At 54.8% G+C, this 57,671-nt stretch carries 51 protein-coding genes, 1 pseudogene and 1 other annotated feature (1 of these 53 running past the window's edge); of the genes and pseudogenes, 35 read left to right on the plus strand and 17 right to left on the minus strand.

Annotated elements, in window-relative coordinates:
- From dnaA to DSD31_RS00060, 12 genes are all read left to right on the plus strand, one after another.
- Entirely contained in the window at nucleotides 1–1,407 is a 1,407-nt protein-coding gene (dnaA, locus tag DSD31_RS00005; RefSeq protein WP_004869176.1) for a chromosomal replication initiator protein DnaA, read from the plus strand.
- A gap of 4 nt (nucleotides 1,408–1,411) precedes the next feature.
- On the plus strand, nucleotides 1,412–2,512 hold the full coding sequence (gene dnaN, locus DSD31_RS00010) for a DNA polymerase III subunit beta (protein WP_004869173.1): 1,101 nt from the start codon (nucleotides 1,412–1,414) through the stop codon (nucleotides 2,510–2,512).
- A 138-nt stretch (nucleotides 2,513–2,650) separates the two neighbouring features.
- Nucleotides 2,651–3,724: a DNA replication/repair protein RecF gene (gene recF / locus DSD31_RS00015; RefSeq protein ID WP_064357711.1), complete on the plus strand. Its 1,074-nt coding sequence runs from the start codon at nucleotides 2,651–2,653 to the stop codon at nucleotides 3,722–3,724.
- A 28-nt stretch (nucleotides 3,725–3,752) separates the two neighbouring features.
- The gene (gene gyrB / locus DSD31_RS00020; protein ID WP_004869170.1) at nucleotides 3,753–6,167 is read left to right on the plus strand and encodes a DNA topoisomerase (ATP-hydrolyzing) subunit B; all 2,415 of its coding nucleotides are present in this window, start codon (nucleotides 3,753–3,755) and stop codon (nucleotides 6,165–6,167) included.
- Between the two features lie 213 nt (nucleotides 6,168–6,380).
- A complete protein-coding gene (gene yidA / locus DSD31_RS00025; RefSeq protein WP_004869167.1) occupies nucleotides 6,381–7,193 on the plus strand; it encodes a sugar-phosphatase in 813 nt (270 codons plus the stop codon).
- A 271-nt stretch (nucleotides 7,194–7,464) separates the two neighbouring features.
- Complete coding sequence (locus DSD31_RS00030) at nucleotides 7,465–8,595, plus strand: BamA/TamA family outer membrane protein (protein WP_160873578.1); 1,131 nt, start codon at nucleotides 7,465–7,467, stop codon at nucleotides 8,593–8,595.
- 236 nt (nucleotides 8,596–8,831) lie between these two features.
- The gene (dgoR, locus tag DSD31_RS00035; protein WP_004869163.1) at nucleotides 8,832–9,521 is read left to right on the plus strand and encodes a D-galactonate utilization transcriptional regulator DgoR; all 690 of its coding nucleotides are present in this window, start codon (nucleotides 8,832–8,834) and stop codon (nucleotides 9,519–9,521) included.
- Complete coding sequence (locus DSD31_RS00040) at nucleotides 9,518–10,432, plus strand: 2-dehydro-3-deoxygalactonokinase (protein WP_044346901.1); 915 nt, start codon at nucleotides 9,518–9,520, stop codon at nucleotides 10,430–10,432. Before dgoR ends, DSD31_RS00040 begins: the two co-directional genes overlap by 4 nt.
- Before the next feature lie 141 nt (nucleotides 10,433–10,573).
- Complete coding sequence (locus DSD31_RS00045) at nucleotides 10,574–11,191, plus strand: 2-dehydro-3-deoxy-6-phosphogalactonate aldolase (RefSeq protein WP_004869159.1); 618 nt, start codon at nucleotides 10,574–10,576, stop codon at nucleotides 11,189–11,191.
- Entirely contained in the window at nucleotides 11,188–12,336 is a 1,149-nt protein-coding gene (dgoD, locus tag DSD31_RS00050) for a galactonate dehydratase (RefSeq protein WP_004869158.1), read from the plus strand. Before DSD31_RS00045 ends, dgoD begins: the two co-directional genes overlap by 4 nt.
- A 175-nt stretch (nucleotides 12,337–12,511) precedes the next feature.
- Entirely contained in the window at nucleotides 12,512–13,849 is a 1,338-nt protein-coding gene (locus DSD31_RS00055; protein WP_071934242.1) for an MFS transporter, read from the plus strand.
- Nucleotides 13,850–13,900: 51 nt separating this feature from the next.
- Nucleotides 13,901–15,127, plus strand: a complete 1,227-nt coding sequence (locus tag DSD31_RS00060) for a DUF3748 domain-containing protein (RefSeq protein WP_113990768.1) — start codon at nucleotides 13,901–13,903, stop codon at nucleotides 15,125–15,127.
- 1 nt (nucleotide 15,128) lies between these two features.
- Here DSD31_RS00060 and DSD31_RS00065 read toward each other — a convergent pair whose 3' ends face one another.
- Nucleotides 15,129–15,461, minus strand: a complete 333-nt coding sequence (locus tag DSD31_RS00065) for a YceK/YidQ family lipoprotein (protein ID WP_015585467.1) — start codon at nucleotides 15,459–15,461, stop codon at nucleotides 15,129–15,131.
- Between the two features lie 242 nt (nucleotides 15,462–15,703).
- Nucleotides 15,704–15,777 (plus strand) — a sequence feature (ROSE (Repression Of Heat Shock gene Expression) occurs in the 5'-region of heat shock genes and acts as an RNA thermometer to modulate expression.).
- On the opposite strand from DSD31_RS00065, the gene ibpA reads away from it, so the two are divergent.
- The 3 genes from ibpA to DSD31_RS00080 all read left to right on the plus strand — a co-directional run bounded on the left by ibpA (nucleotide 15,771) and on the right by DSD31_RS00080 (nucleotide 18,567).
- Nucleotides 15,771–16,184 (plus strand): small heat shock chaperone IbpA, encoded by a 414-nt coding sequence (gene ibpA, locus DSD31_RS00070; RefSeq protein WP_004869150.1) that lies wholly within the window; start codon nucleotides 15,771–15,773, stop codon nucleotides 16,182–16,184. Its footprint overlaps the feature before it by 7 nt.
- Nucleotides 16,185–16,299: 115 nt before the next feature.
- On the plus strand, nucleotides 16,300–16,728 hold the full coding sequence (ibpB, locus tag DSD31_RS00075) for a small heat shock chaperone IbpB (protein WP_015585468.1): 429 nt from the start codon (nucleotides 16,300–16,302) through the stop codon (nucleotides 16,726–16,728).
- Between the two features lie 177 nt (nucleotides 16,729–16,905).
- A complete protein-coding gene (locus DSD31_RS00080) occupies nucleotides 16,906–18,567 on the plus strand; it encodes a putative transporter (protein WP_113990769.1) in 1,662 nt (553 codons plus the stop codon).
- Here DSD31_RS00080 and DSD31_RS00085 read toward each other — a convergent pair.
- A complete protein-coding gene (locus DSD31_RS00085; protein ID WP_004869145.1) occupies nucleotides 18,535–19,281 on the minus strand; it encodes a GntR family transcriptional regulator in 747 nt (248 codons plus the stop codon). The two genes, DSD31_RS00080 and DSD31_RS00085, sit on opposite strands and share 33 nt — an antisense overlap.
- A gap of 298 nt (nucleotides 19,282–19,579) precedes the next feature.
- Between DSD31_RS00085 and DSD31_RS00090 the strand changes: the two genes are divergently transcribed.
- The 4 genes from DSD31_RS00090 (at nucleotide 19,580) to DSD31_RS00105 (ending at nucleotide 23,329) form a co-directional block, all read left to right on the plus strand.
- Nucleotides 19,580–21,202 carry an alpha-glucoside-specific PTS transporter subunit IIBC gene (locus DSD31_RS00090; protein ID WP_004869143.1) on the plus strand — a complete coding sequence of 541 codons (1,623 nt, stop codon included), beginning with the start codon at nucleotides 19,580–19,582 and terminating at the stop codon, nucleotides 21,200–21,202.
- Entirely contained in the window at nucleotides 21,199–22,521 is a 1,323-nt protein-coding gene (locus tag DSD31_RS00095; RefSeq protein ID WP_004869142.1) for a 6-phospho-alpha-glucosidase, read from the plus strand. Before DSD31_RS00090 ends, DSD31_RS00095 begins: the two co-directional genes overlap by 4 nt.
- Nucleotides 22,522–22,629: 108 nt before the next feature.
- Entirely contained in the window at nucleotides 22,630–22,977 is a 348-nt protein-coding gene (locus DSD31_RS00100; protein ID WP_113990770.1) for a YidH family protein, read from the plus strand.
- Nucleotides 22,967–23,329, plus strand: coding sequence for a DUF202 domain-containing protein (locus tag DSD31_RS00105; protein WP_113990771.1), 363 nt, complete (start codon nucleotides 22,967–22,969; stop codon nucleotides 23,327–23,329). Before DSD31_RS00100 ends, DSD31_RS00105 begins: the two co-directional genes overlap by 11 nt.
- Before the next feature lie 47 nt (nucleotides 23,330–23,376).
- Here DSD31_RS00105 and dsdA read toward each other — a convergent pair whose 3' ends face one another.
- Together dsdA and dsdX are read right to left on the minus strand one after the other, a co-directional pair.
- Nucleotides 23,377–24,705, minus strand: coding sequence for a D-serine ammonia-lyase (dsdA, locus tag DSD31_RS00110; protein WP_086815643.1), 1,329 nt, complete (start codon nucleotides 24,703–24,705; stop codon nucleotides 23,377–23,379).
- Between the two features lie 17 nt (nucleotides 24,706–24,722).
- Entirely contained in the window at nucleotides 24,723–26,060 is a 1,338-nt protein-coding gene (dsdX, locus tag DSD31_RS00115; RefSeq protein WP_015585470.1) for a D-serine transporter DsdX, read from the minus strand.
- 225 nt (nucleotides 26,061–26,285) lie between these two features.
- Between dsdX and dsdC the strand changes: the two genes are divergently transcribed.
- The gene (dsdC, locus tag DSD31_RS00120) at nucleotides 26,286–27,212 is read left to right on the plus strand and encodes a DNA-binding transcriptional regulator DsdC (protein WP_015585471.1); all 927 of its coding nucleotides are present in this window, start codon (nucleotides 26,286–26,288) and stop codon (nucleotides 27,210–27,212) included.
- Between the two features lie 66 nt (nucleotides 27,213–27,278).
- Here the strand turns inward: dsdC and emrD are convergent, their stop codons facing one another.
- The 4 genes and pseudogenes from emrD to tisB form a co-directional block, all read right to left on the minus strand.
- Nucleotides 27,279–28,463: a multidrug efflux MFS transporter EmrD gene (emrD, locus tag DSD31_RS00125; protein ID WP_004869124.1), complete on the minus strand. Its 1,185-nt coding sequence runs from the start codon at nucleotides 28,461–28,463 to the stop codon at nucleotides 27,279–27,281.
- A gap of 175 nt (nucleotides 28,464–28,638) precedes the next feature.
- On the minus strand, nucleotides 28,639–29,472 hold the full coding sequence (locus DSD31_RS00130; RefSeq protein WP_004869121.1) for a DMT family transporter: 834 nt from the start codon (nucleotides 29,470–29,472) through the stop codon (nucleotides 28,639–28,641).
- Nucleotides 29,473–29,541: 69 nt separating this feature from the next.
- Nucleotides 29,542–29,988 (minus strand): GNAT family N-acetyltransferase, encoded by a 447-nt coding sequence (locus DSD31_RS00135; protein ID WP_113990772.1) that lies wholly within the window; start codon nucleotides 29,986–29,988, stop codon nucleotides 29,542–29,544.
- Between the two features lie 90 nt (nucleotides 29,989–30,078).
- Nucleotides 30,079–30,193: pseudogene (gene tisB, locus DSD31_RS00140) on the minus strand (type I toxin-antitoxin system toxin TisB); the annotation flags it as partial.
- Nucleotides 30,194–30,742: 549 nt separating this feature from the next.
- Here tisB and ivbL point away from each other — a divergent pair.
- The 3 genes from ivbL (at nucleotide 30,743) to ilvN (ending at nucleotide 32,922) form a co-directional block, all read left to right on the plus strand.
- On the plus strand, nucleotides 30,743–30,838 hold the full coding sequence (ivbL, locus tag DSD31_RS00145) for an ilvB operon leader peptide IvbL (RefSeq protein WP_004869113.1): 96 nt from the start codon (nucleotides 30,743–30,745) through the stop codon (nucleotides 30,836–30,838).
- Nucleotides 30,839–30,939: 101 nt separating this feature from the next.
- Nucleotides 30,940–32,628, plus strand: a complete 1,689-nt coding sequence (gene ilvB, locus DSD31_RS00150) for an acetolactate synthase large subunit (protein WP_004869111.1) — start codon at nucleotides 30,940–30,942, stop codon at nucleotides 32,626–32,628.
- A gap of 3 nt (nucleotides 32,629–32,631) precedes the next feature.
- The gene (gene ilvN, locus DSD31_RS00155; RefSeq protein ID WP_004869110.1) at nucleotides 32,632–32,922 is read left to right on the plus strand and encodes an acetolactate synthase small subunit; all 291 of its coding nucleotides are present in this window, start codon (nucleotides 32,632–32,634) and stop codon (nucleotides 32,920–32,922) included.
- 148 nt (nucleotides 32,923–33,070) lie between these two features.
- Here the strand turns inward: ilvN and DSD31_RS00165 are convergent, their stop codons facing one another.
- Nucleotides 33,071–33,862, minus strand: coding sequence for a DeoR family transcriptional regulator (locus DSD31_RS00165; protein WP_004869108.1), 792 nt, complete (start codon nucleotides 33,860–33,862; stop codon nucleotides 33,071–33,073).
- A gap of 336 nt (nucleotides 33,863–34,198) precedes the next feature.
- On the opposite strand from DSD31_RS00165, the gene rbsK reads away from it, so the two are divergent.
- From rbsK to uhpT, 7 genes are all read left to right on the plus strand, one after another.
- Entirely contained in the window at nucleotides 34,199–35,119 is a 921-nt protein-coding gene (gene rbsK / locus DSD31_RS00170; protein ID WP_004869105.1) for a ribokinase, read from the plus strand.
- Nucleotides 35,120–35,146: 27 nt separating this feature from the next.
- Nucleotides 35,147–36,463, plus strand: coding sequence for an L-fucose:H+ symporter permease (fucP, locus tag DSD31_RS00175; RefSeq protein WP_113990773.1), 1,317 nt, complete (start codon nucleotides 35,147–35,149; stop codon nucleotides 36,461–36,463).
- Nucleotides 36,464–36,474: 11 nt separating this feature from the next.
- On the plus strand, nucleotides 36,475–37,488 hold the full coding sequence (locus DSD31_RS00180; protein ID WP_004869102.1) for an aldose 1-epimerase family protein: 1,014 nt from the start codon (nucleotides 36,475–36,477) through the stop codon (nucleotides 37,486–37,488).
- Nucleotides 37,489–37,570: 82 nt separating this feature from the next.
- Entirely contained in the window at nucleotides 37,571–38,164 is a 594-nt protein-coding gene (uhpA, locus tag DSD31_RS00185; protein WP_004869100.1) for a transcriptional regulator UhpA, read from the plus strand.
- A gap of 17 nt (nucleotides 38,165–38,181) precedes the next feature.
- Nucleotides 38,182–39,663, plus strand: a complete 1,482-nt coding sequence (gene uhpB, locus DSD31_RS00190; RefSeq protein ID WP_162098188.1) for a signal transduction histidine-protein kinase/phosphatase UhpB — start codon at nucleotides 38,182–38,184, stop codon at nucleotides 39,661–39,663.
- A gap of 9 nt (nucleotides 39,664–39,672) precedes the next feature.
- A complete protein-coding gene (gene uhpC, locus DSD31_RS00195; protein WP_004869097.1) occupies nucleotides 39,673–41,001 on the plus strand; it encodes an MFS transporter in 1,329 nt (442 codons plus the stop codon).
- Between the two features lie 141 nt (nucleotides 41,002–41,142).
- Entirely contained in the window at nucleotides 41,143–42,534 is a 1,392-nt protein-coding gene (gene uhpT, locus DSD31_RS00200; protein WP_004869094.1) for a hexose-6-phosphate:phosphate antiporter, read from the plus strand.
- 48 nt (nucleotides 42,535–42,582) lie between these two features.
- Here uhpT and DSD31_RS00205 read toward each other — a convergent pair whose 3' ends face one another.
- The 6 genes from DSD31_RS00205 to DSD31_RS00230 form a co-directional block, all read right to left on the minus strand.
- On the minus strand, nucleotides 42,583–44,421 hold the full coding sequence (locus DSD31_RS00205) for an ATP phosphoribosyltransferase regulatory subunit (protein WP_004869092.1): 1,839 nt from the start codon (nucleotides 44,419–44,421) through the stop codon (nucleotides 42,583–42,585).
- Nucleotides 44,422–44,578: 157 nt separating this feature from the next.
- On the minus strand, nucleotides 44,579–45,847 hold the full coding sequence (gene hisS / locus DSD31_RS00210) for a histidine--tRNA ligase (protein ID WP_004869089.1): 1,269 nt from the start codon (nucleotides 45,845–45,847) through the stop codon (nucleotides 44,579–44,581).
- Nucleotides 45,844–47,196, minus strand: coding sequence for an amino acid permease (locus DSD31_RS00215; RefSeq protein WP_015585474.1), 1,353 nt, complete (start codon nucleotides 47,194–47,196; stop codon nucleotides 45,844–45,846). Before DSD31_RS00215 ends, hisS begins: the two co-directional genes overlap by 4 nt.
- Before the next feature lie 254 nt (nucleotides 47,197–47,450).
- Nucleotides 47,451–48,587, minus strand: coding sequence for a histidine decarboxylase (locus DSD31_RS00220; RefSeq protein WP_004869084.1), 1,137 nt, complete (start codon nucleotides 48,585–48,587; stop codon nucleotides 47,451–47,453).
- 37 nt (nucleotides 48,588–48,624) lie between these two features.
- Complete coding sequence (gene hdcC, locus DSD31_RS00225; protein ID WP_004869082.1) at nucleotides 48,625–49,971, minus strand: histidine-histamine antiporter; 1,347 nt, start codon at nucleotides 49,969–49,971, stop codon at nucleotides 48,625–48,627.
- Between the two features lie 334 nt (nucleotides 49,972–50,305).
- Nucleotides 50,306–51,208, minus strand: a complete 903-nt coding sequence (locus DSD31_RS00230) for a LysR family transcriptional regulator (protein WP_032718434.1) — start codon at nucleotides 51,206–51,208, stop codon at nucleotides 50,306–50,308.
- A 105-nt stretch (nucleotides 51,209–51,313) separates the two neighbouring features.
- On the opposite strand from DSD31_RS00230, the gene DSD31_RS00235 reads away from it, so the two are divergent.
- The 3 genes from DSD31_RS00235 to nepI all read left to right on the plus strand — a co-directional run bounded on the left by DSD31_RS00235 (nucleotide 51,314) and on the right by nepI (nucleotide 53,737).
- Nucleotides 51,314–51,766: a DUF1198 family protein gene (locus DSD31_RS00235; RefSeq protein ID WP_004869077.1), complete on the plus strand. Its 453-nt coding sequence runs from the start codon at nucleotides 51,314–51,316 to the stop codon at nucleotides 51,764–51,766.
- A 114-nt stretch (nucleotides 51,767–51,880) separates the two neighbouring features.
- Nucleotides 51,881–52,402, plus strand: a complete 522-nt coding sequence (locus tag DSD31_RS00240) for an SRPBCC family protein (RefSeq protein WP_032718432.1) — start codon at nucleotides 51,881–51,883, stop codon at nucleotides 52,400–52,402.
- Nucleotides 52,403–52,555: 153 nt separating this feature from the next.
- Nucleotides 52,556–53,737 carry a purine ribonucleoside efflux pump NepI gene (gene nepI, locus DSD31_RS00245; RefSeq protein WP_054828988.1) on the plus strand — a complete coding sequence of 394 codons (1,182 nt, stop codon included), beginning with the start codon at nucleotides 52,556–52,558 and terminating at the stop codon, nucleotides 53,735–53,737.
- 74 nt (nucleotides 53,738–53,811) lie between these two features.
- Here the strand turns inward: nepI and phnX are convergent, their stop codons facing one another.
- Both phnX and phnW read right to left on the minus strand, forming a co-directional pair.
- Nucleotides 53,812–54,621: a phosphonoacetaldehyde hydrolase gene (phnX, locus tag DSD31_RS00250; RefSeq protein WP_015585479.1), complete on the minus strand. Its 810-nt coding sequence runs from the start codon at nucleotides 54,619–54,621 to the stop codon at nucleotides 53,812–53,814.
- Nucleotides 54,622–54,630: 9 nt separating this feature from the next.
- Nucleotides 54,631–55,734 (minus strand): 2-aminoethylphosphonate--pyruvate transaminase, encoded by a 1,104-nt coding sequence (gene phnW / locus DSD31_RS00255; protein WP_044348721.1) that lies wholly within the window; start codon nucleotides 55,732–55,734, stop codon nucleotides 54,631–54,633.
- A 139-nt stretch (nucleotides 55,735–55,873) separates the two neighbouring features.
- Here phnW and phnR point away from each other — a divergent pair, with 139 nt between their 5' ends.
- Together phnR and phnS are read left to right on the plus strand one after the other, a co-directional pair.
- Nucleotides 55,874–56,593: a phosphonate utilization transcriptional regulator PhnR gene (gene phnR / locus DSD31_RS00260; protein ID WP_015585481.1), complete on the plus strand. Its 720-nt coding sequence runs from the start codon at nucleotides 55,874–55,876 to the stop codon at nucleotides 56,591–56,593.
- A gap of 258 nt (nucleotides 56,594–56,851) precedes the next feature.
- Nucleotides 56,852–57,671, plus strand: the 5' portion of a protein-coding gene (gene phnS, locus DSD31_RS00265) for a 2-aminoethylphosphonate ABC transporter substrate-binding protein (RefSeq protein ID WP_113990774.1). It continues 194 nt past the right edge of the window; 820 of the gene's 1,014 nt are visible here — the first part of the coding sequence; it begins with the start codon at nucleotides 56,852–56,854; the stop codon falls past the right edge of the window.

Raw genomic sequence — 57,671 nt, forward strand, 5'->3', positions numbered from 1 at the left:
GTGTCACTTTCGCTTTGGCAGCAGTGTCTTGCCCGATTGCAGGATGAGTTACCAGCCACAGAATTCAGTATGTGGATACGCCCGTTGCAGGCGGAATTGAGCGATAACACGTTGGCACTGTATGCGCCAAACCGTTTTGTGCTCGATTGGGTAAGGGATAAATACCTCAATAATATCAATGGACTCCTCAATGATTTTTGCGGTGCTGATGCCCCACAGCTGCGATTTGAAGTCGGGACCCGCCCGGCGGTGCAGGCGCAACGCGGTGCGGTAAATACGCATGTCGCGACCGCTACACCGGCAGCGCAGGTTCAAACGGCGCGCGTCGCGCCCACGATCGTGCGTCCTGGCTGGGATAACGTCCCGGCCCCGGCGGAGCCGACCTACCGCTCTAACGTCAACGTTAAGCACACCTTCGACAACTTTGTTGAAGGTAAATCTAACCAGCTGGCTCGTGCGGCGGCGCGTCAGGTTGCCGATAACCCGGGCGGTGCATATAACCCTCTATTCCTTTATGGCGGTACCGGTCTGGGTAAAACCCACCTGTTGCACGCGGTTGGTAACGGCATTGTTGCGCGCAAACCCAACGCCAAAGTGGTCTATATGCACTCGGAGCGTTTTGTTCAGGACATGGTTAAAGCGTTACAGAACAACGCTATTGAAGAGTTTAAACGCTACTACCGCTCCGTCGATGCCCTGCTGATCGATGATATTCAGTTCTTTGCCAATAAAGAGCGTTCTCAGGAAGAGTTTTTCCACACCTTTAATGCCCTGCTGGAAGGTAATCAGCAGATCATTCTCACCTCGGATCGCTATCCGAAAGAGATCAATGGTGTTGAGGATCGTCTGAAATCCCGCTTTGGCTGGGGGCTGACGGTGGCGATCGAGCCGCCTGAGCTGGAAACCCGTGTTGCGATCCTGATGAAAAAAGCCGACGAAAATGACATTCGTCTGCCGGGAGAAGTGGCCTTCTTTATCGCCAAGCGTCTACGCTCTAACGTACGTGAGCTGGAAGGGGCGCTGAACCGCGTTATCGCCAATGCCAACTTTACCGGCCGGGCGATCACCATCGATTTCGTGCGCGAAGCGCTGCGCGATCTGCTGGCGCTGCAGGAAAAACTAGTCACCATCGACAATATTCAGAAGACGGTGGCGGAATATTACAAGATTAAGGTAGCGGATCTGTTGTCGAAACGCCGCTCCCGTTCGGTGGCGCGTCCACGCCAGATGGCGATGGCGCTGGCGAAAGAACTGACCAACCACAGTTTGCCGGAAATCGGCGATGCGTTTGGCGGTCGCGACCATACCACCGTGCTACACGCCTGTCGTAAGATTGAGCAGCTGCGTGAAGAAAGCCACGATATCAAAGAAGACTTTTCCAATTTAATCAGAACATTATCCTCGTGACGCTATGAAATTTACCGTAGAACGTGAACATTTATTAAAACCGCTGCAACAGGTGAGCGGTCCCTTAGGGGGTCGTCCGACGCTGCCAATTCTCGGTAACCTGCTGCTTCAGGTCTCGGATGGCGCGCTGTCGCTGACCGGTACGGACCTCGAAATGGAAATGGTGGCGCGCGTTGCGCTGATTCAACCCCATGAGGCGGGTGCAACGACCGTTCCGGCGCGAAAATTCTTTGATATCTGCCGCGGCCTGCCCGAAGGCGCGGAGATTGCCGTTCAGCTGGAAGGCGATCGGATGCTGGTGCGTTCCGGACGCAGCCGTTTTTCGCTGTCGACCCTGCCCGCTGCCGATTTCCCGAATCTTGATGACTGGCAGAGTGAAGTTGAATTTACCCTGCCGCAGGCGACCATGAAGCGCCTGATTGAAGCCACGCAGTTTTCGATGGCGCATCAGGATGTGCGTTATTACTTAAACGGCATGCTGTTTGAAACCGAAGGTGACGAACTGCGTACCGTTGCCACCGACGGACACCGTCTGGCGGTCTGTTCAATGCCGCTGGGTGAATCGTTGCCGAATCACTCGGTGATCGTGCCGCGTAAAGGGGTGATTGAGCTGATGCGCATGCTTGATGGCGGCGATACGCCGCTGCGCGTGCAGATTGGCAGCAACAATATTCGCGCCCACGTCGGTGATTTTATCTTCACTTCGAAGCTGGTTGACGGTCGTTTCCCTGATTATCGCCGGGTATTGCCGAAGAATCCGGATAAACATCTGGATGCGGGCTGCGATATTCTTAAGCAGGCCTTTGCCCGCGCGGCGATTCTGTCGAACGAAAAATTCCGCGGCGTGCGTCTCTATGTCAGCGAAAATCAGCTGAAAATCACCGCCAATAACCCGGAACAGGAAGAAGCGGAAGAGATTCTCGACGTTTCCTACTCCGGCAGCGAGATGGAAATCGGCTTTAACGTCAGCTATGTGCTGGATGTGCTTAATGCGCTGAAGTGCGAAAATGTGCGTATTTTGCTGACCGATTCGGTATCGAGCGTGCAGATTGAGGATGCGGCGTCACAATCGGCAGCCTACGTTGTCATGCCCATGAGGTTGTAGAAAATATCGGGCTATCTTACTTGTTATTCTGGCTCCGGGCAGTGCTCGCAATCCTCACGTACTGTAGTACGCTGCGGTTGCTGCGCGCTGGCCGTAACCAGACTAACTGCGACGATAACGCCCTGGCTATGAGTTGATATGTCGCTATCCCGACTCCTGATTAAAGACTTCCGCAATATTGAAGATGCGGATCTCGCTTTATCTCCTGGCTTTAACTTTCTGGTTGGCGCCAACGGCAGCGGCAAAACCAGCGTGCTCGAGGCCATCTATACGCTCGGCCACGGTCGGGCGTTTCGCAGCCTGCAAATTGGCCGGGTGATTCGCCATGAGCAGGAGTCGTTCGTGCTACACGGGCGCCTGCAGGGCCAGGAGCGCGAAATCTCTATCGGCCTGACTAAAGATAAACAGGGCGACAGCAAGGTCCGTATTGACGGTACCGACGGCCACAAAGTGGCTGAACTGGCACACCTGATGCCGATGCAGCTGATTACGCCGGAGGGGTTTACATTACTCAACGGCGGCCCCAAATACAGAAGAGCGTTCCTCGACTGGGGATGCTTTCACAACGAAGCCGGATTCTTTACTGCCTGGAGCAATCTGAAGCGCTTGTTGAAGCAGCGTAATGCCGCGCTGCGCCAGGTTGGCCGCTATGCGCAGATACGTCCCTGGGATCTGGAACTGATACCGCTGGCGGAACAAATCAGCCGCTGGCGTGCCGAATATAGCGCCGCTATCGTCGAAGACATGGCGGATACCTGTAAACAGTTTTTACCTGAATTCTCTCTGACCTTCTCCTTTCAGCGCGGCTGGGAGAAAGAAACGGATTATTCCGAAGTGCTGGAGAGAAACTTCGAGCGTGACCGCATGCTGACCTATACCGCCCACGGCCCGCACAAAGCGGATTTCCGCATTCGTGCCGATGGTGCGCCGGTCGAAGATACTTTGTCACGTGGGCAGCTTAAACTCCTGATGTGCGCGCTACGACTGGCGCAGGGTGAGTTTTTAACCCGTGAAAGCGGGAGACGCTGTCTGTATCTGATAGATGATTTTGCCTCGGAACTTGATGATGCGCGGCGCGGACTGCTTGCCAGCCGCTTAAAAGCCACGCAGTCACAGGTTTTCGTCAGCGCGATCGGCGCTGAACACGTAATGGACATGTCGGACAAAAATTCGAAGATGTTCACCGTGGAAAAGGGTAAAATAACGGATTAACCTAAGTTTAAATGAGCGAGAAACGTTGATGTCGAATTCTTATGACTCCTCCAGTATCAAAGTCCTGAAAGGGCTGGATGCGGTGCGTAAGCGCCCGGGTATGTATATCGGCGACACGGATGACGGCACCGGTCTGCACCACATGGTATTCGAGGTTGTGGATAACGCTATCGACGAAGCGCTCGCAGGTTACTGTAAAGACATCGTTGTCACTATCCATAGCGATAACTCTGTCTCCGTACAGGACGATGGCCGCGGTATTCCGACCGGTATTCACCCGGAAGAGGGGGTGTCGGCAGCTGAAGTCATCATGACCGTACTGCACGCAGGCGGTAAATTTGATGATAACTCCTATAAAGTCTCCGGTGGTCTGCACGGCGTGGGCGTCTCTGTCGTTAACGCCCTGTCACAGAAACTGGAGCTGGTGATTCAGCGCGATAACAAGATTCACCGTCAGATCTATGCCCACGGCGTACCGCAGGCACCGCTGGCCGTCACCGGTGATACCGAAAAAACCGGTACCATGGTGCGTTTCTGGCCGAGCTATGAAACCTTCACTAACGTCATCGAATTCGAATACGAAATCCTGGCAAAACGCCTGCGTGAGCTGTCATTCCTGAACTCAGGGGTGTCTATCCGCCTGCGCGACAAGCGTGATGGCAAAGAAGACCATTTCCACTACGAAGGCGGCATCAAGGCGTTCGTTGAGTATCTCAACAAGAACAAAACGCCGATCCACCCGAATATCTTCTACTTCTCCACCGAAAAAGACGGTATTGGCGTAGAAGTCGCGCTGCAGTGGAACGATGGTTTCCAGGAGAACATCTACTGCTTTACCAACAACATTCCACAGCGCGACGGCGGTACGCACCTGGCGGGCTTCCGTGCGGCGATGACCCGTACCCTGAACGCCTATATGGATAAAGAGGGTTACAGCAAAAAAGCGAAGGTCAGCGCCACCGGCGACGATGCGCGTGAAGGCCTGATTGCCGTGGTTTCCGTGAAGGTTCCGGATCCGAAGTTCTCCTCACAGACCAAAGACAAACTGGTCTCCTCCGAGGTGAAGACGGCGGTAGAGCAGCAGATGAACGAACTGCTGAATGAATATCTGCTGGAAAACCCGTCTGACGCCAAAATCGTGGTTGGCAAAATTATTGATGCGGCCCGTGCGCGTGAAGCCGCGCGTCGTGCGCGTGAAATGACCCGCCGTAAAGGTGCGCTGGACCTGGCTGGCCTGCCGGGCAAACTGGCAGACTGCCAGGAACGCGACCCGGCGCTCTCCGAACTGTACCTCGTGGAAGGGGACTCGGCGGGCGGTTCTGCGAAGCAGGGCCGTAACCGTAAGAACCAGGCAATCCTGCCGCTGAAGGGTAAAATCCTCAACGTCGAGAAAGCCCGCTTCGATAAAATGCTCTCTTCTCAGGAAGTGGCGACGCTGATTACCGCGCTTGGCTGCGGCATCGGTCGCGACGAGTACAACCCGGATAAACTGCGTTATCACAGCATCATCATCATGACCGATGCGGACGTCGACGGCTCGCACATTCGTACTCTGCTGTTGACCTTCTTCTATCGTCAGATGCCGGAAATTGTTGAACGTGGCCATGTCTACATTGCACAGCCGCCGCTGTACAAAGTGAAGAAAGGCAAGCAGGAACAGTACATCAAAGACGATGAAGCGATGGATCAATACCAGATCTCTATCGCCCTTGATGGCGCAACGCTGCACACCAATGCCAGCGCCCCGGCCCTGGCGGGTGAACCGCTAGAGAAACTGGTTGCCGAGTTCAATGCGACGCAGAAAATGATTGTTCGCATGGAACGTCGCTTCCCGAAAGCGCTGCTGAAAGAGCTGATTTATCAGCCGACGTTGAACGAAGCCGATCTGTCTGATGAGCAGACCGTGACCCGTTGGGTGAATTCGCTGGTGACCGACCTGAATGAGAAAGAGCAGCACGGCAGCCTGTGGAAATTCGATGTTCACGAAAATGCCGAGCTGCATCTGTTCGAACCGGTTATCCGCGTGCGTACCCACGGGGTGGACACCGACTATCCGCTGGATCACGAGTTTATCACCGGCGGTGAGTATCGTCGTATTTGCACGCTGGGTGAGAAACTGCGTGGGCTTATCGAAGACGACGCGTTTATCGAACGTGGCGAACGCCGCCAGCCGGTGGCCAGCTTCGAGCAGGCGCTGGACTGGTTGGTGAAAGAATCCCGTCGTGGTCTGTCTATCCAGCGCTATAAAGGGCTGGGCGAGATGAACCCGGATCAGCTGTGGGAAACCACCATGGATCCGGATAGCCGCCGTATGCTGCGCGTGACCGTGAAGGATGCGATTGCTGCCGATCAGCTGTTCACCACCCTGATGGGCGATGCCGTAGAACCGCGCCGCGCCTTTATCGAAGAAAACGCCCTGAAAGCGGCGAACATCGATATCTAAGCTTATCTGCTGGTCCCCGGTGGCGCGATGCCGGCCGGGGCGACGGAATATGCTGTCCGGATAGGGTGCCTGGCGCCACTATCCGGGCGTTCCGCTGGCCTAAAAGAGGAATTCCTCGTTTCGATCCTATCCTCGTTTTCCCCTTCTTCTGTTGCTGTTTTTTGAGCGGAATCGCGTTAGCATGGCCCAGGACTCATCTTACCTGGGGATCTCATGGCTATAAAACTGATTGCAATTGATATGGACGGTACGCTGCTGCTGCCTGACCATACCATCTCTCCTGCTGTTAAAACCGCGATTGCCGCGGCGCGCGCGCGTGGCGTCAACGTTGTGCTCACCACCGGCCGTCCGTATGCCGGTGTGCATAGCTATCTGAAAGAGCTGCACATGGAACAGCCGGGAGACTACTGCATCACCTACAACGGCGCATTAGTACAGAAGGCAAGCGACGGCAGCACCGTGGCGCAAACAGCGCTGAGCTATGATGACTACCGCTATCTTGAACAGCTTTCCCGCGATGTCGGCTCCCACTTCCATGCTCTCGATCGCAATACGCTGTATACCGCGAACCGCGATGTGAGCTACTACACGGTGCATGAATCCTACGTGGCGACGATTCCGCTGGTCTTCTGCGAAGCAGAAAATATGGACCCGAATATCCAGCTGCTGAAGGTGATGATGATCGATGAGCCGGCAATCCTTGACCAGGCTATCGCCCGTATCCCGGCGGAAGTCAAAGAGAAGTATACCGTGCTGAAAAGCGCGCCGTACTTCCTCGAAATCCTCGATAAGCGCGTCAATAAAGGAACCGGCGTGAAGTCTCTGGCCGATGCGCTGAATATCAAGCAGGAAGAGATCATGGCGATTGGCGATCAGGAAAACGACATTGCGATGATTGAGTTTGCTGGCGTCGGCGTAGCGATGGATAACGCGATTCCGACCGTGAAGGAAGCCGCTAACTTCATCACCAAATCGAACCTTGAAGATGGTGTAGCCTGGGCGATTGAGAAGTACGTTTTATCCTGACCCGATCTTCAGGCCCGATGATTTCGGGCCTGACTCCACCTTGACGATGCCTAAAATGAACCACTTCGTCATTTTTTGCCTCACTGCACGCCAGTCCGCACAGAAGTCTCCCCTTCATTATTGCAAATTCGATAAGCTTTCCTTCTTAAATTGATGAATCCGTACCGCCCTCGAAAAGTCATGCTGGATGCCAACTATACTCAAACCCGACGCGATTTCGCATTGCGGGCCGTCATCACCTTTATCCCGGAGAGAAACGTTTTTGAGCACGCTGCGTAGCGTCATTCTGTGTTGTACCGCATGCTCTTTTATCGGGCAGGCGCAGGCGCAAGCATTGAGCCGGGAACATATTGATGACTGGTTAAAAAACCTGGGCGCCAGCGACCAGTTCGATGCTTCGAAAGGGATCGACTGGGGCGTAATGCCCGGACCGTTCTACACGCCGGAGCTCGGTCTGGGAATCGGCACCGCGATTGTCGGCATGTATCGTCCCGATCCCGCCGATACCGTTAGTCAAAACTCGACGTTAACGCTCAGCGGTTACGCCAGTTCCACCGGCGCCTTTGGTATTAGCGTAAAAAACTACGCCTTTTTTGCCGACGATCTCTGGCGCATCTTCGTCGAAGGTTCGCTGGCCAATACGCCAACCTATTACTGGGGACAAGGTTTCACTGCTGCCGATAATGACGGTGGCAAAGAGAAATATACCGCGCAGGTACTGACGCTGCGGCCCACCGTGTATCGACAGCTGGTGGACAATGTGTATCTTGGCGTGGGCTGGTCACTGGCCGCCCAGAATGCCGATGAGATGGACCGCGACAATTTGCCCAAAATTGAAAGCACTCCTCAGGGGCCCTCGGTATTCAGCTCTGGCTTCAGCATCGATGTGAACTGGGACGATCGGGATTTTGTTCCGAACCCTCGTCAGGGCCAGTATGCGGACCTCCGCTATACCCACTATGCTCCGGGGCTGGGGAGCGATACCCGATTTGATGAATGGCATCTTCACTACAGCCGCTACACCGCGCTCAGCGAAAAAAGCGTCCTGGCCTGGGAGGCCGACGGAGTATTTACTCAGGGCGATGTCCCCTGGAGCATGCTGCCGCTTCTCGGCAGCGATGAACGCATGCGCGGTTATTATCAGGGGCGCTATCGCGATAAAAATGTGCTGAGCGCCCAGCTGGAGTATCGTCGCCAGCTGACCTGGCGCCATGGCATTGTTGCCTGGGTTGGCGCAGGGACGATGGGACCTTCCGTTGATTCTCTGAATGACGGCCGTTGGCTACCGACGGCGGGCGTTGGCTATCGCTTTGAATTTAAACCTCGGGTGAATATTCGCCTGGACTATGGTATCGGCAAAGGCAGCAGCGGCTTTTACTTCCAGGTTGGTGAAGCCTTCTGATCGTTTTGTACCTCGCCCTCTTATTCTGACTTCCCTTCTGACTGCGGCCTTCCGGTTCGCTTTTTTTATTTTATCAATTGTTCTTTTTGTGATCTAAATTGTAGTACAACATTGTTGTTTGGTACTACTATGTGGCACAGCAGATGGCGAAGAGCATCACGTTTGTACTGCAAAGGTGAGGTAAAAACCGGCAGTCAGGGTAAAGTAAGGCAGAGTGACTTCTTAAAGGACATGCCATGAACCTGACTAAAACCGACCGCATCATAGTGACGCTGGGTCGCCAGATTGTAGGGGGCAAGTACGTTCCCGGATCGGCACTGCCGGCTGAAGCGGAACTGTGTGAAGAGTTTGAAACCTCACGCAATATTATTCGCGAAGTGTTTCGCTCTTTGATGGCGAAGCGGCTGATTGAAATGAAGCGTTATCGTGGTGCTTTCGTCTCGCCGCGTAACCACTGGAATTACCTGGATACCGAGGTGCTGCAGTGGGTGCTTGAGCATGATTACGACCCGCGCCTTATCGGCGCTATGAGCGAAGTCCGTAACCTGGTTGAACCGGCCATCGCCCGTTGGGCTGCAGAGCGCGCAACCTCGAGCGATTTGGCACAAATTGAAGATGCGCTCAACGACATGATCGCCAACAACCAGGACCGGGACGCGTTTAACGAAGCCGACATTCGCTATCACGAAGCGGTGCTGCAGTCGGTCCATAACCCGGTGTTACAGCAGCTGAGCGTGGCAATCAGCTCGCTGCAGAGAGCGGTATTTGAACGAACCTGGATGGGGGATGAAGGCAACATGCCGAAAACCCTCCAGGAACATAAGGCGCTGTTTGATGCCATCCGGCATCAGGATAGCGAAGCGGCGGAGCAGGCGGCGCTCACCATGATCGCCAGCTCAACACGAAGGCTGAAGGAAATCACATGACATCTCGCTACATCGCAATTGACTGGGGATCGACCAATCTGCGCGCCTGGCTTTATCAGGGCGATGAATGCCTGGAGAGCAGGCAATCAGAAGCTGGCGTCACTCGCCTGAACGGCAGGTCCCCGGCGGCGGTGTTTAGCGATATAACCGAAAACTGGAGCGATGGCGCGACTCCGGTAGTGATGGCGGGAATGGTGGGCAGTAACGTGGGATGGAAAACCGCCCCTTATCTGCCGGTTCCCGTCAGTTTTTCGGACATTGGTCAGCAGTTGACGGCCGTTGGCGACAATATCTGGATTGTCCCAGGCCTGTGCGTCTCTCGTGATAATCACCATAACGTGATGCGCGGTGAAGAGACGCAGCTGCTCGGAGCGCAGACCCTTTCATCCACTTCTGTTTATGTTATGCCCGGCACCCATTGTAAATGGGTGCAGGCCGACAGCCAGCAGATCCATGATTTTCGCACCGTCATGACCGGTGAACTGCATCATCTGCTGCTGCGCCATTCTCTGGTCGGCGCAGGGTTACCGGAGCAAATATTCGCACCCGCCGCATTCCGTGCCGGGCTCGATCGCGGGCTGACGTCTCCTGACGTATTGCCACAGCTTTTCGAGGTTCGTGCGGCCCATGTGCTGGGTTCGCTTCCACGTGAGCAGGTCAGTGAGTTTTTATCCGGCCTGCTGATTGGCGCTGAAGTGGCCACGATGAGTGAACAGTTTGCCGGGTCGCAGGCGATAACGCTGGTTTCAGGATCGTCGTTGGCCTCGCGCTACGTTCAGGCATTTCATGCTCTTGGGCGCGACGTGGCGACGGTTGATGGCGATGCGGCATTTCAGGCGGGTATACGCTTCATTATTCAATCTGCCTCCTTGCTAGATCCGGGCGCGATTCGTCCCGCTCCTTATCCCTGACGCGCCCGCTGGGCGCAGTGTTCCAGTCTGTTCCTGAGCGACGGGGCTACCCGATCGCTGAATTGAGTGTACGTCTGAGGATTTTCAGGCGGGCGTCTTGACGCATTCTTAATGGCTTTGTGTAACTAAGGAGCATCGCAAATGCAGTGGCAAACAAAGATTCCACTCATCGCAATTCTGCGCGGCGTGACGCCGGAAGAGGCGCTGGCCCACGTTGGCGCAGTGATTAACGCCGGATTCGACGCCGTCGAAATCCCGTTGAACTCTCCCCGTTGGCAGCAGAGCATTCCGGCGATTGTTGAGGCGTTTGGCGAACAGGCGCTGATTGGCGCAGGTACCGTGCTGCAACCGGAGCAGGTTGATGAACTGGCGAAAATGGGCTGCCGGCTTATTGTGACGCCCAACATTCAGGCAGACGTCATTCGCCGGGCGGTGGGCTACGGCATGACCGTCTGTCCGGGATGCGCTACGGCTACCGAAGCCTTTACCGCGCTTGACGCAGGCGCGCAGGCGCTGAAGGTCTTTCCATCCTCTGCGTTTGGGCCGGACTATATCAAGGCGCTGAAAGCCGTATTACCGCCGGAGATTCCTGTGTTCGCCGTTGGCGGTGTAACGCCGGAGAATTTGTCGCAATGGATTGATGCCGGTTGTGCCGGTGCCGGGCTGGGCAGCGATCTTTATCGCGCCGGACAGTCCGTCGAGCGTACCGCCCAGCAGGCAACCGCATTTGTTAAAGCGTATCGGGAGGCAGTGCAATGAAAATAACCAAACTCACCACCTATCGTTTACCCCCGCGTTGGCTGTTTCTGAAAATTGAAACGGATGAAGGCGTTGTTGGCTGGGGTGAACCGGTGATTGAAGGACGTGCGCGTACCGTGGAAGCGGCCGTTCACGAGCTAGGGGAATATCTGATTGGCGCGGATCCGGCACGCATCAACGATCTGTGGCAGGTGATGTACCGGGCCGGTTTTTATCGCGGTGGCCCCATTCTGATGAGCGCCATTGCCGGTATTGACCAGGCGCTGTGGGATATCAAAGGTAAGGTGCTGAATGCGCCGGTCTGGCAGCTAATGGGAGGCCTGGTACGTGACAGCATCAAAGCTTACAGCTGGGTGGGCGGCGACCGTCCTGCTGAAGTCATTGATGGTATTAAAAAGCTGCGTGAAATTGGTTTTGATACCTTTAAATTAAATGGCTGTGAAGAGATGGGCGTGATTGATAATTCACGCGCGGTGGATGCGGCGGTGAATACCGTGGCGCAAATTCGTGAAGCGTTCGGCAACGAAATTGAATTTGGTCTCGATTTTCATGGCCGCGTTAGCGCCCCGATGGCCAAAGTTTTAATTAAAGAGCTGGAACAATATCGCCCGCTGTTTATTGAGGAGCCGGTGCTGGCAGAGCAGGCGGAATATTATCCGAAGCTGGCGGCACAAACGCATATTCCTATTGCGGCCGGTGAGCGGATGTTCTCACGTTTTGAGTTTAAACGTGTGCTGGAGGCGGGGGGGCTGGCTATTCTGCAGCCGGACCTGTCACATGCCGGCGGTATTACTGAATGCTATAAAATCGCCGGGATGGCGGAAGCGTACGATGTGGCGCTGGCGCCGCATTGCCCGCTGGGACCCGTGGCGTTGGCTGCCTGCCTGCATATCGATTTTGTCTCGCGCAATGCGGTATTCCAGGAGCAAAGCATGGGGATTCATTACAACAAGGGTGCCGAGCTGCTTGATTTTGTGAAGAATAAAGAGGACTTCAATATGACCGGCGGTTTCTTTAAACCGTTAATGAAGCCGGGGCTGGGCGTAGAAATTGATGAGGCCCGGGTAATCGAACTCAGCCAAAATGCGCCGGACTGGCGTAACCCGTTGTGGCGGCATGAGGATGGCTCCGTCGCGGAATGGTAAATGCTCTTCATATTTCACGCCACAGGTGCGTTGGCTGCGATTGCGCACCCCGGTCACTTACTAATGTAAGCTCCCGGGGATTTGCAATCTTGCCGCCTTCCTGCAACGTGAACTATTTAGAGCATTCGTAAGCAAAAATATAAATTTTAAATACACCCTCTGTAAACTACAGGGCATGGTGAGCGGCTTCGCTATGCCCAAAATCTGGAGACAGATTGCTATGGATATTTCAGTAACTGCTGCAAAACCTGGGCGTCGTCGTTATCTGACGCTGGTTATGATCTTTATTACCGTCGTCATTTGCTATGTTGACCGCGCCAATCTCGCCGTAGCATCCGCCCATATTCAGGAGGAGTTTGGGATCACTAAAGCGGAAATGGGCTACGTTTTTTCTGCTTTTGCCTGGCTTTATACACTTTGCCAGATTCCTGGCGGCTGGTTTCTGGACCGGGTTGGCTCGCGTCTGACCTACTTTATTGCGATCTTCGGCTGGTCGGTGGCCACCCTGTTTCAGGGGTTTGCCACCGGACTGATGTCATTGATTGGTCTGCGGGCGATTACCGGAATATTTGAAGCGCCGGCCTTTCCGACCAATAATCGGATGGTGACCAGCTGGTTCCCGGAACATGAACGTGCTTCCGCGGTGGGGTTTTATACTTCCGGGCAGTTTGTCGGACTGGCTTTCCTCACGCCGCTGCTGATCTGGATTCAGGAAATGCTAAGCTGGCACTGGGTATTTATCGTGACCGGCGGCATCGGTATTGTCTGGTCATTAATCTGGTTCAAGGTCTATCAGCCGCCGCGTCAGACGAAAAGCATCAGCAAAGCGGAGCTGGATTATATTCGCGACGGCGGTGGCCTGGTGGATGGCGATGCGCCCGCGAAAAAAGAGGCGCGACAGCCGCTGACCAAAGCCGACTGGAAGCTGGTCTTTCACCGTAAGCTGATAGGCGTTTATCTGGGGCAGTTTGCCGTGACGTCCACGCTCTGGTTCTTCCTGACCTGGTTCCCGAACTACCTGACGCAAGAGAAAGGTATTACCGCTCTGAAGGCCGGCTTTATGACCACGGTGCCTTTCCTCGCCGCATTCTTTGGGGTTCTGCTCTCCGGCTGGCTGGCCGATCGACTGGTGAAAAAAGGTCTCTCGCTTGGCGTGGCCCGTAAAACGCCGATTATCTGTGGTTTGCTGATTTCAACCTGCATCATGGGTGCGAACTACACCAATGACCCGGTGTGGATCATGGTACTGATGGCGGTGGCGTTTTTCGGTAACGGTTTTGCCTCTATTACCTGGTCGCTGGTCTCTTCGCTGGCACCGATGCGTCTGATTGGCCTGACGGGCGGGGTATTTAATTTCGTGGGAGGGCTGGGAGGGATTACCGTTCCGCTGGTTATTGGTTATCTGGCTCAGGACTATGGCTTTGGCCCGGCCCTGGTCTATATCGCTGCGGTCGCCTTGATGGGCGCCCTGTCCTATATCCTGCTGGTGGGCGATGTTAAACGTGTAGGCTAATCCTGTCCGATGCTATACCCTGATGTGAACGTTGTGCATCAGGGTATCTCTATGAAACAAGTCACCTTTGCTCCCCGCCATCATCAGCTAACCAACACGCGCACCTGGACTGCGGACAGCCAGTGGCTGGTTTTTGACGTTCGTCCGTCGGGAGCCTCCTTTACCGGGAAGACGATTGAACGGGTCAATGTGCAAACCGGGGCCGTAGAGATCCTCTATGGTGCGCAACACGGGGCTCATGTCGGTGTGGTGACCGTTCATCCTGCGATGGATAAATATGTCTTTATACACGGTCCGGAACATCCGGATGAAAACTGGCAATATGATTTCCACCATCGTCGCGGCGTGGTGACGTATCAAGGCGCGACGCACAACCTTGATGCGATGGATATCACCGCACCGTATACGCCGGGTGCGCTGCGCGGCGGCACTCATGTCCATGTCTATAGCCCAAACGGGCAGTTCGTCAGCTTCACCTATAACGATCATGTCCTGCATCAACGCTCGGCCTCCCTTGACCTGCGAAACGTCGGCGTCGCGACCCCTTATGGCCCGGTCACGCCGCGCGGGCAGCATCCGCGTGAATATGGCGGCAGCCACTGGAGCGTTCTGGTCAGCCGAACAACGCCGACGCCGGTGCCGGGCAGCGATGAGATTAACCGTGCATACGAAGAAGGCTGGGTGGGGAACCACGCGCTGGCCTTTATCGGCGATACGCTGTCGATCAATGGCGCCAGAATCCCTGAGCTGTTTATTGTGACGCTACCGGAGAGCGAGCAGGACTGGAAGCAACAGGGCGATGCACCGCTGGCCGGTACGGAGACCACCATGCCTGCACCGCCGGCCGGAGTAATGCAGAGACGTTTAACCTTTACCCACCATCGACGCTATCCGGGGCTGGTCAATACGCCGCGGCACTGGGTGCGGGCCAACCCGCAGGCAACGCAGATTGCCTTCCTGATGCGCGACGAGGCGGGAGTGGTGCAGCTATGGCTGATTTCACACCAGGGGCGCGATCTGCGGCAGCTAACCCACAATGTTAATGATATTCAATCGGCTTTTAACTGGCACCCGTCAGGGGAGTGGCTGGGATTTGTGCTGGATAACCGCATGGCTATCTGTCATGCCCGGAGCGGTGAAATTACATTTTTGACTGCCGATCATGAAAACCCACCTTCAGCGGATGCTGTGGTGTTTTCACCGGACGGGAAACACCTTGCCTGGATGCAAGATGTGAATGGCTATCGACAGCTGTGGATAACCGACGTCGAGTTTTAAATCAAGGCGCTGGCATTGCCGCTGGTGGAATCACGGCGTTGGTCGCCAGCGAGTCCTTCTCGCTTTTCTCGACGCGTGATTTTATCGAGCTGTCGGTACGGAACATATCCCACGGCAGCAGCAGCGTGTCCATCACCGCGGTGAAGGGCATATCGAGTGCGACCAGGGATTTTGTTCCCCAGTTGGCATCACTGTTACCCAGCATTTGCGCGCTGGCGCGAGTTCCCGGATAGCTTCCTTCCTTTCCGCCGGTATGTGACATCACGCTGGAGCAACCGCTCAGACCAACCATCCCGCTGAACAGGATCAGCTTTAACAGACCGCTTTTCATCATTCTTCCATCGTTGTTTCGGGCATTGAGGTAACCGTTATATCGGTTATATCGAGCCATTCCATGAATGCCTAGCGTTATTGCACCGCACTGTGGCAGGCATCGCATTTTGCCTTTTGTGCTTTCCACCCAGTCTAAGCAATCGACAGGAAACTGCAAAAAAAAATGGTTTTTGGCGCTTGAAAACGGCGGAATGAGCCACATTTTAGCAATGTGACCCGATGAGGATACGCCTGCGGGGTATTCCGGGTAATAACGACCTGTCCATGATGGAAGGTCATAAATTCTCGCTGATTTCAGGAGCTTTTTATTATGCGTAATTTCGATCTTTCTCCGCTGTATCGTTCTGCTATTGGTTTTGACCGCCTTTTTAATCTGTTAGAAAACAATCAGAGCCAGAGTAATGGCGGCTACCCTCCGTATAACGTTGAGCTGGTAGATGAAAACCATTATCGCATCGCTATTGCCGTGGCCGGTTTTGCCGAGAGCGAACTGGAGATCACCGCGCAGGATAATTTGCTGGTCGTCAAAGGCGCCCATGCAACCGAGCAGAAAGAACGTACCTATCTTTATCAGGGCATTGCGGAACGCAACTTTGAGCGCAAATTCCAGTTGGCGGAAAATATCCATATCCGCGGTGCAAATCTGGTGAACGGCCTGCTGTATATCGATCTGGAACGCGTGATTCCGGAAGCAGACAAACCGCGCCGTATCGAAATTAACTAATTTTATCCGGGTCGCCGTGCGGCCCGATACTGCAAACTTGCTCGCCGTCAGGGGGCAAATGCGAATCCACAGGATTTGCAGAGATTAACTCGCTTCATAGAAGGAGAAATACATTATGCGTAACTACGATTTATCCCCACTGCTGCGTCAATGGATCGGTTTTGACAAACTGGCCAATGCACTGCAAACCACCAGCGAAAGCCAGAGCTTCCCGCCGTATAACATTGAAAAAAGCGACGATAACCACTATCGCATTACCCTTGCGCTGGCCGGTTTCCGTCAGGAAGATCTGGATATTCAGCTGGAAGGGACGCGCCTGAGCGTGAAAGGTACGCCGCAGCAGGCTGACAAAGAGACGAAATGGCTGCACCAGGGGTTAGTCAGTCAGGCCTTTAGCCTGAGCTTTACCCTGGCTGAAAATATGGAAGTCTCCGGCGCTACCTTCAATAACGGGTTGCTGCACATTGATTTAACCCGTAACGAGCCGGAAGTGGTTATCCCGCAGCGTATCGCGATTAGCGAGCGTCCGGCGCTCGACAGCTAAGTCGACACGACAGATAAAGCCCCGATCATCGGGGCTTTTTTTTGGCCGTTATAAAGGGCGTCCCGCCGTTTTTCGCCGATCCAGGCCCGCCGATTATTGTGCGCCAGGCTGCATACAGGCCCGGAGGCTTAAGCCATAATCCATGATATTGATAATGTTATTCACAGGGAACAGACGATGAGTGATATAGCATTGACCGTCAGCGTTCTGGCGCTGGTGGCGGTAGTCGGATTGTGGATCGGTAATGTCAAAATTCGCGGCGTCGGGTTTGGCATTGGCGGCGTACTGTTTGGCGGCATTATCGTTGGCCACTTTGTGGACCTGGCGGGTATCGCTCTTAGCAGCCCGATGCTGCACTTCATTCAGGAATTTGGCCTGATTCTCTTCGTGTATACCATCGGCATCCAGGTGGGGCCGGGTTTCTTCGCCTCTCTGCGCGTCTCCGGGCTACGGCTCAATCTCTTTGCCATCCTGATTGTCATCCTTGGGGGGCTGGTGACCGCAGTGCTGCATAAGCTCTTTGATATCCCGCTGCCGGTGGTGCTCGGTATTTTCTCTGGTGCAGTCACTAATACGCCAGCGCTGGGGGCCGGGCAGCAAATTCTGCGCGATCTGGGCGTACCGTTTGACGTTGTTGATCAGATGGGGATGAGCTATGCCATGGCCTATCCGTTTGGTATTTGCGGCATTTTGCTGACTATGTGGCTGGTGCGTCTGTTCTTTCGCGTTAACGTCGAAAAAGAGGCTCAGCAGTTTGATGAGAGCAGCGGAAACGGACACGCGGTTCTGCAAACGATTAACGTCCGGGTTGAAAACCCGAACCTGAACAACATGGCGATTCAGGACGTGCCGATGCTCAACAGCGATAAGCTGATTTGCTCCCGTCTTAAACGTGACGAGCTGCTGATGGTGCCGGCTCCGGGGACCTTAATTCAAACCGGCGACCTCCTGCACCTGGTCGGGCGCCCGGAGGATTTGCATAACGCGCAGCTGGTTATCGGCAAGGAAGTTTCCACCTCGCTTTCAACCCGCGGCACGGATTTGAAAGTTGAGCGGGTGGTGGTCACCAATGAGAAGGTATTAGGTAAGCGGATCCGCGACCTGCATTTTAAACAGCGCTATGACGTGGTGATTTCGCGGCTTAATCGCGCTGGGGTTGAGCTGGTAGCCAGCAGCCATGCCAGCCTGCAGTTCGGTGATATTCTTAACCTGGTTGGCCGCCCGGAAGCCATTGATGCGGTTGCCGCCGAGCTGGGTAACGCACAGCAAAAATTGCAGCAGGTTCAGATGCTGCCGGTGTTTATCGGTATTGGCCTCGGGGTTTTACTGGGGTCTGTTCCGCTGTTTGTTCCCGGCTTCCCGGTGGCGTTGAAGCTGGGGCTTGCCGGTGGACCCCTGATTATGGCGCTGATCCTCGGGCGAATCGGCAGTATCGGGAAGCTCTACTGGTTTATGCCGCCGAGCGCCAACCTCGCGCTCCGTGAGCTGGGGATTGTGCTCTTTCTGGCGGTCGTCGGGCTGAAGTCCGGCGGTGATTTTGTCGTCACGCTGACCGCAGGCGACGGGCTGAGCTGGATAGCCTACGGCATTTTTATTACCGCAATTCCGCTGCTAACGGTTGGCATTCTGGCGCGGCTGCTGATGAAGATGAACTACCTGACCCTGTGCGGCATGCTGGCCGGGTCGATGACCGATCCACCGGCGCTGGCGTTCGCCAACAACCTGCATGCCACCAGCGGAGCCGCGGCGCTCTCGTATGCCACGGTCTATCCGCTGGTGATGTTTTTGCGCATCATTACGCCGCAGCTACTGGCCGTGTTGTTCTGGGGGATGAGTTAACGGCGTCTCCAGGTGGACGCGCCGCAGATGGTAGTCCACCTGGTATTCACTGGCGTTGCGGAACATCACCGAATAGTTCAGAAACTCACCGCTGTCGCTGTAGGAAAGCGAGGTAATCCGCAGCAGCGGCGTCTGTTCCGGGACATTCATTGACCGGGCCAGCTGCTTGTCCGCCAGCACCGGCGTCAGGCTTTCATAGTTGCCGCTAATGGTTATCCCGCACTCTTTCTCAATGTAATCGAATTTTGACCCTTCCAGATGCACCAGCGACAGGTTACGGAACAGTTTGACCGGCATATAGCTGTCTTCCAGCATCAGGGGTTTGCCGTCCACGTAACGTACCCGGCGCGAGAAGTAGATCCGTTCATTGATTTGTATTCGTAGCTGGCTGGCAATTGCCGGCGGCGCCGGCATGACTTCGAATATCAGCACCTCGCTTACCACCTCTTTACCCTGCTTGCGTAACACTTCCGCCAGACCGGTGAGGTTAGTGGTCTCGTGATGCACATCTTTGCGGGCGACAAAGGTACCGGATCCGTGGCGGCGAACGACCAGTCCCCAGCTAATCAGCAGTTCGATAGCTTTACGGATTGTCATCCGCGCCACGCCGAACTCTTCCGCCAGTTTTTTCTCTCCCGGCAGCGGGCTGCCGATATTGAAATCGGAGGAATTTAACCGAAGGCGCAATCTGTCTGCGATGGATTTATAGATCACCAGTAGACCTCTGTTCCACTTTTCAAAAGGGAAGGTTAACAATGTGTATTGTTAATAATATCTTTAAATACATAAAGATATGATTTGTTCATTCTGCTGTTTTAATCAGCGCAATTCATGATGTCTATTTTTAACTCAAAAAGTAGACAACATTGTGGAAATTAAAACCATGAATGCGATCACGAATCGCAACGCCATCGCATGTTGTCGGACGGGTAAATTCCTATTCTCGCTTTAGGCCGATACTCAAGACAAATAAGGCCTCTTACCCTACTGGTTGTTAAATGAGGATTTTAAAATGCTCAGTCAAATACAACGTTTTGGCGGTGCCATGTTTACCCCGGTTTTACTGTTTCCTTTCGCCGGGATCGTGGTGGGTATTGCCATTATGCTGCGCAACCCGATGTTTGTCGGCGAAGCGCTTACAGCACCTGATAGTTTATTTGCCCAGATTGTTCACATTATTGAAGAAGGCGGCTGGACGGTATTTCGTAACATGCCGCTGATTTTCGCCGTCGGCTTACCGATTGGCCTCGCGAAGCAGGCGCAGGGACGAGCTTGCCTTGCCGTGCTGGTGAGTTTCCTGACGTGGAACTACTTCATCAACGCCATGGGCATGACCTGGGGCCACTTTTTCGGCGTCGATTTTTCGGCCGACCCCACGGCCGGTAGCGGCCTGACGATGATTGCCGGCATTAAAACGCTGGATACCAGTATCATCGGCGCGATTGTGATTTCCGGGATCGTCACCGCGCTACATAACCGCTATTTTGATAAACCGCTGCCGGTGTTTCTCGGTATTTTCCAGGGCTCTTCATTTGTCGTTATCGTTGCCTTCCTGGCGATGATCCCCTGCGCCTGGCTAACGTTACTGGGGTGGCCAAAGGTGCAGATGGGCATTGAATCGCTGCAGGCTTTTTTACGCTCTGCCGGGGCGCTAGGGGTCTGGGTCTATATTTTCCTTGAGCGCATTCTGATTCCCACTGGCCTGCATCACTTTGTCTACGGACCGTTTATTTTTGGCCCGGCGGTGGTGGAAGGCGGTATCCAGGTCTACTGGGCCCAGCATCTGCAGGAGTTCAGCCAGAGTACGGAACCGCTGAAAGCCCTGTTCCCGGAAGGCGGTTTTGCCCTGCATGGCAACTCCAAGGTCTTTGGTTCGGTCGGGATTGCGCTGGCGCTCTATTTCACCGCCGCGCCGGAAAACCGCGTCAAAGTGGCCGGGTTGCTGATTCCGGCGACGCTGACCGCCATGCTGGTGGGGATTACCGAACCGCTGGAGTTCACCTTCCTGTTTATCTCCCCGCTGCTGTTTGCCGTGCACGCGGTGCTGGCGGCCACGATGGCGACGGTGATGTATATGTGCGGGGTCGTCGGCAACTTCGGCGGTGGTCTGCTTGACCAGTTCCTGCCGCAAAACTGGATCCCCATGTTTCACAACCATGCCTCGATGATGTTCATCCAGATAGGGATCGGGGTGTGCTTTACCGCTATCTACTTCGTTATCTTCCGCGCCCTGATCCTGCGTCTGAATCTGAAAACTCCGGGCCGCGAAGAGAGTGAAATCAAACTCTACAGCAAAGCGGATTATCAGGCGGCGCGCGGCAAAACCAGCGCCGCGGGTGCCACAGAGTCCAAATTAGGCCAGGCCGCAGGCTTTCTGCAGGCGCTGGGCGGCGCAAGCAATATCGAATGCGTCAACAACTGCGCCACCCGACTTCGCATCACGCTGGTCGATATGGCGAAAACACAAAGCGACGACGTCTTTAAAGCGCTGGGCGCTCACGGGGTGGTGCGTCGCGGTAACGGGATTCAGGTCATCGTGGGCCTGCATGTTCCCCAGGTTCGCGACCAGCTGGAATCCCTGATGAAAAATTCTCTACAGACCGAACAAACCACCATGACGGAGGCAGTATCATGAAAAAATTCTCAGTTGTTATCGCAGGCGGCGGCAGTACATTCACACCAGGTATCGTATTGATGTTGTTAGCAAACCAGGACCGTTTCCCGCTGCGGGCACTGAAATTTTATGACAACGACGGCGCGCGTCAGGAGACCATCGCCGAAGCGTGTAAAGTGATTCTTAAAGAGCAGGCGCCGGAAATTGAGTTCAGCTATACCACCGACCCGCAGGCGGCCTTTACCGACGTGGATTTTGTTATGGCGCATATTCGCGTTGGCAAATACCCGATGCGTGAAAAAGATGAAAAAATCCCGCTGCGCCACGGCGTGCTGGGTCAGGAAACCTGCGGACCTGGCGGTATCGCCTACGGCATGCGCTCTATCGGTGGCGTGCTGGAACTGGTGGACTATATGGAAAAATACTCGCCGAACGCCTGGATGCTGAACTACTCCAACCCGGCGGCAATTGTCGCGGAAGCCACGCGCCGCCTGCGTCCGAATGCGAAAATCCTGAATATCTGCGATATGCCGATCGGCATTGAAGGGCGCATGGCGCAAATTGTCGGCCTCAAAGATCGTAAACAGATGCGGGTGCGTTACTACGGGCTGAACCACTTCGGCTGGTGGACGTCGATTGAGGATCTGCAGGGTAACGACCTGATGCCGAAACTGCGCGAACATGTGGCGAAATATGGTTATGTGCCGCCTTCTAACGATCCGCATACCGAAGCCAGCTGGAACGATACCTTTGCCAAGGCGAAAGATGTGCAGGCGCTGGATCCGGATACCATGCCAAACACCTACCTGAAGTATTACCTGTTCCCGGATTACGTCGTTGAGCACTCCAACCCGGCGCGTACCCGCGCTAACGAGGTCATGGATCACCGCGAGAAAAATGTCTTTAGCGCCTGTCGGGCAATTATTGCCGCGGGTAAATCTTCTGCCGGCGATCTGGAGATCGACGAGCACGCTTCATACATCGTGGATCTGGCGACCGCCATCGCCTTCAACACCCAGGAGCGCATGCTGCTGATCGTACCGAACAATGGCGCTATCCATAATTTTGACGCCGATGCGATGGTGGAAATTCCGTGCCTGGTCGGCCATAACGGGCCAGAGCCGCTGACGGTCGGCGATATTCCGAACTTCCAGAAAGGGATGATGAGCCAGCAGGTGGCGGTAGAGAAACTGGTGGTGGATGCCTGGGAACATCGTTCTTATCACAAGCTGTGGCAGGCGATTACGCTGTCGAAAACCGTGCCCAGCGCATCTGTCGCGAAAGCGATACTCGACGACCTGATTGAGGCCAACAAAGACTACTGGCCGGAACTGCATTAATCCTCACCTCAACCGGCATCCATCGGGTGCCGGTTCTTGCGCTGCTCCCCTGTTCGTTACAAATTACGCTATGCTGAAGCCTGCTCGCGCTACGAACAAGGAACCCTGATGAAAATTTCTCGCGTCGGCGAAGCGCCGGATTACCGCTTCTCGCTGGCCAACGAACGTACTTTTCTGGCGTGGATCCGCACGGCATTAGGTTTTCTTGCCGCCGGGGTTGGCTTAGATCAGCTGGCGCCGGATTTTGCCACGCCGCTGATTCGCGAAGTGCTGGCGCTATTGCTGTGTCTGTTTGCCGGCGGCCTGGCGATTTATGGCTACCTGCGCTGGTTGAGTAACGAAAAAGCGATGCGCCTGAAGCAGGATCTGCCCTACACCGGAACGCTGCTGGCGATCAGTCTTTTGCTGGTGATTGTGGTGGTGGTGGTGATGGGTCTGGTTATGTATGGCGGATAAGCGCCGGGCGCGGCGGGAAAGCGATCCGGGGCTGCAGCCGGAACGGACATCGCTGGCCTGGTTTCGAACGTTGCTGGGCTACGCGGCGCTGATGGCGCTGGCGATTAAACATAACTGGAATAGCGCGGGGGCGCTGTTCTGGCTATCGATTGGCGTCCTGGCGATAGTAGCTGTTGTGCTGTGGGGCTATACGCGGCGCCGTAATCTGATGGATGTTGACGAGAGTGATTTTGTTCAGCCGCAGGCGATACGTGACAAGTTTTTCATTGCCGTCGCCGTTCTTTCACTGTCGCTGATGTTTGCGGCTACGCATCTGCGGCAGATCGCGTTATTTCTGCAGAGTGTGACATAGCGGAAAGTGGGCCCAACGGCGTATCCTCCGCCGCTGAGCCCGTGGTATTAACGCCCTTTTGCCAGGTACTGCGCCATCTCTTCTTCCGGCACCATGCCGCCGCCGGTCGCCCAGACCAGATGCGTGGCGTTGTCCATCTGGCGGGTCGTGAAGCCGTGCATCTGCTGATATGTCTCGCTGGCGCAAACGCGCTGCGGTCCGGCCATACCGGCCAGCGCGGACGGCTCCAGGCGAATATTTTCAGCTTGCGCCAGCCAGCCCAGCATGTCGTACATCGTCTGGTCGCTGAGGGTATAGAAGCCATCCAGCAAACGCTCCATGGCCCTGCCGACAAACCCGGAAGCCCGACCAACGGCCAGGCCGTCGGCGGCAGTCAGGTTATCAATACCCAGATCCTGGACCGAAATCTCATCATGCAGGCCGGTATGGACGCCGAGCAACATACAAGGAGAGTGCGTGGGTTCAGCGAAGAAACAGTGTACATGGTCGCCGAAAGCCAGCTTCAGACCAAACGCAACCCCGCCAGGGCCACCGCCGACGCCGCACGGCAGATAGACAAACAGCGGATGATCGGCATCGACCACGCGTCCCTGGCGGGCAAACTGCGCTTTCAGGCGCTCGCCTGCGACGGCATAGCCGAGGAACAGCGTGCGTGAGTTCTCATCATCGATAAAGAAGCAGTTGGGGTCCGCTTCGGCGGCTTTACGCCCCTGCTCGACCGCGACGCCGTAATCCTGTTCGTATTCAACCACCGTAACGCCGTGGCTGCGCAGCTTCGCTTTTTTCCATGCCCGGGCATCGGCAGACATATGCACAGTGACGTTAAAACCGATACATGCGCTCATGATGCCAATCGACATCCCCAGGTTGCCGGTGGAACCGACGGCGATGCTGTACTGGCTAAAGAACTGCTTAAATTCCGGGGTCAGTAGCTTGCGATAGTCATCTTCGGTGGCAAGTAACCCCGCTTCCAGCGCCAGCTTTTCAGCGTGGGTCAGCACCTCGTAAATACCGCCGCGGGCCTTGATGGAGCCGGAAATCGGCAGATGACTGTCTTTTTTCAGCAGCAGGTCGCCGCTGACGGGCCGGGCAAACGCCTGCTCCAGCCGTGCTTTCATTGCCGGGATAGCGACCAGTTCGGATTCGATAATCCCACCGGTGACGGCGGTTTCCGGGAATGCCTGCGCCAGATATGGCGCAAAGCGCTCAAGGCGGGCACGGGCGTCCTGGACATCGTCGGCCGTCAGGCCAACGTACGGTAAACCTTCCGCCAGCGAAGTGGTTGCCGGGTTAAACCAGGCGGTTTCTTTCAGGTCAACCAGATCCTTCAGCAGAGGGAACCGGGCAAGTAAAGTGGTCATGTCAGCGTTTTTCATATTACGTCTCTTTGCGCTCAGATGATGAAAGAAAGCAGGAACGTGCAGGCTAGTGCAAGTAAGGATGCGATAAATGTTGCCGTTGTATAGTATTTGAACGTCTCACTCAGGCTCGCACCGCAGTATTGTTTAACCAGCCAGAACAGGGAATCGGTAACGATCGTGCAGCCAATTGCGCCGGAACCAATGGCAATGGCGATGATCTCCGGACTGACGCCAGGGTAGAGCGGCAGCATCGGCGCAACGATGGCCGTGGCCCCCATCATGGCAACGGTGGCAGAACCCACCGCCGCGTGCAGAATCAGTGCCACCAGCCAGGCCAGCAGAATCGGGTGCATATGCAGACCGGAGAGAATAACCGCCAGCGAATCAGCCAGGCCGCTGGTTTTCAGGACCGCGTTGAACGCGCCGCCTGCGCCGATAATCAGCAGGATATTGGCAATAGAACCAAAGCCCTTTTCGGTATGGGTCAGCAGCGTGGCCATGCCCATATTCTGACGGATGCCGAGGACGTAGTAGGCCACGAAGACGGCGATAAACATGGCGGTAATCGGATTACCGATAAACTCCAGCAGCATATACAGCGTGCCGGTTTTGGCCATATTCAGCTCGGCGATGGTCTTCACCAGCATCAGAGCGATCGGCAGCAAAATGGTCAACAGCGTGGCGCCGAGCGACGGCAGCGTCTCTTCTTGACGAACTTCCAGATTGGCAAACTCGGCAGGAACCGCTTTGAACGGCAGGCGGTTGCCCAGCAGCTTCAGGAACAGCGGGCCGCCAACCAGCGAGGCCATCAACCCAACCAGTAAACCGTAGACAATCACGGTACCGATATCGGCACCCAGCTTATTGGCGACGAACAGCGCAGCCGGGTGCGGCGGTACGACGCAGTGTACGGCCATTAACGCGGTACACAGTGGAATCGCCAGCTTCAGCAGGGAGGTGTGGGTCTTTTTGGCAATCGAAAAGGCCAGCGGAATCAGCAGTACCACGCCAACTTCGACAAACAGCGTAATCCCGCAAATCAGGCCAACCAGCACCATGATCACATCGACCGACAGCCAGCGGCAGCGCTGAAGCGTCAGGCCGATACGTTCGGCGGCGCCTGAGATCTCCATCATTTTGCCAAGAATGGTGCCGAGGCCGATCACCGCCGCCAGGAAACCGAGGGTTCCACCGATCCCATTTTCAATGGCGTTGACCATGTCCAGCGGGCTCATCCCCATCATAGCGCCGACGAAGAAACTGGCTAACAGCAGCGCCAGAAAGGGGTGAAATTTCAGTTTTACGATAGTCAAAACAATCAACACAATGCTGATTAGTAACGTGCTCACAACCCAAATCTGAGATTCCATACCCCACCTCGCCCGTGAATAAGATGGGGTTATTGAACAGAAAAACGACACCGGCTGACAAACGATATAAATGGCGCTTAAGGTGAATTAGATTGAATCAAAATGGTGATTAAAGTCTAAAAATGGCTTTTATTTGCGTTATGAGTCACTTTTTTTCATCTTTAAACCCATACACAGCGACCATTTTTCTTACAATCAGCGGTAAAAAATCAGGGGAACCGAACGATGGATGTCGCTAAAGAGATAGGTAACCGGCTGCTCAACGGCTGGCAGCTGTCAAAGCTGTATACCTTTGAGGTCGCCGCACGGCATGAATCTTTCGCATTGGCGGCGGAAGAGCTGTCGCTGACCCCCAGCGCCGTGAGCCACCGGATGAATCAGCTGGAGGAAGAGCTGGGTATTCAGCTTTTTGTGCGCTCTCATCGGAAAGTGGAGTTAACCCATGAGGGGCGGCGGGTGTTCTGGGCGCTGAAATCCTCGCTGGACAGCCTGAACCAGGAGATTCTGGATATCAAAAACCAGGAGCTGTCAGGTACGCTGACCGTCTACTCACGCCCGTCGATCGCCCAGTGCTGGCTGGTACCGGCGCTCGGGGACTTTACTCGCCGCTATCCGTCGATATCGCTTACTGTCCTCACCGGCAACGATAACGTGAATATGCAGCGAGCGGGTATCGATCTGGCGCTCTATTTCGACGATCTGCCTTCATCGCAATTAACCCACCATTATCTGATGGATGAAGCAATCGTACCGGTTTGCACGGCGGACTATGCCCGGCAGCATCAGCTCCAGCAACATCCCGACAATCTGCAACATTGCACCCTGCTGCACGATCGTCAGGCCTGGAGCAATGATTCTGGCACCGACGAATGGTTTAGCTGGGCGCAGCACTTTGGGGTTAACTTGCCGCAATCGTCGGGTATTGGCTTCGATCGTTCAGATTTGGCGGTGATTGCTGCCATGAACCATGTTGGCGTGGCGATGGGGCGTAAGCGGCTGGTTCAAAAGCGTCTGGCGAGCGGAGAGCTGATTGCGCCCTTTGGCGAGATGACGCTGAAATGCCACCAGCACTATTATGTGACCACGTTAGCGGGGCGGCAGTGGCCGAAAATAGACGCGTTTATTCACTGGCTACAAAGCCTGGCGCAATGATTTTCCCCGGACGCGAAGCGGACGCCTGAATCAGGCGCAGGCCGCTATCCGGGGAAATTGCGGCGCTTAAACCGGCTGCTGGTGGCGGCTGAAGCGTGAAGCCAGCGGTAGCCAGCACAGTAGAATCAGCAGTCCCATTAGCATCATCAATAGCCCCAGGCTGCTTTGACCGGTCTGCGGCATCATCGCCGAGAGCCAGGCCAGGACGCCGGAGCCGATATTTTGCAGGCCGCCCACCAGCGCGCCTGCCGTCCCGGCGAGGAACGGGAAGGGTTCCATCGCGCCGCTGGTCGCCAGCGGGAATAGCATGCCGGCGCCGAAGAAAAACAGCGCTGCAGGCACCAGCAGCGTCCAGACGGTCATGATGCCCATCAGGCCAGGGATCCACATCATAATGCCCGCCAGCAGACAACAAATCACCGATTGCCACATCAGGGTCGGGAAACGTTTATGCGGGCGTCCGGCAAACCAGGCACCGAAAAAAGCCGCCGGGATGGGCAGAATAAACAGAATACTCACCGCCATGCTGCTTAAGCCCAGCACGGCGCCCATCAGCACGCCGGAACAGGCTTCGAACACGGCGATTCCGGCGAGACCGCCAATCAGCATCAGCAGATAGCAGTTGAACGCGGTATTGCCGAAAAGCGTTTTGTAACTGGTCGCCAGTCGGGAGCGCGGTGCGCCAGCAGGACGGGTTTCAGGCATCCAGCGCGCCATGCTAAAGGTCACGCCCGCGCACAAAATCAACAGGAAAGCGTAGCAGGCACGCCAGCTCCACAGCGTATTGAGGATACCGCCAATCAGCGGTGCCAGCAGCGGGCTGACCAAAATACCCATATTTAACAGGCTGTTGGCATGTCTGAGCTGGGCACCTTCATACAGATCGCGCGGCAGCGTGCGCGCCATTACACCGCCGACGCCGGTTCCCATACCCTGGATGGCGCTGGCGATAATCAGCACCGTCAGGCTGTGAGTGGTGATAGCAACCAGCGTCGCCAGCATAAAGATAGACATCCCGATGAGGATCACCGGACGTCTTCCTACGCGGTCAGACAGCGGGCCATAAAAGAGCTGAGAGACGCCATAGGTCAGCAAATAGGCCGCCATTACGCTCTGCACGGCCCCTTCGCGGGCGTTCAGCGAGATAGCCATGTCGGCGATCGCCGGGATATAAATGGTCTGCGCCATCTGGCCAACGGCCACCAGCAGTACCAGCATCAACAACAAAGTGAAGTTCTTATGCCGTTTCATGTCGATGAATACTTCGTGAGTATAGGTAAATGAAGAATATGTGACTGGCACATCCCTTAAATTCTGGAGGAATCTACCACATAAAAATGACAGTACAACTATATGACGATGATTGAGGAGGGATTTCAGGCAGGTTTTGTAAACAATAATCGGCAACAAATGTTGCCATTCTGCACTAGGAGAGGCGCAGCAGAATAGCGCCCGCCGCAATGCCGCAGGCGGCGACGATTCGCAGGGCGATAAGCTTCTCTTTGAGCAGCGCAAACGCGATGACGGCGCCGAATAAAATCGAGGTTTCTCGCAGCGCGGCCACCACGGCCAGCGGTGCCTGGGTCATCGCCCACAGCGCCAGGCCGTACGATCCCATGGTACTCAGGCCGCCGATGGCGCCTTTTTTCCAGTGCTGACGTAGATAGCGGCTGGCTTCCTGGCGTCGATAGACCATAGACCAGCTCAGCAGGCAGCAGCCGTTCATAAAAAAGGACCATAGCGTGTAGCCCAGCGCCGTATCCGATAACCGCACGCCGGTACCATCAAGCAACGTATAGCCGGCGATAAAACAGGCGTTGATCAGTGCGAGGGTGATGCCGTAGCCGGAGCTGGCCCGGCCGTTGCAGGCCATGGCGAGGATCGCCAGACAGATTACGCCAATTCCCGTCCATGCCAGCGGCGACAGCGCGTCGCCGAGGAACGCGACGCTAATCACCGCCACCAGCAGCGGCGCGGTGCCGCGCATCAGTGGATAGGTCTGGCTCATGTCGGAGACCTGGTAGGTTTTGGCGACCAGAACGGTGTAGACCACCTGCAATGCGCTGGAAAGTACCAGATACGGCACGCTGGCCAGGGAGGGCTGCGGCGCGAAAGGCAAGGCCGCGAGGGCGATAAGCGCGGCAGAGCCGCTCACGCCAATTGCCGCGTACAGCTTATCTCCACTTGCTTTGACGATAGCATTCCAGCTGGCATGCAGCAGAGCGGCGAACAGCAGAACGCAGAAAACGGTTATCGTCATGACAGGGGTGCGGGTGAGTGGCCGGGTCCTGGAACTGTAACACGGGCGTTTTCACCCGGCCAGCCGCGCTTAAAGCGAACAGAACAGGCGATGAGTGACCCGCGGCTCATCATAAACCGGGCGAAATCCAAGCGATTCATAAAACGGCCACGCCGACGGCGGCGCATGAGTGTTGAGAAAATCAAACCAGGTGCCGGAGTGGGTGATGACGGCCACCAGCAGCTGCTGGCCAATTTTCCGCCGACGAAAGGCGTTGCTGATGTATAAATGGCGGATGCGTCCGGTTCGCAGCTGCGGGCTGAAGGGGTCAACATTCAGCCCGCAAACTCCCACCAGCTGACCGCCGACAAAGGCGCCCAGCAGTTTTTCACCTGGCGCACTGAAGCGGTTTTTCCCGCTTTGCCAGTTCTCCGCCAGGCGGCGCAGCATATTGAAATGTTGGGCGAGGCTTTCACTGCGCAAAGCAAGAAACCCGGGGTCGTCGGGCGTGGTGGCGGCAATCAACAGCGGTGGCATGATTTTCTCCAGCAAGTCAGCATAAGGTTAATGGGAACCGCCTGTAGAGGGGCGGTTTCCCGCCCCTCTCAGGTGCGACTTGAACCTGAATCAGCGCAGCTGTTTCAGGACAGCATCAAGCAGTTGCAACACGGCAACCATGAGTTTCAGGATAAGAACAACAATATCCACGGCACCCATACGCGTCTCCTCTGGTACAGGAGCACGACCGGCTGGCGTACCTTTCCGCCGCCTGTTGCCAGCCAGGGTATACGCCGTCTGCCGGGACACGTTACCGTGACCAGAAGACATTAGCGTATTTGTTGACGTAACACAGTGTGCTCTCTCGGGGTTAAGGCGCTGACGGCACCACCCGTTTCAGCCAGGACTTTATTGCGCCGGTGATACATGCGGCCCCGAATGACACAACGTGAACGTTTTCAGTATAAACAAATACTGTATATATAAACAGTATTTTCTCGACAAAATTGCGCTCGCCATCCATACTCTACTTTGGCAAAAACCGGGGTGAAAATTGCGTGAACGTCTGCGCGCGCGTATACTTTCAGCGTTGACGTAATACAGTGTACTTGCGGTTACCAGCCGTAAACATACTGAGAAAAACCTCGCTCCGGCGGGGTTTTTTGTTTTTTTCGACCGGTTAGAAATTGTGATCCTTCACACAAATCCTCGTGGATGAAAATAAATCCGTTGTTTAATGGCGGCGGCTGTGTTTGTATAAATTCAGTTAAATTTTCGACACAACAGGTCCCTAATGAACGCTTCCATTCTGACTTCGACTCTACTAAAAACCGCGCCTGCCGCGGTGGTCGTCGTGCGTGTGGTGGTCGTCGTCGGCAATGCGCCGTAGGGTCCGGAACAACACGATTCCAAACCCCGCCGGCGCAAACCGAGCGGGGTTTTTTTTCGACACTCGCCCGGTAAGTCGGCTCAAAATAAAAGGACTGGAGCATGGCAAGTTCGGGCACAACATCAGAAAAAATGCGCTTTACCGGCGCACAGTTAGTTATTCATTTACTGGAACGCCAGGGGATTACGACCGTTGCAGGCATCCCGGGCGGCTCTATCCTTCCCATCTATGACGCATTAAGCCAAAGCACGCAGATTCGCCACGTTCTGGCGCGTCACGAACAGGGTGCGGGCTTTATCGCTCAGGGGATGGCGCGTACTGAGGGCAAACCGGCGGTCTGTATGGCCTGTAGCGGCCCGGGCGCCACCAACCTGATCACCGCCATCGCCGATGCGCGTCTGGACTCGATTCCGTTGGTGTGCATTACCGGCCAGGTTCCAGCATCGATGATTGGGACCGATGCGTTCCAGGAAGTCGACACCTACGGTATCTCTATCCCCATCACCAAACATAACTACCTGGTCCGCGATATTGCTGAACTGCCGCAGGTGATGAGCGACGCCTTTCGCATCGCCCAGTCCGGCCGCCCGGGTCCGGTGTGGATAGATATTCCTAAGGATGTGCAGACGGCGACCATCGAGCTGGAGGTGTTACCGGAGCCGGGGGCGCGCACCGCACCGCCGACATTTGACAGCGCCAGCGTCCACGACGCGGCAGCCATGATCAATGCGGCTAAGCGCCCGGTACTTTATCTGGGCGGCGGCGTGATTAACGCGCCTGAGCAGGTGCGTGCGCTGGCGGAAAAAGCGAACCTGCCTACCACGATGACCCTGATGGCGCTGGGGATGCTGCCGAAGGCGCATCCGCTGTCGCTGGGCATGCTGGGCATGCACGGCGCGCGTAGCACTAACTTTATTCTGCAAGAAGCGGATTTACTGATTGTTTTAGGTGCGCGTTTTGATGACCGGGCGATTGGTAAAACCGAGCAGTTCTGCCCGAACGCGAAAATTATTCACGTCGATATCGACCGTTCCGAACTGGGTAAAATCAAGCAGCCGCACGTGGCGATTCAAGGGGATGTGGCTGACGTTCTGGCGCAGCTGACGCCGCAGGTCGCCGCCCAGCCGCGCGACGAGTGGCGCCAGCTGGTGGCGGACCTGCAGCGTGAGTTTCCTTCCCCGATTCCGCAGGAGAGCGACCCGCTCACGCATTATGGCCTGATCAACGCCGTTGCCGCCTGCGTTAACGATGAAGCGATCGTCACCACTGACGTCGGTCAACATCAGATGTGGGTTGCGCAGGCTTATCCGCTGAATCGCCCGCGCCAATGGCTGACTTCCGGTGGGCTGGGAACCATGGGATTCGGTCTGCCGGCAGCGGTCGGTGCGGCGCTGGCGAATCCACAGCGCAAAGTCATCTGCTTCTCCGGCGACGGCAGCCTGATGATGAACATTCAGGAGATGGCCACCGCGGCTGAAAACCAGCTGGATGTGAAAATCATCCTGATGAATAACGAAGCGCTGGGGCTGGTCTATCAGCAACAGAGCCTGTTCTATCAGCAGGGGGTATTTGCTGCGACCTATCCCGGAATGATTAATTTTATGCAAATTGCCGCCGGCTTTGGTCTGCAAACCTGCGATTTAAATCACGAAGCCGACCCGCAGGCAGCGCTGCAGGCGATCATCGATCGTCCCGGTCCGGCGCTGATTCATGTGCGTATTGATGCGGAAGAAAAAGTGTATCCGATGGTTCCGCCGGGAGCGGCAAATACAGAAATGGTGGGGGAATAAACCATGCAACAGCAGACTCATGACAACGTTATTCTGGAACTCACCGTCCGCAACCATCCGGGAGTGATGACCCACGTCTGTGGCCTGTTTGCCCGCCGCGCGTTCAACGTGGAAGGTATTCTCTGTTTACCGATTCAGAACAGCAACCACAGCCGCATCTGGCTCCTGGTGAATGATGACCAGCGGCTGGGGCAGATGATCAGTCAGATTGAAAAACTGGAGGACGTAGAGAAGGTGGCGCGTAACCAGTCCGATCCTTCCATGTTTAATAAAATTGCCGTCTTCTTTGAGTAAGAGCCTGGCCCGGCAGGCTATTTTATGTGCCACTCTGGCCCTGGGCAGTGCGCCAAATCATCACGTACTGCGTGTACGCTCTGGTTTTTCCGCGCTGTCCGTGTCCAGACTGGCTGCAACAATCTACGTCTGGTGGGATGGCGCTAAGTTATTCGCTTTCGGAGTCCGGCGTGATGACTTTTACCGACCCGTTCCGGCAGTGCGTGGCATAGTCTGCCGGTAACGGACGATCGCTGATCAGCACATCAAATGCCGGCAGCGGCGCAATACTGGCAGGCGCAACATCGTCGAACAGCGCGTAGCGCGCGAGCAGGATTTTTCGCAGGCCGCGATCCATCGCTTTACGTTTCGTGGCGAGGTCGTCGGGGTTAAACCAGCTGACGCCAAAATGTTCGTGAACGCCGCTGGCGGAGATAAACACTTTCCGCGGATTGAGTGAATCCAGCGCCGAGGGGTTGCCGGTATCGTAGAAGGCATCGCTCTTCGCCCGATAGGTGCCGCCGCATAAGATGGCGGTGGCGTTGGGCTTTTCATTTAAGGCCATAAACACCCGATGTGAATAGCAAATGCCGGTAAAGGTAATGTCATCGGGGATCATATTGATGACCAGCGGCATTTCGCTGCCGTTATCAAAAAAGACCAGGTCGTTTTCGCTGACCAGGCCGGCGGCGAGGATGGCAATGGGCAGATCGTCGCGATGATGGGCCGGTTTTGTCGCCAGCGCTGGCGTAACGGAAGGCGATGAGGGTTTGTTGACCATCACCACGTAGCCGCCTAGCAGCGTGAGCGGCAGCGGTTCGTCGTTTTCCTGGCTGAGATCCCGGCGAATCGTCATCACAGAGACTTCCAGCATACGCGCGGCGTCTTTAAGATGGATTCGGTCGGTTTTCTTCAGCAGTTCCATCAGACGACGTATACGTTCTTTTTGCTTGGTCTCCATTCACACTCTCCGCAATTCATTTGGCAAATGTTCCTTTGGTAACATTTTTGTCCCTGCTGAAACATTATGCATTCACATTACTATACTGCGGCCCCTTGCGAATTAAAAGTCCGTTCGATCTCGTTTTTGTCAAAATAATCTGTTTATTTTCAGTTTGTTATATTGTGTTTTTTGGTTTTTATTTTTCTTCCTCTCTCGATTGCCCACATTTTTCTGGATGATAAATAAACACGGAATGATACTGCAATCGCGATCATGGTCACAAATGGTACTAAAGTAACATGATAATGTTACGATAATATCATTGTTGTGTGATTGTTTCTGAGAGGTAGTAAAATGGATATCGCGGTTATTGGCTCCAACATGGTGGATCTCATCACCTACACCAACCAGATGCCGAAAGAGGGGGAAACCCTTGAGGCGCCGGCGTTCAAAATTGGCTGCGGCGGAAAAGGGGCCAACCAGGCCGTTGCGGCCGCGAAGCTCAATTCGAAAGTGCTGATGTTGACCAAGGTAGGGGATGACATCTTTGCGGATAACACGATTCGCAATCTTGAGTCCTGGGGCATCAATACCACCTATGTTGAGAAAGTCCCCTGCACCAGCAGCGGCGTGGCGCCGATCTTTGTGAATGCCAACTCCAGCAACAGCATTCTTATTATTAAAGGCGCCAACAAGTTCCTCTCTCCTGAAGATATCGATCGCGCCGCCGAGGATTTAAAAAAATGCCAGCTGATTGTTTTACAGCTTGAGGTTCAGCTGGAAACGGTATACCACGCTATCGAATTTGGTAAAAAGCACGGCATTGAAGTGTTATTAAATCCGGCGCCGGCTCTGCGCGAATTAGATATGTCTTATGCCTGTAAATGTGATTTCTTTGTTCCCAATGAGACCGAGCTGGAAATATTAACCGGCCTGCCTGTTGATACTTACGATAATATTCGTGCCGCCGCCCGGAGCCTCGTTGAAAAAGGTCTCAATAATATTATTGTGACCATGGGTGAGAAAGGCGCGCTGTGGATGACGCGCACTCAGGAAGTGCATGTCCCGGCATTTAAAGTCAGCGCGGTAGATACCAGCGGCGCAGGCGATGCCTTTATCGGTTGCTTTGCTCACTATTACGTCCAGAGCGGAGATGTTGAATCCGCCATGAAAAAAGCCGCTCTCTTTGCCGCCTTCAGCGTCACCGGCAAAGGCACGCAATCGTCTTATCCCAGTATCGAGCAGTTTAATGAATATCTGTCGTTAAACGAATAATCACCCTGCACTGTAAAAGGTAGCACTATGAACGATAAAAACATCATTCAGATGCCTGACGGCTATCTGAACAAAACGCCTTTGTTCCAGTTTATTTTGTTATCCTGCTTATTCCCGTTATGGGGATGTGCTGCGGCCTTAAATGATATTTTAATTACGCAGTTTAAAAGCGTATTTGCATTAAGTAACTTTGCCTCCGCGTTGGTCCAGAGCGCATTTTATGGCGGTTATTTTTTAATTGCGATTCCGGCGTCGTTAGTGATTAAAAACACCAGCTATAAGGTCGCTATTCTCACGGGGCTGACGCTTTATATCGTCGGCTGTACGCTCTTTTTCCCGGCTTCGCACATGGCAACCTACACCATGTTCCTGGCCGCGATTTTCGCGATCGCCATCGGCCTGAGCTTTCTCGAGACGGCAGCGAACACCTACAGTTCGATGATCGGCCCGAAAAGCCATGCCACGCTGCGCCTGAACATCAGCCAGACCTTTTATCCGATTGGCGCGGCAGCCGGTATTTTGCTGGGTAAATATCTGGTCTTTTCCGATGGCGAAAGTCTGGAAAAACAGATGGCCGGGATGAATGCCGAGCAGATTCATAATTTTAAAGTTCTGATGCTGGAAAACACCCTTGAGCCTTACAAGTACATGATCATGGTACTGGTGGTGGTTATGGTGCTGTTCCTGCTGACGCGCTTCCCGACCTGTAAAGTTGCGCAGACGGCGAACCATAAACGCCCGTCGGCAGCCGACACGCTGCGCTACCTGGCCACCAACGCACGTTTTCGTCGCGGGATTGCCGCCCAGTTCCTGTATGTCGGTATGCAGGTCACCGTCTGGTCGTTCACCATTCGCCTTGCGCTGGAACTGGGTGATATCAACGAGCGCGATGCCTCAACGTTTATGGTCTACAGCTTTGCCTGCTTCTTTATTGGCAAGTTTATCGCCAACATTTTAATGACCCGCTTCACGCCGGAAAAAGTGCTGATTCTCTACTCGGTTATCGGCGCACTGTTCCTTGCGTACGTGGCGCTGGCGCCGAGCTTTAGCGCGGTCTACGTGGCGGTGCTGGTGAGCGTGCTGTTCGGGCCGTGCTGGGCAACCATCTATGCCGGTACGCTTGATACGGTGGATAACGAACATACTGAAATGGCCGGTGCGGTGATTGTGATGGCGATTATTGGTGCCGCCGTCGTCCCAGCGATTCAGGGCTTCGTGGCGGATATGTTCCACTCGCTGCAGGTCTCTTTCCTGGTACCGATGCTGTGCTTCGTCTACGTCGGCGTCTATTTCTGGCGTGAATGCAAAGTCCGCCGTGCGCTGACTGAAGCGACGGCATCCTGAGGAGAACGATCATGACGACACGCTTACCTTTATGGCGCCAGCTCTTTAGCGAGCAACCGCGCACGCTGCTGGCGAATGATGACTTCACGGTAACGGCTTTTCGCTATGCCAGCGGCGTAGAGGGGCTGCGGGTGGAAAATGCGCGCGGCTATCTGGTGATTTTGCCATGGCTTGGGCAAATGATCTGGGATGCCGAGTTTGACGGCCACGATCTGACCATGCGTAATATGTTCAGCGAACCGAAGCCGGCAGCGGAGGTGGTGGCCACCTATGGCTGTTTTGCTTTCCACTCAGGACTGTTGGCGAACGGCTGTCCGTCGCCGCAGGATACCCACCCGCTGCATGGTGAAATGGCCTGCGCGGCCATGGATGAAGCCTGGCTTGAACTGGAGGCCGACTGCCTGCGCGTGGCGGGGCGCTACGAATATGTGATGGGCTTTGGTCATCACTATGAGGCGCGGCCGACGGTGGCCTTACGGCGAGCCAGCGCGCTGTTTGATATCCAGATGACGGTGACCAATCTTGCCTCTGTCGCCATGCCGCTGCAGTACATGTGCCATATGAACTATGCCTACGTAGCCCAGGCGACCTTCAGCCAGAATATCCCGGATGAAGCGCTCTCGCTGCGCGAGTCGGTACCGGCCCATGTACAGCCGACGGAATCGTGGCTGGCGTTCAATCAGCGTCTCCTGCAAGGCGAGGCCTCGCTGACCACGTTATGTGAGCCGCAATATTACGATCCGGAAATCGTCTTTTTTGCCGATAAGCTGGATCGCTACACCGACAGCCCGGAATTTCGCATGATAGCGCCGGATGGCACCACGTTTGTCACGCGGTTCTCCAGCACTGAGTTCAATTATGTTACCCGCTGGATCCTCTATAACGGCGATCAGCAGGTTGCCGCCTTCGCGCTGCCCGCCACCTGTCGGCCCGAGGGATTCCTCGCGGCTCAGCGTAATGGCAGTCTGATTTCGCTGGCGCCGCAGCAAACCCGGAGCTTCACGGTGACCACCGGTATCGCCTGAGGCGGATAATCCTGCGCAAGGCTTGAACAACAACGTGCTTATCGTTAAGGTAAGCGCGTTTTTTAACCCGCCAGGACACGTCATGACCACCATTGCCCTTATCGACGATCATCTTATCGTCCGCTCCGGATTTGCGCAGCTGCTGGGGCTGGAAGCCGATTTCCAGGTGGTTGCCGAATTCGGTTCCGCCCGCGAAGCCTTGACGGGACTCCCCGGGCGCGGCGTACAGGTCTGTATTTGTGATATCTCGATGCCGGATATGTCAGGACTTGAGCTGCTCAGTCAGCTGCCGAAAGGCATGGCGACCATCATGCTCTCTGTTCACGACAGCCCAGCGCTGGTGGAACAGGCGTTGAATGCCGGCGCCCGCGGTTTTCTCTCCAAACGCTGTAGCCCGGATGAGCTGATCGCCGCGGTCAGAACGGTGGCGGCCGGCGGCTGTTACCTGACGCCGGATATCGCCATGAAGCTGGCGGCAGGCCGCCAGGATCCGCTCACCCGCCGCGAACGGCAGGTGGCGGAAAAGCTGGCGCAGGGGATGGCGGTAAAAGAGATCGCCGCCGAGCTGGCATTATCGCCAAAAACCGTACATGTGCATCGCGCGAATCTGCTGGAAAAGCTGGGCGTCAGCAACGATGTTGAGCTGGCGCGGCGTATGTTCGATAGCTGGCAATGAGACCGTTCCTCTCCCGGCTGCTTTCGGTGGCCGGCTGCTTCTGTATTTTCTCCGCCGCGTGGTTCTGCCTGTGGAGCATCAGCCTGCACCTGGTCGAACGACCGGATCTTGCCGTCCTGCTGTTCCCTTTTGGCCTGCGGCTGGGTTTGATGCTTCAGTGTCCGCGCGGCTACTGGCCGGTGTTACTGGGCGCTGAATGGCTGCTGATCTTCTGGCTGGCGCAGGAAGTGGCGCTGGCGCATCCGATAATATTGATGATCGGTAGTGTGCTGGCGCTGCTGCCGGTGGCGCTCATTTCACGCTATCGTCACCAGCGCGACTGGCTCACATTGCTGCGTCAGGGCGGGGCGCTGATTGCCGCCGCGCTGCTGCAATCGCTGCCGTGGATGAGCGAAGGGAGCGACGGACTGAACGCGCTGCTGCTGACGTTAACCGGCGGCCTGACGCTGGCCCCGACCTGCCTGGTTATCTGGCACTATCTCACCAGCACCGTCTGGCGACCGCTGGGGCCATCGCTGGTTTCACAGCCGATCAACTGGCGAGGGCGGCATCTTATCTGGTATCTGCTGCTGTTTACCGTCAGCCTCTGGCTACAGCTGGGACTGCCCGCCGAACTCTCGCGTTTCACCCCTTTCTGCCTGGCGCTGCCGATTATCGCTTTAGCCTGGCATTACGGCTGGCAGGGGGCGCTGATCGCCGCGCTAATGAACGCTATCGCGTTAATCGCCAGCCAGACCTGGCACGATCATCCGGTGGATTTGCTGCTCTCACTGCTGGCGCAGAGCCTGACCGGGCTGCTGTTGGGCGCCGGTATTCAGCGTCTGCGCGAGCTGAACCAGTCGCTGCAAAGCGAACTGGCGCGCAACCGGCGGTTGGCGGAGCGGCTGCTGGAAACGGAAGAGAGCGTGCGCCGGGACGTCGCGCGCGAACTGCATGATGACATCGGCCAGACGATCACCGCGATTCGCACCCAGGCCGGGATTGTGCAGCGTCTGGCGCCGGAAAACGGCGGCGTGAAACAGAGCGGCCAGCTTATTGAGCAGCTCTCGCTGGGGGTTTACGACTCGGTTCGTCGGCTGCTGGGTCGTCTGCGCCCGCGTCAGCTCGACGATCTGACCCTTGAACAGGCGGTACGTTCGCTGATGCGCGAAATGGAGCTGGAAGATCGCGGGATAGTCAGCCATCTCGACTGGCGCATTGATGAGGCCGCCTTAAGCGAAAACCAGCGCGTGACGCTGTTTCGCGTCTGCCAGGAAGGGCTGAATAACATCGTTAAGCATGCCAGCGCCAGCGCGGTGACGCTGCAGGGCTGGCAGCAGGGTCAGCGGTTGATGCTGGTACTTGAAGATGATGGCTGCGGGCTGCCGCCGGGTACCGGGCAGCAGGGCTTTGGCCTGACCGGCATGCGCGAACGTGTAACGGCGCTGGGCGGCACGCTCACTATCTCCTGCACGCACGGCACCCGGGTCTGCGTCAGCCTGCCGCGCCGTTATGTCTGAGGAGTTATGATGCTGAGCTTTCTGAAATCCCCGCCCGATGCGGCGCCGGTTGCCGATAAACAGGCGCTGGATGAACGCTACCGCTACTGGCGGCGTCATATTCTGATGACCATCTGGCTGGGCTATGCCCTGTTTTATTTCACGCGCAAAAGCTTTAACGCCGCGGTACCGGAAATTCTCGCCAGCAACGTCCTGACCCGCAGCGATATTGGCCTGCTGGCGACGCTGTTTTACATCACCTACGGGCTGTCGAAGTTTTTCTCCGGTATCGTCAGCGACCGTTCCAACGCCCGTTATTTTATGGGGCTGGGCCTTATCGCCACCGGCGTGGTCAATATTCTGTTTGGTTTCTCCACCTCGCTATGGGCGTTCGCTCTGCTGTGGGCGCTGAACGCCTTTTTCCAGGGCTGGGGGTCGCCGGTGTGCGCCCGTCTGCTGACGGCCTGGTATTCGCGAACCGAGCGCGGCGGCTGGTGGGCATTGTGGAATACCGCGCATAACGTCGGCGGGGCGCTGATTCCGATGGTGGTCGGCGCGGCGGCGCTACACTACGGCTGGCGTACCGGGATGATGATTGCCGGGATGCTGGCGATTCTCGCCGGGTTGTTCCTCTGCTGGCGACTGCGCGACCGGCCGCAGGTCGTGGGGCTGCCGGCGGTGGGGGACTGGCGGCATGACGAGCTGGAGATTGCCCAGCAGCAGGAAGGGGCGGGGCTGACGCGCAAAGAGATCCTCACCAAATACGTGCTGCTGAATCCCTATATCTGGCTGCTGTCGCTGTGCTACGTACTGGTATACGTGGTGCGGGCGGCGATTAACGACTGGGGCAACCTGTATATGTCGGAGACGCTGGGCGTCGACCTGGTGACCGCTAATTCGGCGGTGACGATGTTCGAGCTGGGCGGTTTTATTGGCGCGCTGGTCGCAGGCTGGGGATCGGATAAGCTGTTTAACGGCAACCGTGGACCGATGAACCTGATTTTCGCCGCCGGCATTTTGCTCTCGGTCGGCGGTTTGTGGCTGATGCCTTTTGCCAGCTATGTGATGCAGGCGGCCTGCTTCTTTACCACCGGTTTCTTTGTGTTTGGCCCTCAGATGCTGATTGGCATGGCGGCGGCGGAGTGTTCCCACAAAGAAGCGGCGGGCGCGGCAACCGGGTTTGTCGGACTGTTTGCCTATCTCGGGGCATCGCTTTCCGGCTGGCCGCTGGCGCAGGTAATGGAAATCTGGCACTGGAGCGGCTTTTTCGTGGCGATTGCTATTGCTGCCGGCATTTCTGCGCTGCTGCTGCTGCCGTTTTTAAACGCTCAGGCGCCAAGAACCGCCAGCGAAGCGTGACCTGCCTCTCCTTTTTACCCCGAGTGGGGCAAAACTAAGAAATTTTCCCGGTTCCGCCGGGACACTGTCTCAGGCCAGTCTCCGCGCGGCTTTTTACAATGCCTGCCATTCGCAGGTATAAAAATTAGCCCGGAGTGTCCTATGCTGGCCTTTCTAAACCAGGTGCGCAAGCCGACCCTGGATCTGCCGCTCGATGTGCGGCGTAAAATGTGGTTCAAACCGTTCATGCAGTCCTATCTGGTGGTCTTTATCGGCTACCTGACGATGTATCTGATCCGCAAAAACTTTAACATCGCCCAGAACGACATGATCTCCACCTACGGGTTGAGCATGACCCAGCTGGGGATGATTGGCCTGGGCTTCTCGATCACCTACGGCGTGGGTAAAACGCTGGTGTCCTACTACGCGGACGGGAAAAATACCAAGCAGTTCCTGCCGTTTATGCTGATCCTCTCCGCCATCTGTATGCTCGGCTTTAGCGCCAGTATGGGGGCCGGTTCAACCAGTCTGTTCCTGATGATCGCCTTCTATGCGCTGAGCGGTTTCTTCCAGAGCACCGGCGGTTCGTGTAGCTATTCAACCATTACCAAATGGACGCCACGTCGTAAGCGCGGCACCTTCCTCGGCTTCTGGAATATCTCTCACAACCTTGGCGGCGCGGGCGCTGCGGGCGTGGCGCTGTTCGGCGCGAACTATTTGTTCGACGGCCACGTTATCGGCATGTTCATCTTCCCGTCGATTATTGCGCTGATTGTCGGTTTTATCGGTCTGCGTTTTGGTAGCGACTCTCCGGAATCCTACGGCCTCGGCAATGCCGAAGAGCTGTTCGGCGAAGAGATCAGTGAAGAGGACAAAGAGACGGAAGAGAACGCCATGACCAAATGGCAGATTTTCGTCGAGTATGTCCTGAAAAACAAAGTCATCTGGCTGCTGTGCTTCTCCAACATCTTCCTCTATGTGGTGCGCATCGGTATCGATCAGTGGTCGACGGTCTATGCCTTCCAGGAGCTGAAGCTCTCCAAAGAGGTGGCGATTCAGGGCTTTACCCTGTTTGAAGTGGGCGCGCTGGTCGGAACGCTGCTGTGGGGCTGGCTGTCGGATCTGGCGAACGGCCGTCGTGCGCTGGTGGCCTGTATCGCGCTGGCGTTAATTATCGCAACCCTTGGCGTTTACCAGCATGCCAGCAACCAGTATGTCTATTTGATGTCGCTGTTTGCCTTAGGCTTCCTGGTCTTTGGCCCGCAGCTGCTGATCGGCGTGGCGGCGGTAGGGTTCGTCCCGAAAAAAGCTATCGGTGCGGCGGACGGTATCAAAGGCACCTTTGCTTACCTGATCGGCGACAGCTTTGCCAAACTGGGGCTGGGAATGATTGCCGACGGCACGCCGGTCTTTGGCCTGACCGGCTGGGCGGGTACCTTTGCGGCGCTGGATGCGGCAGCTATCGGCTGTATCTGCCTGATGGCTATCGTCGCGGTCTTTGAAGAACGTAAAATTCGTCGCGAGAAAAAGAAACCCGTTTTGCAGAATGCCTGAGTGATACGTATGGGTAACGTTGCCCGGCATTTATGCCGGGCTTTTTTATTACATCATCAGTGAATGACTCAAATGGGCGACGACATCGTTGAGTGAAATTTGTACCCAATCATGATTTTCTTCGTCGTAAAATGTCACCTCGGTCTCATTGCCATCAATAAGTAAAATAAAGCGCGCGCCCTGACGCTGGGCATTTTTTTGTCTGGTTGCGAGCCGTAAAGAAGAACAATCATTCAGAATGCTTAAATGTGGAAAACTGCGGCGTAAGCGCCGGCTCAGGGTCAATGCCACGCTGCGCGCTCTTTCCTGACATGGAATAATCACCAGATCAATATGCTTGCCGGGTAAGTTAACTTTTTTGGTACTGCTGAGCAGATGCATGATGGGTTCCAGCATAAAAGCAAACCCACAGGCGGACACAGGGTGGCCAATCAGCTGGCTGGCAGTATGATCATAGCGTCCTCCCCGGCATAACAATTGATGGCGATACGGGGCGTCAGAGTGCCACTCAAAAATAAGATCATTGTAGTTATTCACGGGGAAAAGTTTGCGGTCGTGAGTAAACGGGATATGCAAGGCCGTCAGGGTGTCACAGAGCCGGGTGAATCGCTGACGTGAGCGGGCTGATATCCATGACTCTAATTGAGGAGCCGGTTCCGCAAGACGCTGCATTAAACTGTCTTTATCCGTTAATAAACGTTCCGGACGGGTGTTGAGCCAGTTAAGTTGTTGGGCGTTCAACAGGGCGGCGAAAGGACGGTAGTATTGTTGTAGGGCATGACGAAAATGCGCAAACTCTTCCTGATTTCCGGTAGTGTTAACTTTGAGGTCGATGAACGGTAATAACTGAAGAGATTTAAAAAAATCGTACTGCAGGGAAATAAGTTCGATTTCAATGCCAATATCGGAATAGCCGAAGGTCTCAACACCCAGCTGGTGAAACTGGCTAATATTTTGCTGATGCTGACGACGAAACATGGTCCCCTGATACCAGACTCTTGTTTCAGTTTGCAAATTTCGATGCTGTGACAGTAGCCGTAAGCACCCCATGGTGCCATCACCGCGAAGTAATGCCTGATGATTTAATAAAAGCTCGCCGGAGTCAGAACAAAAAGACTGAGTTAAATCTTCCTCAAGTTTTTCCAGCAACGGGGTTCGTATTTCGTGATAACAATACTGGCGCAACAGGTATTCTGCTTTTTTTTCTAGCCACTCCCAGGTTGCCGCGGGATTGTGGTCATGTTTCCTGGGGCGGCCTATTTTCCGCGGACGTAAATTCCGTTGGAGTTTTTCCTCAAGTGATTTAGAGTATGCGGTGGTAGCCAGCAGGCAATTTTGGGTTAATGCAGATTCAATCCGCGTTATTATTGCCGGACTCATGCTGCCGAGGCAAAACTGTTGGTAAATATTGCGACGTTGTAATGCATTTTCACCCAGACGTAAATACTCGTCATGAGGTGTAATTCGTTGCTGCGGCGCATCGGCAGAGCTGTGATGGGAAAACTCATCAGTGCAGTGACATTCAATATATTTTTTAACGAGTAAAAAATACGCATTGGGTTCGACCGGGCTGCAATCGTAACGGCTATCCCACAGCGTGCCATGCCGCTGATGTCGGTGGTTGAAATCATGCGCGTAACCTTTCCCAAGGTGCTGCATGAAACGTCCCAGGCTTTCTTTGTCCGGGGCAGAAAGGAGCAATGTTATTTTTTGCAACGACAATGAATATGCATGTAGTTTTATGCTGTAAATAGCTAATGCATTATCAACGCAATGATAAAGATTGCTAATGTCTTCGTCATCTTTAAATATAACCTCATCATTATGCCCTGACAGTTTTACAAGATGAGGGATGCCATCAATGAATAATCTGTTTTTTCGCGGCATAGTTAAATTACTTAATTTAGTGATTGATAATATAAGGAGGGAGGCAGGATGTTTGTTTTATTATGATTGTCTTAATGTTAATCATTCTCACTCCCATATTTGAAGATCTTACAGGAGCTACCAAAAAACGACAAGGGTAGTTTGATAGCTCACTTTTTTATTTGTGACTAATTTCTGAAATCTGTAATTTTACCTGCTCTATACTCATGGATTCTTGCTGATTATTTTGTAAATTCCACAGCCGAAGATTCTCGTCATAATTAATTGTAAGAATGTATTGGCAACCACTTTTAAGCGCATTTTGATGTTGCCGCTTTAATTTCGCGCCGCTGCAATCAGTCAATACGTTTAAACCAGGCAGGTCTCTGCGTAACTGACAAGCCAGCATCTGTGCGCGGATACCACCATCATTTAGCTCGCTGGTAATAGCAATATCAGGTGCCGATTGCCATTGTGGGTTCTGGCCGTCACAAACGGTTTGTAGCAGCAAGAGTAAGCGTTCGATACCGATGGCAAAACCACATGCGGGAAGTTTCTTGCCGCTAAACAGTTCTGCGAGGCCATCGTAGCGGCCACCACCACAAACGGTACCCTGAGACCCTAAATCATCAGTAACCCATTCGAAGACCGTCCGAGAGTAATAATCTAAGCCGCGTACCAGGCGGGGGTTAATTTGATAGGTAATTCCTGCATTATCCAAAATCGTCCGTAGGGTATCAAAATGCTGGCGAGACTCTTCACCTAAAAAATCAAGCAGACGTGGAGCATGTTCAATAACGTTCTGAAGGTCAGGATTTTTACTGTCGAGAATACGTAAGGGGTTGATGGCAAGACGTTTCACGCTATCTTCATCGAGCATAGCGGCATGCTGAGTGAACCATTTGACCAGCTCTTCGCGGTGCGCCTGCCGTTCTGCGGAGGTGCCGAGGGAGTTTATTTCAAGGCGGACGTTCTGAGTAATATTTAAATCTTCAAAGAGATCCCGAACCATAAAAATGAGCTCGGCATCCACGTCGGCGCCGGACATGCCGAATGCTTCGATGCCAAATTGTGTAAACTGGCGCAAGCGGCCTTTTTGCGGGCGCTCATAGCGAAACATCGGTCCTTGATACCACAAGCGCTGTGACTTGTTGTAACACATATTGTTTTCCAGCACGGCACGCATACAGCCGCTGGTTCCTTCAGGTCTAAGAGTGATATGTTCACCACTTTTATCTGTGAAATCATACATTTCTTTTGAAACGATATCAGTCGCCTCACCCACCGCTCGTTCGAACAGCGTCACGGGTTCGAGCAGTGGCAACCGCATCTCCTGATATCCGTAACGAAATGCCATATGGTGGAGCTTTCTTTCCAGCCACTGCCACATGGGGGTTTCATCGGGAAGAACGTCTCTCATACCTCGTATAGCCTGGATCTTGTTCATGACAACTCCTTACTTAAATTAGAAAAAGAGGGTTTTGTTGGGCGTGTTTCTGAGACGTCATTTTTTTGACGATGACGCCTGGCAATGTAGAAAAGATAAAGAGGGAGAGTGGCCAGCTGTAAAACGATTCCCCACACCACCGTTGCCGAACTTTCTGTCATAAGGGCTAATGTGATGAAACAAAGCGCAACGAAGCTGAGGCAGCAGTAGCAATAGAAGTTTGTATGTTTCTTCTGGCGATTGATGACCATCATTACCGGGAGTGAAATGGCAGCGAAAGCGTAGGGTAGAAGGCTGGCGGAGATGGCCAGGGTAATAATGGTTTTGAACTGGCTTTGTAAATCGGGTGACAGCGTTAGCAGCAGGAGCAGGGTCATCAAAGATGCAGTGAAAACGAGCCCTGCCCACGGAACACCATGACGGTTTATTCGGGCAAAAAAATCCGGTAAAAGTCCATCCTCTGCGGCGGCTCTGGGGACTTCTGTCTGGAGAATTTGCCAGCCAGGCATTGCGCCAAGACAGGCGATAACCACCATAGCGGAAATCAGAGAGCCGGCGACTTTCCCCCACATCGCGGCAGCGCTGTCGGCAAAGGGGGAGGATGAATTCACCAGAACATCATGTGGCAGTATGCCCATCATGACATTGGTGGATGTGGCATAGCATAACCCCGCAATGGCTAAGCCCAGTAAGGTCGCCAGAGGGACGGTGCGACGGGGATTTTTTACCTGCCCAAAAGAGACTGATGCCGATTCAATACCGAGGAATCCCCATAACGATATCGTGGCGGCGTTGATAATGGCCTGCAGGTCGCTATGGTTACTGACATTCCAGCTCATCTGATAACGCCCGGCATCAAAATGCCACCAGCCCAGCATACCGATGCTCAGGATGACCACCACCATGCACCCACCGGTAAACAGCTGAGCGTATCCCACCAGCTTTGCACCTCTTAATCCCCACAGGACAGAGAGCCATAACAAGATAATACAAGCGCTGGTGCCGTAGAGGGGGTTATGCAGTGCGGGGAAGAAATAGGAGAGATAGCCCACGCCGGCAAGTAGCAAGGCGCAATTGCCAATCCACGTTGAAAGCCAGTAAAACAGGGTCATTTGCAGGCCAACGAAAGGGCCAAAACTCGCCGTTATACTGGCAATAATTCCCCCATTTCGTGGAAATAACTCACTCATTTTGCAAAAGATGAGTGCCAGTGCAGTAATGGCTAAAAAAGCGACCCCCCATCCCCACACGGAAATCGCACCGATACGTGCGAGTGTGGCGGGCAGCATAAAGACCCCGCTTCCCATCATATTTGATGCTGTCATCACGGTCAGGGCAAGCAGGCCCATCTGATTGGTTCTCGCGCAGCATTTACTCATGCCAGTCCCCATTAGGTGGATGATGAAAAACAGTCGCAGCGGAGTCTGATGTCTCCCCGGCGAATGTCTCAGGCACAATTTTGTCGTTACAACATATCGACAAAGCGGTAATCTGAATTAAGGCTCCGTAGAAACAGAGCCTGAAGGACGCACCGATATTGATTGGTCTCGGCATCGGTGACGTCTGTCCTGGAGGGCAGTGAGTGATTATCACTGCCCTTTTACTATGCGGCCTGTTTTTTCAGGTCGGCGATCACGTCATCAATCAGTGCATCAATTTTGCTGGAATCAAGGTGGTGCGCGGTGGCGATGAGGTGGGCAATATCGCCAGATGTAGCAAGACAGTGTTTCTTCCAGACGGCCTCTGATGGGCAAGGGAAGACGACGGTGATGGAGTTTTTGTTGCGCCAGGCATCAATTCCCGCGGACTGAAAACGGTCAACGGCATATTGCGCCATATTCAGGCTGCGTTCGATGCGACGCCGCCACTCCTCCCATGAATGGCTACGAATTGCCTCCCACATCATGAGTGGGGTATGACCGTTACGCGAACCTGAAATGGTTTTATCGTGAGCAGAAATATAATCAATCTCTACAGAGATCCGATCGACATTTTTCTTTTTAGCAACAACAATGCCGCAAGGAATCGGTGAGCCAATCATTTTGTGTCCGGAAACACCGATGGAATCAATGCCATCTGCGAAGTTAAACGGCTGTGGATTATCCACAAAAGGTAAGATCATTCCACTCAGCGCCGCGTCAGCGTGAAGATAATAATCTTTGCGCTCAATGCCCAGTTCGCTAATTGATTGCTGAATGATGGCAATATTATCAATAGCTCCGCGAACGGTAGTCCCGATATTTGCAAAAATAATGGGGTGCTTTTCATTGTCGCGTTTTATTTTTTTGATTAAATCGGCATAATCCATCTCACCATTGGGCTGCGATTCAACAAGCGTCGATTTTATGCGCAACAGCTTGACGATTTTTGCCACGGAGTAATGGGTATCTTTCGAGTAGTATAGTGTACCGTTGGGGAAAATCTCCCGACCCAGATAGCAGCCAAACATATTGCCTTCGGTACCGCCATTGGTCACATACCCCCAGCTTTCTTCAAATGGGATTTTAAATAGCTGGGCGAAATACTCCATGACCTCTTTTTCAAAATCAAAGGAGTTTAATAAGTAGTTGCAGTATTCCCCCCAGTCACCACAGTTGTTGATTGAGAAGCGCATGAAACGTTCAAGGATGGTGTAATCAAAATCTGCCGATTCAGGATATCCGATATTAAAATATTGGTTTTTTACACAATATGACCAGAAAGAATCAAGTTTATTTTGATCGCTAATGGATAATGTCATTTTAAACTCCTTGGTGTTCTTATTTATATATCTGGATTTACTTGTCTAAATAGAGAGTGGTTTGGCCTTTTTTGCTTTTTCCTGCAGCCACGAAAGAAAATAAAGGAATAGTCACCATCATCATAAGTATTCCCCAGAACATGGAATCGCTACCTGACCCCAGTAAGGCGAAAATACAGTAGATCATGCCAATGACGACAAGCGTGCAGTAAAACATAAAGGTGCTGCCGCGGTTCATTTTCTTTGATACGAGAATGATCGGTAAGGAGATCAATGCATACATATACGGGAGCAAAGAAGCGAATACTGACATTAAGATAATGACTTCAAACTGCTTGGCGAGGTTTGGTGAGGCGGTAAGCAGTAATACAATGCTCATCAGAATACCGGTGAAAATAAGACTTTTCATCGGGACATCCTGTTTATTGGTGTCAGAGAAAAATTTCGGGAACAGGCCTTGCTGAGCACCTGCACGTGGCCCTTCTGACTGCAAAATGAGCCAACCCGAGATTGAGCCGAAGCAGGCAATAATACTCAAGGCGGAGGCAATGTTACCCGCCATATTACCGAACATGTAGCGCGCGGCGTCTGCGAATGGCGCAGCCGAGGTGATCAGAACATGATGCGGAACCAGGCCCATGATGACGGTGCAACTCCCGACATAACATACAGAGGCGATAAGCAGTCCCATTACCGTCGCACGAGGTACGGTACGCTCAGGATTTTCAACTTGCCCTGTTGAGACGACAGCAGATTCAATTCCTAAGAATCCCCAGAGAGCAATCGAGGATGCAGAAATAATTGCGGAGGAATTACTGCGCCCGGTCGCATTATAAACTTCGGAATACATTTCTGGGTTAAACCAGAACCAACCCACCAGGCCCACGCCTAAAATAACGACAAGGCCACAGGTTGCGGTGAAGGACTGTGCCCGACCGGCGACCCTGGCACCGAAACTCGCAAGGAATACAAATGCCCACAAAATAATAATGGCAGCGATACAGCCATAGACCGGGTTTTTTAATTCAGGGAAAAAGAAACTTAGATATCCAACGCCAGCAACCAGTAAGGCAACATTACCAACCCAGGCGCTTATCCAGTAACAGATGGTAGTTTGAAATCCGATAAATGGCCCAAAAGCATCGCTGGCATAAGCAACGATCCCTCCGGTTCGTGGTGTAATGAGACTGGTTTTAGCAAACACTAATGCGAGGGCAATAACACCGATAATGGTAAATACCCATCCCCATATTGAGATAGAACCAATGCCTGCTAAATTAGTTGGTAACATAAATACACCTGACCCCATCATATTCGATGCGGTCACTAATGTCAGGGCAATGACTCCCATTTTATGAGCAGAGCCTGAGCTAACTGTTCCCATAATGGTTTCCTATTAATTTTGAATTTTACGATAAGTGAAAGTTCGTACTGAAGTCGGGGGTATTTTTATCAACGAGAAGGTGCTGTTTTTGTGATGGGGGTCAAAAATGAGTATTAAGTAGATTATTAAACGCTGAAGATCTGGTGGTTATTTGTTCAATTGTGGCGCAATTGACTCTGTCCCCTTTTATTTAAACTATTTGTGCCGCGGTTTTATAATGCTAAGGCGCCGCTGCGACATGAACAGATAAAAGGGCTGAAGCAACGGTTGTGTTAAATAATATGCGTTCATGTGCCTGTTTGTGGTTTATTTTGTTTCTTTTTAATCTGTTTATTTACTTTTGCTGGTTAGTCCTGAACAACAGCTCCCTCAGCCACTGTTGCGCCGGGTCGCGATGGCTACGTTCATGCCAGGCCATGCTTTTGCTAAATCCGGGTATTGTCAGCGGCGGCGGGGCGATGCGCATCCCGTCGGCCATCTTCGCCAGCCGGCGCGGCACCACGGCTATCATGTCGCTGATCGCCAGAATCTCGGGCAGCACCAGAAAACTACTCACCGACAGCCCCACTCGCCGCGAACGTCCCAGCGCCGCCAGCGCCTCATCGGTTACGCCACGAAAGCTATCGCCTTGCCAGGAGACCAGCACATGTTCCAGCGAGCAGAAAAGATCGAGGGTTAACGGCGCGGCGGCCAGCGGATGGTCTGCCCGCATCAGGCACACGTACTCTTCTTGATACAGCGTCCGGCTGTGGAGATCGGGCGGCGTGGAATGAGGCGTCAGCAGTGCAATATCGACATCACCCCGCTCGGTCTGGGCAAAGAGCATCTGCGGAGAGTCCGGAATAACGCGAACGCGAATGCCCGGCGCCCGTGTTTTCAGCGCGGCGATAAACGGCACGATCGCCGCTTTGAGCGCGTAGTCGGTCGCCGCCATTGTCCAGGTAAAATCCGCCTGTAGAGGGTCGAAGGTGGCCGGATAGAGCAGCGCTTCGGCATCCGCCAGCAGCTGCTTAACCGGCGAAGCCAGCGCCTGCGCGCGCAGAGTCGGCAACATACCGTGTGGGGCGCGGATAAACAGCGGGTCGTTAAAGGCTTCCCGCAGCCGGGTAAGCATGCCGCTGACCGCCGGCTGCGTCAGGGAAAGCCGCGTCGCAGCCCGGGTAACGCTGCGTTCATCGAGCAGGGCATCCAGCGCTTTCAGCAGATTCAGATCGAGGTTTCTGATATCAGATTTCATGATGAAGGTCCGCAGCGGCGATAAGTCACATTATGGTATGCCGGGGAGTCGACAGCGCGCAAATTCCCATTATGATAGTGGGGCTGCGGTAGATTGAGAGGAAGCATGATCTGGTTAGGATTAGCCACGCTGGTGGTTGTATTTGTTGTCGGTTTTCGGGTGCTTACCTCTGATTCACGCCGTGCTATTCGCCGCCTGAGCGAACGGTTAGCCATTACCCCGGTGCCGCTGGAGTCAATGATCGATCAGCTGGGAAAAACCGCCGGAAATGAGTACCTTCATTACCTTGAGCGCCCCAATGAGGCGCATCTGCAAAACGCCGCCCAGGTCCTGTTGATCTGGCAGGTGGGAATCGTGGATAGCGGTGAACAGAACCTGCACTACTGGTATCGTCTGATGCAAAAGGCCCGCCTGGCCGCGCCAATTACCGATGCGCAGATCCGTCTGGCACAAGGATTTCTGCGCGAGCTGGACCCGGATCTGAGCGAGATTGTCGCCCTCCAGCAGCGCTATAACGCGCTGTTTTTACCCGAAGACGGCGTGCACTGGCTGCATTGATATCACGGTACGTGATAATCACCATCAACGATGGTGATTAGATTTATATCACTTCCGGACAGATGATAGATCTCGTGAAATCACATAGTTACGAGGTCTTTTATGACACAGTCAATGCAACAAAGCGCCATCGTCTGGCCGGAAGCATACCTGCCCGGTACCACCGATAACTTCGCCTCCAACGAAATCATCGTCAGCGGCCTGACGGCGGCAGATATCTGGGCGCAGCTCAACGACACCACGCTGTGGCCAACCTATTACAGTAACGTGGCCGATATCCGTTTTCATGATGGTAGCGGACCGATGCTGAGCGCCAACGCCCGCTTCCGGTTCGCCACTTTTGGCTTCCCGATTGAAGCGCAGGTCACCGAATATGTTCCGCCGGTGGCCGGGCAGGCGGCGCGCATCGCCTGGCACGGCTGGGCAGAAGGCGATGAAACCACGCGTCTGGACGTGATTCATGCCTGGCTGTTCGAAGACTTACCCGGCAATCGCGTGCGCATTCTGACTCAGGAGTCGCAAAAAGGCGTACCGGCACGGACCCTGGCGCAGACGCTACCGAACCCGATGATCAATGGTCACCAGGAGTGGATTTGCGGCCTGGCCACGGCGGCGAGAAAAGCGCTGCGCGCTTGATGCTGCCGTCTGAGCGTTGGCGAGCCTCGTCTGACCGGCTCGCCACCTCATCAGCCACAATAATCAAGTTTGAAGTTGTCAAAACGTTAAATTAGTCACACACAAAATGTTACACTGCGCAGCTTTTCCGCCATTCAACCTTGCAGGTAACTGATGACTCCTCTGAATGAAGCCAAACAACATGCCAGCGAACACGCGCGGCCAAACTGGTCGGCGGTCTTCGCGGTGGCCTTCTGCGTGGCCTGCCTGATTACCGTTGAGTTTTTACCGGTGAGTTTGCTGACGCCGATGGCCCAGGATCTGGGGATCTCTGAAGGGCTGGCCGGCCAGTCGGTCACCACCACGGCGTTTGTGGCGATGTTCGCCAGCCTGTTTATCACCTCCATGATTCGCAGTACCGATCGCCGCTATGTGGTGATTCTCTTCTCGGTTCTGCTGACGGTATCCTGTCTGCTGGTCTCTTTCGCCAATAGCTTTGCGCTGCTGCTGGTGGGCCGAGCCTGTCTCGGGCTGGCGCTGGGCGGCTTCTGGGCGATGTCCGCCTCGCTGACGATGCGCCTTGTCCCGATGCGAGTGGTGCCAAAAGCGCTATCGGTTATCTTTGGCGCGGTGTCGATTGCGCTGGTGATTGCCGCGCCGCTGGGTAGCTTTCTGGGCGGCGTTATCGGCTGGCGTAACGTCTTTAATGCGGCGGCGGTGATGGGCGTACTCTGTACGCTTTGGGTACTGAAGGTGCTGCCCTCTTTACCCGGCGAAGCGCCGCATCAACAGCAAAATATGTTCGGCCTGCTGAAACGCCCCGGTGTGATGGCCGGGATGTGCGCCATCTTTATGGCCTTTGCCGGGCAGTTTGCCTTCTTTACCTATATTCGTCCTGTCTATATGACCCTCGCCGGTTTTGATGTTGATGGCCTGACGTTAGTCTTGCTGAGCTTCGGTATTGCCAGCTTTATCGGTACCTCGCTGTCGTCGGTCATCCTCAGGCGCTCGGTGAAGGCGGCCTTAACGGCTGCTCCGCTGGTACTGGCGACAAGTGCGACGGTGCTGGTGCTGTGGGGGGAAAGTCAGGTGGTGGCATCGGCGGTGGCGATAATCTGGGGCTTTGCTTTTGCATTGATTCCGGTTGGGTGGTCAACGTGGATCACCCGCTCGCTCTCCGACCAGGCGGAGAAGGCCGGATCGATCCAGGTGGCGGTCATTCAGCTGGCCAATACCTGCGGTGCGGCGGTAGGTGGCGTGGCGCTGGATCATCTTGGCCTGCTATCGCCGCTGGTGATTTCCGGCGCGTTGATGCTGTTGACCGGCCTGCTGGTGGCTGTCAAAGTCCGGGTGTAGTCGGGACTGCGTTTCACGGACGAGGCAACCCGGGCAGGGTGCGTATGACGCCGCCCGGGAACAGGCAGTGAAATCTATGGGCGTTCGCCTTTTGCCAGACGGGCGTTAATATCGGCAATTACTTCCGGCAGGTCGGCCAGCGTATCAACCACATAATGCGCTCCCGCGGCATACAGCTTGCTTGCTGCACTCTCGCGGCGGGTGGCGATCTCTGCCGTCGTCATTGCCTGATATTCTTCCCAGGTGGCGCCAAACTCGTTGCCGGACACCGCCAGGCCGACGCTCCACATGCCGGCGTTCAGCCCTTCGGTAATCCCTGGAGCAGCATCGTCCACCTTCACACAGTGAGCGACGGCATCAATACCCAGAGCAATGACGTTTTGCAACGCCATCCACGGGCCTGGACGGCCGCCGGCCGCGAGGTCGTCGGTGGCGACCCAGTAGTCCGGCGCATAGCCCTGGGCGGCGGCGGCGGGCACCAGCTTCTCCATCACCGGGCGCGGGTAGCCTGAACAGGAACCCACTTTCAGCCCTTCAGCACGCAGTGCGGAAATCGTCTCAACAACCCCGGCAATCGGTGCAGAAAAGTCGACAACTTTGGCGATTTGCAGCGGCATAAACGCGGCGTAAATCGCATCAATATCAGCCGCGGTCATCGCCCGGCCAAATTTCGCCTGCCAGCGGGCATCCACGGAAGGTAATTTACCCAGCGCTTCAATATGTTGCCACTTGCCGAGCCCCATCGGTACGCGGGCTTCTGCCAGGGTGATATCAACATCAAATGCCTGATGAAAGGCCTCGACGAAAATTTGCGTCGGCGCAAATGAGCCGAAATCCACGGTGGTGCCAGCCCAGTCAAGGATCAGTGCGGTAATACGGTTCATGGCGGTTCCTTAGTGAGTCCAGTACATGGCGTTGTCGATAGCGGTCAGCAGGGCGGTAATGTCGGCGGCATACACCTCGCCAATATTGCCAATACGGAAACAGTCGCTCTGCGAGACTTTACCCGGATAGATAACGAAGCCCTGCTCTTTCAGCTTCTGATAGAACGCGTTGAAGCGGTACTGCGGCGCGTCCGGAGAGTAAAACGCGGTAATGATCGGTGAATGCAGGCTGTCGTCCAGCAGCGGCTGGAAGCCCAGCGCACGCATCCCGGCGACCAGACGGCGCTGGTTGGCGCTATAGCGCTGGTGGCGTGCGACCACGCCGCCCTCTTCGGCCAGCTCTTTCAGCGCCTGGGCAAAAGCCAGCACGGTGTGGGTGGGGGAGGTAAAGCGCCATTTTCCATGGTTATCTTCCATGCATCGCCACTGGGCATACAGATCCAGAGACAGCGAGCGCGAGCGGCCTTTACAGGTCTCCAGTTCGCTCACGCGTGCAATGACGAAAGCGAATCCCGGCACACCCTGAATGCATTTGTTGGCAGAGCTAATCAGGTAATCGATGTTCAGCGCGGCGATATCCAGCGGAATACCGCCGAAGCTACTCATGGCATCCACGATGTAGCGTTTACCATAGCGCTGCGCCAGAACCGCCACCTCTTCGATGGGGTTAAGCATCCCGGTCGTGGTTTCGCTATGAACCATAGCAATATGGGTGATCGCCGGGTCCGTCTGGAGGATCCGTTCGATCGCTGCGACGTCTGGACGGGCGACTTCGCCGCAGTCATACGGGTGACAGGCAATGCCCATCATTTCCGCCATTTCAATCATCCGCGCCCCGTAGGCCCCGTTGCTGATGATCAGCACTTTGCCCTGCGGGCCGATTGCGCTCCCGAGTACCGCTTCGACCGCGTAACTGCCGCTGCCCTGCAGCAGAACCGAGGTGTAGCCTTCGGCCGGGGTAGCCAGCCGTACCAACTGCTGGCGAATGGTTTGTACTACGCCGAGATTGTAATCATCATCCCAGGTACAGCTATCGAACAGCATGGCCTCTTTTACCGTACGGGAGGTGGTCAGCGGGCCGGGGGTCAGCAGCAGGTAATTGCGTGAAGTCATTTATCTCACCATTGGTCTATACCAGATTGATATTATGATGCTGATAAGAGATGCCAAAGGTCAAAGAAAAGATCGTGCTGCAACAAAAAATTCATCTCCGTGGGTATAATGGCGCTATCAAATCTGTTTGCGAGTCAACATGAAATCACCCTCTGGCGAAACGCCGCAATACCTGCTGATTAAGGCGCAATTACAGGCTCGTATCGAAAACGGGGCGTTAAAAAGCGGCGATAAACTGCCCTCAGAACGCGAGCTGTGCGCTATTTTCAATACCACGCGGATTACGGTGCGCGAGAGCCTGGCGCAGCTGGAAGCCAGCGGCGTGATTTATCGTGCAGATCGCCGCGGTTGGTTTGTGACCCCCGAGCGCCTGTGGCTGGATCCGACGCAAAACACCAACTTCCATAAGCTATGCCTGGAGCAGGGGCGAGAGCCGAAAACGGTTTTGCTAAACGGTCGGTTGGCCGCGGTGCCGCTTGATGTGATGGCGCCGCTGGCGCTGCAGCCGTTCGATCAGGTTTATCTGCTGACGCGCCTGCGGTATGCCGACGGACGGGCGATTTGCTACAGCGAAAACCACTGCCTGCCGGCGCGAGTGCCGGAGCTGCTGCGTCACGATCTGAACGGCAGCCTGACCGAGATTTATCAGGCTCATTACGACCTGATATATACCAGTATGCATTTGTCATTCTATCCAACCTCCATGCCACCGCAGGCGGCGGAGGCGCTGGGGGTGATGGAAGGGCGTCCGGCACTGCTGCTGCGCCGTCTGAATTACGATCAGCACGGGCGTATCCTGGATTACGATATCGAGTACTGGCGTCACGATAGCCTGCGCATCGAAGTCGATACCCACTAATTTTGTTGTTCCTGTGAGGCGCTCCCCGGCGGCATTACGCTGACCGGGGCTCCGGTTCACCACCGTCAGGCCGGCCTGACAAGGCGCGGCCGGCGCCGCCTCCAGGGGAAATGCCTGCATCGGTTTTACCCCGTCGCTCTCCTTCCGCCTTTCATCTTTTTGACACCGCGCATTCATCGTTTTGTCATAAATCCCCGGTAGCGTGACAATCAATCTGGTATAGACCATTTAAAATCACCATCCGATGAGGCTTACACGATGAAACTTTCCCGACTTGCTCTGCTGTCCGTTTTCGCGCTGACCAGTTCCCCGGTTTGGGCCGATGGGGTGGTCACCGTTTATTCCGCTGATGGCCTGCATGACGGCGATAACAGCTGGTATCAGAACCAGTTCGACGCCTTTACCAAAGCGACGGGCATCAAAGTGCAGTATGTGGAAGGCGGCTCTGGCGCAATCGTTGAGCGGCTGGCGAAGGAGCGTACCAACCCGCAGGCCGACGTGCTGGTAACCGTTCCGCCGTTTATCCAGCGTGCCAGCAAAGAAAATCTGTTGGCTGAGTTTACGCCGCAGGGCAGCGAACACATTCCCGGCGCCAATGCCCGTTACTCGCCGCTGGTGAATAACTACCTGACTTTTATCTACAACAGCCAACTGCTGAAAACCGCCCCGGCCAGCTGGCAGGAACTGCTGGACAGTCGCTACAAAAACAAATTGCAGTACTCGACGCCGGGCCAGGCCGGTGACGGTACTGCGGTAATGCTGCAGGCCTTTCACAGCCTCGGCGGCAAAGAGGCCGGGTTTGCCTATCTCGGGAAACTGCAGGCCAATAACGTCGGCCCGTCCGCCTCTACCGGCAAGCTGACCGCGTTAGTGAATAAAGGTGAACTGTTTGTGGCGAACGGCGACCTGCAGATGAACCTGTCGCAAATTGCGCGAAACCCGAATGTGAAAATCTTCTGGCCGGCGGACGATAAGGGCGAGCGCAGCGCGCTGGCCCTGCCGTATACCATTGGTCTGGTCCAGAACGGGCCGCAGAGTGAAAACGGTAAAAAGCTGATTAACTTCCTGCTTGATAAGC

It is taken from the genome of Klebsiella sp. X13, from assembly GCF_003323835.1.
GTDB classification, from domain to species: Bacteria; Pseudomonadota; Gammaproteobacteria; order Enterobacterales; family Enterobacteriaceae; genus Klebsiella; species Klebsiella ornithinolytica.

Coding starts and splice junctions, on each gene's coding strand:
- dnaN (WP_004869173.1), top strand. CDS start 1,412: ATGAAATTTACCGTAGAACGTGAACATTTATTAAAACCGCTGCAACAG.
- recF (WP_064357711.1), top strand. CDS start 2,651: ATGTCGCTATCCCGACTCCTGATTAAAGACTTCCGCAATATTGAAGAT.
- gyrB (WP_004869170.1), top strand. CDS start 3,753: ATGTCGAATTCTTATGACTCCTCCAGTATCAAAGTCCTGAAAGGGCTG.
- yidA (WP_004869167.1), top strand. CDS start 6,381: ATGGCTATAAAACTGATTGCAATTGATATGGACGGTACGCTGCTGCTG.
- dgoR (WP_004869163.1), top strand. CDS start 8,832: ATGAACCTGACTAAAACCGACCGCATCATAGTGACGCTGGGTCGCCAG.
- DSD31_RS00040 (WP_044346901.1), top strand. CDS start 9,518: ATGACATCTCGCTACATCGCAATTGACTGGGGATCGACCAATCTGCGC.
- DSD31_RS00045 (WP_004869159.1), top strand. CDS start 10,574: ATGCAGTGGCAAACAAAGATTCCACTCATCGCAATTCTGCGCGGCGTG.
- dgoD (WP_004869158.1), top strand. CDS start 11,188: ATGAAAATAACCAAACTCACCACCTATCGTTTACCCCCGCGTTGGCTG.
- DSD31_RS00055 (WP_071934242.1), top strand. CDS start 12,512: ATGGTGAGCGGCTTCGCTATGCCCAAAATCTGGAGACAGATTGCTATG.
- DSD31_RS00060 (WP_113990768.1), top strand. CDS start 13,901: ATGAAACAAGTCACCTTTGCTCCCCGCCATCATCAGCTAACCAACACG.
- DSD31_RS00065 (WP_015585467.1), bottom strand. CDS start 15,461: ATGATGAAAAGCGGTCTGTTAAAGCTGATCCTGTTCAGCGGGATGGTT.
- ibpA (WP_004869150.1), top strand. CDS start 15,771: ATGCGTAATTTCGATCTTTCTCCGCTGTATCGTTCTGCTATTGGTTTT.
- ibpB (WP_015585468.1), top strand. CDS start 16,300: ATGCGTAACTACGATTTATCCCCACTGCTGCGTCAATGGATCGGTTTT.
- DSD31_RS00080 (WP_113990769.1), top strand. CDS start 16,906: ATGAGTGATATAGCATTGACCGTCAGCGTTCTGGCGCTGGTGGCGGTA.
- DSD31_RS00090 (WP_004869143.1), top strand. CDS start 19,580: ATGCTCAGTCAAATACAACGTTTTGGCGGTGCCATGTTTACCCCGGTT.
- DSD31_RS00095 (WP_004869142.1), top strand. CDS start 21,199: ATGAAAAAATTCTCAGTTGTTATCGCAGGCGGCGGCAGTACATTCACA.
- DSD31_RS00100 (WP_113990770.1), top strand. CDS start 22,630: ATGAAAATTTCTCGCGTCGGCGAAGCGCCGGATTACCGCTTCTCGCTG.
- DSD31_RS00105 (WP_113990771.1), top strand. CDS start 22,967: ATGGCGGATAAGCGCCGGGCGCGGCGGGAAAGCGATCCGGGGCTGCAG.
- dsdA (WP_086815643.1), bottom strand. CDS start 24,705: ATGAAAAACGCTGACATGACCACTTTACTTGCCCGGTTCCCTCTGCTG.
- dsdX (WP_015585470.1), bottom strand. CDS start 26,060: ATGGAATCTCAGATTTGGGTTGTGAGCACGTTACTAATCAGCATTGTG.
- dsdC (WP_015585471.1), top strand. CDS start 26,286: ATGGATGTCGCTAAAGAGATAGGTAACCGGCTGCTCAACGGCTGGCAG.
- emrD (WP_004869124.1), bottom strand. CDS start 28,463: ATGAAACGGCATAAGAACTTCACTTTGTTGTTGATGCTGGTACTGCTG.
- DSD31_RS00130 (WP_004869121.1), bottom strand. CDS start 29,472: ATGACGATAACCGTTTTCTGCGTTCTGCTGTTCGCCGCTCTGCTGCAT.
- DSD31_RS00135 (WP_113990772.1), bottom strand. CDS start 29,988: ATGCCACCGCTGTTGATTGCCGCCACCACGCCCGACGACCCCGGGTTT.
- ivbL (WP_004869113.1), top strand. CDS start 30,743: ATGAACGCTTCCATTCTGACTTCGACTCTACTAAAAACCGCGCCTGCC.
- ilvB (WP_004869111.1), top strand. CDS start 30,940: ATGGCAAGTTCGGGCACAACATCAGAAAAAATGCGCTTTACCGGCGCA.
- ilvN (WP_004869110.1), top strand. CDS start 32,632: ATGCAACAGCAGACTCATGACAACGTTATTCTGGAACTCACCGTCCGC.
- DSD31_RS00165 (WP_004869108.1), bottom strand. CDS start 33,862: ATGGAGACCAAGCAAAAAGAACGTATACGTCGTCTGATGGAACTGCTG.
- rbsK (WP_004869105.1), top strand. CDS start 34,199: ATGGATATCGCGGTTATTGGCTCCAACATGGTGGATCTCATCACCTAC.
- fucP (WP_113990773.1), top strand. CDS start 35,147: ATGAACGATAAAAACATCATTCAGATGCCTGACGGCTATCTGAACAAA.
- DSD31_RS00180 (WP_004869102.1), top strand. CDS start 36,475: ATGACGACACGCTTACCTTTATGGCGCCAGCTCTTTAGCGAGCAACCG.
- uhpA (WP_004869100.1), top strand. CDS start 37,571: ATGACCACCATTGCCCTTATCGACGATCATCTTATCGTCCGCTCCGGA.
- uhpC (WP_004869097.1), top strand. CDS start 39,673: ATGCTGAGCTTTCTGAAATCCCCGCCCGATGCGGCGCCGGTTGCCGAT.
- uhpT (WP_004869094.1), top strand. CDS start 41,143: ATGCTGGCCTTTCTAAACCAGGTGCGCAAGCCGACCCTGGATCTGCCG.
- DSD31_RS00205 (WP_004869092.1), bottom strand. CDS start 44,421: ATGCCGCGAAAAAACAGATTATTCATTGATGGCATCCCTCATCTTGTA.
- hisS (WP_004869089.1), bottom strand. CDS start 45,847: ATGAACAAGATCCAGGCTATACGAGGTATGAGAGACGTTCTTCCCGAT.
- DSD31_RS00215 (WP_015585474.1), bottom strand. CDS start 47,196: ATGGGCCTGCTTGCCCTGACCGTGATGACAGCATCAAATATGATGGGA.
- DSD31_RS00220 (WP_004869084.1), bottom strand. CDS start 48,587: ATGACATTATCCATTAGCGATCAAAATAAACTTGATTCTTTCTGGTCA.
- hdcC (WP_004869082.1), bottom strand. CDS start 49,971: ATGGGAACAGTTAGCTCAGGCTCTGCTCATAAAATGGGAGTCATTGCC.
- DSD31_RS00230 (WP_032718434.1), bottom strand. CDS start 51,208: ATGAAATCTGATATCAGAAACCTCGATCTGAATCTGCTGAAAGCGCTG.
- DSD31_RS00235 (WP_004869077.1), top strand. CDS start 51,314: ATGATCTGGTTAGGATTAGCCACGCTGGTGGTTGTATTTGTTGTCGGT.
- DSD31_RS00240 (WP_032718432.1), top strand. CDS start 51,881: ATGCAACAAAGCGCCATCGTCTGGCCGGAAGCATACCTGCCCGGTACC.
- nepI (WP_054828988.1), top strand. CDS start 52,556: ATGACTCCTCTGAATGAAGCCAAACAACATGCCAGCGAACACGCGCGG.
- phnX (WP_015585479.1), bottom strand. CDS start 54,621: ATGAACCGTATTACCGCACTGATCCTTGACTGGGCTGGCACCACCGTG.
- phnW (WP_044348721.1), bottom strand. CDS start 55,734: ATGACTTCACGCAATTACCTGCTGCTGACCCCCGGCCCGCTGACCACC.
- phnR (WP_015585481.1), top strand. CDS start 55,874: ATGAAATCACCCTCTGGCGAAACGCCGCAATACCTGCTGATTAAGGCG.